Below are 56393 nucleotides of genomic sequence, written 5' to 3' on the forward strand. Positions count from 1 at the left end.
CGCCTACGCCTCCCGCGCCGACCTGGCCACCAAGGACCAGCAGATCGCCGTCGCCGAGAAGCTCCTGAAGATGCAGGGCCCCGGCGCCTGGGCCTGCGCCTCAGCCGGCGGCCTGACCGCCGGCGGCCCCGCCCCCGAGGTGGACCCCGACGGCAACCAGCCCCAGCCGCAGCAGAAGTCCGCACCGAAGAAGGCGGAGCCCAAGCAGGCCCAGCCCGAGCAGGCCGCCCCGAGCAAGCCCGCCCAGCCGCGGCAGCAGGCTCCCGAGACCGGCCACGGCAACTACACCGTCAAGCCGGGCGACACCCTCAGCGAGATCGCCGAGGCGCACGGCACCACCTGGCAGCGGATCTACGCGGACAACAAGTCCACCGTCGGCGACGACGCGGACCTGATCCTGCCGGGCCAGAAGCTCCAGGTCGGCTGAGACCGCCGAAGCTTCCCCAGACCGCCGTGGCCCGTGCCCCTTCCCCCGAGGGCGCGGGCCACGGCTCCCTCTCCTTACGGCCCGCCGGCTCAGCGGGCCGTCTGCCGTCGGGCACCGCGCGTCAGGAGATGCTCCGGGCCCGGCTGATGTTCTTCGCCAGCCCGGCTGCCGAGCGCAGCCCCGGCTCCTCCGCCAGCCGGTCCGCCTCCGAGCGCAGCTTCTCCAGGGACGGCGCTGCGGGCAGCGGCCCGGCCTCCGCGCCGGCCGGGCTCGGCTCGGGGCCGGGCGCGGTGGCGTCCCCTCCGGCACGCAGCGCCTCGGCGAAGTAGGCGGCGACCGCGGACAGCCGCAGATACGGCGAGACCTCGCCCTTCCACAGGTTCTCCCCCGCCAGTTCCGAGGCGGCGATCGTGTGTTCCTCCTCGTGCGGCTTCCGGCTGTCGGGGTCGAGCCAGCGCACCGTCGCGGTGGCCGCCCTTCCCTTCGCGCCGTCTTCGAGCCTGACCGCGTACAGCGCCGTGACCGTGTGCCCCGGGCCGACCTCTCCCCCGTCGACCGTGTCGTCGCGGAAGTCGTCGTCGGCCACCTTGCGGTTCTCGTAGCCGAGCAGCCGGAAGTCGGTCACCGCGTCCTGGTCGAAGACGACCTGGGCCTTGGCGTCACGGGCGCGCAGTTCGATGTTGCGGGGCAGTTGGTTGACGAAGACCTCGTGGGCCTCCGCACGGGTGGAGAGGTAGACGGTGCTGCCGTCGCCCTTGTTGGTGAGGCGCTCCATCAGCGCGTCGCCGTAGTTCCTGCCCACGCCGACGCCGAAGAGCGAGATGCCCTGCTCCTTCCGGTAGCGGGCGACCTGGTCGAGGATCCGGTCCGCGTCGGTCTCCCCCATGTTGGCGAGCGCGTCGGACATCAGCACGACCCGGTTGGTGGCCCCTGAGCGCCGGTGCTCGGCCGCCTGCCGGTAGCCCTCCTTCATCCCCGCGCCCAGATCGGTGCTGGACCGCGGCTCCAGCTCGTCGACGGCCGCCCGCAGCCGGTCGCGACCGCCGTCGTCCAGCCGGGTCATGGGCAGTACGGTCTCCGCCTTCCCGCTGAAGGTCACCAGCGAGACGGAGTCGCTCTCGCGCAGCCGGCCGGCTGCCGTCCGCAGTGCGTCCTTGACCAGGTCCAGCCGTCCGGGCCCGCGCATCGAGCCGGAGACGTCGAGGACGAAGGTGAGCGCGGCCGGGCGGCGCGGCGCGTCCGGGTCGCTCTTCCTGGTGGCCAGCCCGACCCGCATCAGCGACCAGTTGCCCGCACCGAGGCGGGCTCCGTCCGCCGAGACGGAGAACCCGTCGCCCTTCGGCCGCCGGTAGCCCTGCGGAAAGCTGTTGACGAACTCCTCGGTGCGCACCGTGCGCGGGGCCGGCCGGGCGCCGTCCCGGAGCATGCGCTGCGCGTAGCTGTAGGACGCCGTGTCGACGTCCAGCGCGAACGTCGAACGGAAGTCGGCCGGTTCCTCGGGCTTTCCGGAGGCGCCGTCCCGCGGCTGGGCGGCACCGCCCGCCGCGTAGCCGGGGGCACCCCGGCCGCCGCCCTTGTCGAGGTTCGTGGCCTTGGTGTCATGGATGTCCCCGGTGCATCCCGACAGCACTCCCACCGCCACCGCCATGGCGACCCCCGCGAGCCGTGCCCGTCTCATCGCGTCCCCCTCACACCGTCGCGTTCAGTTGCGTTCCTCCGGTGTGACGGGAGACGGCACCGCCGGGACTCGTGCGGAAGGTCGCGATTCGGTGACAACCCGGTCCCGGCCGACGGGAGTTCACCGGGGATATGCGCCCGGGGCCAGCTCCTCCAGCAGGGCCCGGGTCCGCGGGGGGAGGCCGCGCTCGGCGCCGTGCAACGCGGCGGCGCGCTCCGTGACCCGGCGCACGGCCTCGTCGAAGACGGCCTGCTCCGCCGTGTCGTGCGCGGACCGCAGCAGTGCGTCCCACAGCCGTTCGTCGGCCGAGGCGCTCCGCAGCGCCGCGTACACCGCGTCGACCGCGGCGCCCGGTTCGCCGGACCTGAGGTGCTCGGCGCAGAGCGCCAGCCCGACCTCGGCGACGAGCAGCGGGTGCTGGGCCTCGACCGCGTCGTGGGCGAGCCACCCGTACCGGCCCTGCGGCCGGTCGGCGAGCAGCGGTCCACGGGCGAGGCCCAGGGCTTCGGCGAGCTTCTGGCGGCGCACCTGCGCCGCCAGCCTGCTGCCGCGCTCACCGGTGCAGCCGTGGTGCAGGGTGCGCAGCACGTCCCAGTCGGAGACGACGGAGGGCCGCAGCGCGAGACGTCCGTCCTTGTCGGTGGAGAGCCGGGGTGTGCCGTCGGTCTCGATGCCCAGCCAGCCGCGCAGCCGTTCGACGAGTGCGTCCCGGACGTCGTCGGTGACGCCCTTGGGCCACAGCGCGGAGGCCAGCACCCGCGGGTGCACCCCGTCCCGGTTGAGCAGCAGCAGCGCCAGCGCCTCGTGCAGCAGCGCGCTGCGCGCCTCCTCGGGCGGTTCGATCCCGATGACGTCGTAGTCGCCCATGATCCGGGCGTAGACGGCCGGGCGGCCGCCCTCGCTCAGATCGACACGGAACCCGGGCCCCCGGCCGCCTTCGGACCGCTCCCCGTCGGCGTCGGCGAACAGCTCGACCACCGCGGCGCGCAGTTCCTCGGGCAGCAGCTGGGCCCGCACCTGGAGGCCCATCCGGGGCGCGGCGAGGGTGCCCTCCGCGTCGACCGTGAACTCCCACACCGCGCTGGGCAGCCGCCCGTCGGCCACCCCGACCACGAAACCGACGCGCGGGCCGCCGCGTTCGGTGGCGAGCGCCGCCAGGCGGTGCGCCTCCTCCTCGGTGGGCTCGGCGCCGACGAGCACCACCTGGGGTGCCGCCTGCGCGCCGGGGGCGGCGGGCGCCTCGGCCCGCGCGGCCTCCCGCTCGCGCAGCAGCGCCGCCACGTCGGGCAGGTGCCGCACCCGGTCGGGCGCCAGCGCGCGCAGCTCCTGGCCGAAGCCGACGAGAGTCAGTCCGGTCCCCTGCGACCAGCTTCCGGTGGCGAGTTCGGCGGCGACGGAGGCGAGGACGGCGGTGCGCCGCTCCTCCTCGCCCGCGACCGACACCAGGCCGGGCACCGATTCCAGGTTGAGCAGCAGCCGCGCCGCGCCGCGCAGACCGAGGCTGACCAGGGCCGGGTAGGGCGGCGGGCCGCTGGTGTCCACGTCGAAGCGGGTGTGCGAGCGCTGGATGGTCCAGAAGGTGGGGCTCTGGCCGAATCGCCAGGGGGCCGGCGGCTGTCCGGCCTCCTCGGCCAGTTGCAGATGCAGATCCTGGCCGGTCAGCCAGGCCGCGTAGACGACGGGCAGCGCCCGCCCCGCCTCGGCCAGGTCCTCGGCCAGCCCGCGCAGCGCCCGGTCCAGAAACCGGACGGCCCCGGGGTCCGCTCCGGCGAGGAGCGCGTCGCGGGCCAGCGCGGCCGGGTCGGAGGGCGGCACGAAGTCGTCGCCGGCCGCGCGCCGGGACCGGCCGGTGACCGCCTTCCACAGCGCGGTCCGCCGCCGGCGCCCCAGCGCCGCCAGCACGCCGGCCGCCAGCAGCGGCGCCCCCAGCAGGGCTTCGGGGAGCCCCACCGGGCCGAGCACGCCGTCGCCGTCGTCCGCGCCCGCCCCGTCCTGCGCCGGGCCCGACGAGTCGAGCCGGTTGCTCCGGTCGGCCTCCGGGATGCCGGCGTGGTCGAGGTCGGCGGCGGTGTCGTCCTCGGCGCGGTCCGCGGTGCCGGTACGGCCGTCCTCGCCCCGGCCGTCGTCCTGGGCACCGCCGCGGTCGCGGTCCGCCGCGTGCCGGTCGCCGCCCCCGCCGGGCGCGGAGTCGTGGGGGGTGCCGGGGTCGGTTCCGCCGGGCCGGATGTCGTCGGGCTGGGGGACGCCGGGACCCGGCAGGCCGTCGTCGTCCGCCGAGTCCCCGAGGTCGTCGGTGCGGGTCGGTTCCCGCTCGGCCGGGGTCTCGGGGACGGACTGCCCTTGGCGGTCGGGGCTGTGCGCGTCCGGCGGGACGTCCAGCCGCTCCTCGGTGTCCGGCCGGGCCCGGGTGTCGTCGTCGGCGTCGGCATCGCTGCCCTGGTCCGCGCCGGTACCGGTGCCGTCCGCTTCCCGGTCGGCCGGGGTCTGCCCGCCCGGGCCGCCGTCGTCGGGGACCTCCTGGTCCGGCTTGGTGGCCGCCGGGTCCTCGGGGACGCTCGGCTGCAGTTCGGGGTCGGAGTCGTCGTCCCCGGCGCCGTCGTCGGAGGAGTCCGGTACCGGGTCGGCGTCCCGGTCGGGCGTACTTTCGTCGGTTCTGTCCCCGCCCGGCGCGTCGCCGCCGGGCACGCCGCTGCCGGGGCCGTCGCCGCCGGGCTCGTCGGTGCCGGGCGTATCGCGGTCGGACCCGTCGGGCGCGGTGGGCTCGTCCTGCGCCGAGCGGTCCTCGTCCTGCTGCGGTGGCTGCTGCCGCCGGTCGCCGGAGCCGCCGCCCGCGTCGCGGCCCGAGCCGCTGTCCTGGTAGCGCTCGAACTGGGCACGCTCCCGCTGGCCCAGCCGCTGCGCGTCGTCCGGCATCTCGACCAGTTCGCCGCCGTGCGCGTCGGCAGGCATCTCCATGATCCAGCCGGGCCGGATGAGGCTCGCCTCGGAGAGCCGGGAACCATCGGGCTGCACCCGGTCCTTGTTGAGCCGGTAGATCTCCTTGTACCGCCGCCCGTCGTCCAGGTGCCGCTCGGCGATCTCCCACAGCGAGTCGTGGTGCCGGCCCACCGGAGGCTGGATGCGGTAGAACTTCGTCCGCTCCGCCCGGTCCGAGGCGTCGCCCGCCGACTGCCGCCCCGCGCCGTCGCCCTTCCCGCCGGCGGCGGCCGGCACCACCGTGTCGCCGCCGCTTCCGCCCATCACGTGCGCACCGCCGCCGCCCGGCAGCGCGTCGGCCCCTGCCGACTGCTGCTGCCCCGGCAGCAGTTGGGCACTGGCGACGGTCTGCGCGGGCTGGTGCGGCTGGACATGGTGGCCGAGCTGGGCCAGCCCGGGCGCGAAGCTCGCCGTGCTGGAGCCCAACAGCAGCACCGCGGTGACCAGTTGCCGGGCCAGCAGCTGGCTCGGACCCGCGCCCGGCACCCGGGCCGGCAGCCCCACCCCGGAGAGCGCGCCCTTCACCTCGACCAGCACACAGGCGGTGAACTGCGCCCAGGCCAGCCAGACCACGACCGTCAGCACGTCGATGAAGACCCCGGCGCTCACCTCGTCCCGCAGCATGTCCAGCGTCGGCATCCGGTGCGGCAGCGGCCAGCCGATGACGTACGCCAGCGCCGCCGGCACCCCGGCCACCAGCGCGGCCAGCGCGAGGAAAGCACCGCACGCCTTGAGTACGTCCCCGAACGTGCGGCGGGTGCGCACGGAGACAGGCGTGCGCGAGCGTGCACGGGACCTGGACCCGCCGGGGGCCGGTGCCGGTGTCGAACTGCGGCGCGCCATGTCGTGTGCTCCCAGTGTGAGAAGTGCGGACGTGGAGGAGGGGCGGTCGCACGGACCGGTCACCCGGTCACGGACTCCGCCGTCGCCGTGCCGTGGACGGTGAGGGGTGCGCTGTAGAACAGGCCGGTCAGGACGGGGCGGTAGGTGAGGCGGATGCGGACCCGGACCTGCTGGGCACTGGCGGAGACGCAGCCGGAGGCTGCCACGTCGGCCGCCGAGAGGCCGGAGCGGGTGGCGAACTCGTGGACCCGCGCCCCGCAGTTCTCGTAGTTGATGGGGGCGCTGTTGCCCTGGCTGGCGCGCAGCGCCTCCTCGTCGATGTCCTGCGCAGCGTAGCGGGCGGCCTGCTCGGCGATGTCGGCGGCACGCTCGCGCTGCGAGATGGACAGCCCGCCGTCCACCACGAACGCGGCCAGCGCCATGAACAGCAGCGCGAACATGATGACCGCCGCGGCCCCGGAGCCGCGGTCGTCGCAGACCGCCTCCCTGGCCCGCAGCCAGGACGCGGCCCGCTCGCGGACCGCCGCGCGCCGGCTCATCCCGTCCTCCGGTAGGGGTCGATCGGCGAACTGGACCGGCCCGAGATGTCCTTGGCGATGTCCAGCCCGAGCATGTCCAGACCGCGCACCCGGCAGCTCACCTCGACGGTGAACAGTCCGCCGGAGCGGTAGTCGCTGCCCGCGTCCCGTACGGTCACATCCCCCGCGCAGGTGCCCTTGAGGGTGGCGGTGGCGGCCTGCTGAGCGGCGGTCATCGCCGCGGCGTGGCTGCCGTGCTGGAGCGACCCGGCCCGGGCCGCGTCCCGGGCGGCGCCGTCGACCGCGCCCCGGCCGTCCACGAGCTGCCCGAAGGCGACCAGCACGAGGATGAACAGGATCATCACCGGGGCCAGGACGACGACCTCGATCGTCGAGAGCCCCGCGTCACCGCCGCACGTGCGACTCGTCCTGCGTCTCATCAGCCGCCCCCGTCCGGCACGAACCGCTCCATCGGGCCCTGGGAGATCGCGTACACGTCCATGTCCAGGCCGGGGAAGACGGAGGGCACCCGCGCCCGGATCTCCACCCCGACGGTGTTGTCCCGCGGGCCGAGCAGCTTCACATCGGGGTCGAGGATCAGCTCGGGGCCGAGCTGCTGAATATAGGAGCCGGAGGTCTCCCGCGCCTTGGCGCGCCAGCCGCCCGGATCGGCGTCGGCCTCCTGCCGGGCCTTGCGCGCTCCGGCCTGGGCCGCCGCCTGCGCCACGTGGTCCGCGAAGAAGTACAGCGCGAACTGCACCGTCGCGAAGATCAGGAAGAACAGCACCGGGGTCAGCAGCACGAACTCGATCGCGGTCATGCCGCTCTCGCCGCGCCGGGAGGCAGCCTCCCATCTGCGGCGTGCCCATCCGGCCGACCGTCGCTGAGCTCTCACCGATGCCGCTCCTACTTGCAGGTGCCGTCCTGGTCGGCGCCGTCGATGCAGTCCTTGACCTTGTTGGCGCCGTCGCTCAGCGCCATGTTGATGATGGCGGCGACCACGCCGACGATGGCCACCACCACCGCGGAGATGATCACCCACTCGACGGCGGACGCACCGCGGTCCAGCTCGCCGGAGCGCGCGCGCCGGACGCGGCCGCGCAGGAAGGTCACGAGGAAGTCGACAGCGGGGTGACTGATCGAGCGAAGCGGATTCGGCATCGTGCTCAGTCCTTTCTAGGTCTTCGGGGGAGGTTCGGGAGGCGTCAGATCTGGAAGACGCGCATCGCCGCTGGATAGATGAGGAAGACGAGGAAACCCGCGCAGAGCATCAACTGGGCCACGAGCATCGACTGGGACTTCTCACCCGCGCTGCCCTCGATCTCGGCGAGTTCGCGGTGCCGCATCGTCTCGGCCCGCGACGAGAGCGAGGCACGCACCTTGGCACCGTCGTCGGCGACCAGTGCCAAGGATGCCGACATGTCCTTGAGTTCGTCGACCCCCAGCCGGGCACCCAGGTCGCCGAGCGCCGCCCACTGGCTCTGTCCTGTGATCCGCGCGTCGGCCAGCGTGTCGCGGATGCGGCGCAGCGCCCAGCCGTCGCTGACCTCGCTGGCCGCCTTCAGCGCCTCGGGAAGTCCGCGTCCGCCGGCCAGGTTCATGGCCACCAGGTCGAGATAGGCGCCGACCACGCGGCGCAGGTCGCGCCGTTTGGCCGCGGCGTCCCGGCGCACTTCCAGGTCCGGCAGCATGAAGAACACCACCGCGCAGAGCAGCGCCAGCCACAGCGGGATCAGCGGGCTGCGGCCGAACCCGATCAGCCAGCCGATCGAGAACAGGAACGGCCCGAAGAACAGCCCCGCGGCGGCCAACAGCACCTTCGTCGCGAGGAACTTCTCCCAACTGCGCTCCAGCACCTCCAGGTCGGAGCGGAGGCTGCGCTGCTCCCAGCCCTGCCGCAGATACAGCTCGGCGACCCGGGCGCCGATCCGGGCGCGGAGGGCGGCGAACCGCCCGCTCTCCTCCGGGGCGCCCTGCGCACCCTGCTGGTGCGCGGCGGCGCGGGCGCGCAGCGCGTCGATCTCGGCGACGGAGGCGACGGTGCTCCGCTTGCCCGGGGCCAGGGCGCGGACGAGCAGGAACAGGCCCAGGCCGACCAGCGCGCCGGTGAGTGCGGTGAGGGTGAAGGGGGTCATCGGCGCGGCACCTCCGTTCCGGCGCCGGACACCGGCGCCTCGGCGCGCTCACCCGGGTGGCCCGTACCGGCTCCGGGTGCCTGCTGGTCGGCGCGGATCAGGAACCGCTCCGGGGTCTCGATCTGCGACAGCTTGCGCAGCCACCAGAAACCGCAGGCGAACATGGCGCACACGGCGGCCAGCACGAGCTGGCCCAGCGGACTGCCGTAGGGCTCGACGAAGTCCCGGTTGAAGACGGCGAGACCCAGCACGAAGGCCACGCTGACTCCGACGACGATCTGCACGCTGCGCCGGGTGGAGGCGCGCTGCGCCATCACCCGCTGCCGCATGTCGACCTCCTCGCGCGCCGACTTGGCCAGCGCACCCAGCACCTCGCGCAGGCCGGGGCCGCGCAGCCGGGAGTTGAGAATGAGTGCGGCGACGACGATGTCGGCCGACGGGTCGTCCAGCTCGTCCGCCAGGTTCTGCAGCGCGGCGGGCAGCGGGGTGCGGGCCCGCAGCCGGTCGATGAGCGCGTCCAGGTGCGGGCGGAGCGAGGGGGCGGCCGCGCGGGCCGAGGCGGGGATGGCCTGTTCGAGGCCGACGGCACCGGCGATGGTGTCGCGCAGCGACTCCGTCCACGCGGCCAGCGCCTCCACCCGCTTCATCGCGGCGCGCTCCTCGGCCGCGCCGCCGAACAGCCGGTCCCACAGGAAGACCAGCACCCCGGTGGCGATCGCGGCGACCGGCCAGCGGGTCAGCAGCAGCACCAGCACCGCGGCGCACACCGCGATCGACCCGCGCCGGCTCATGAACCGGGCCAGTTCGGCGGCGCGCCTGCCCGCGTCCCGCCGCTCGTCCGGCGCCTTGGCGGGCAGCCCGCGCAGCGCGACGATCAGCAGCGCGAGGCCGCCGCCGACGGCGACGCCGCAGACCAGCGCGTAGAGGGTGGACAGGGCGAAGATGCCGCCCGTACCGCCGCTCACAGGCACGGTCTCACCCCCAGTTTCCGGTCGGCTGGTATCCGTGTGCGGCCAGCTCCTGGGCGCAGGAGACCGGCGCGTGCGCCAGCAGCCGCCCGTCCGGGGCCTCGGCGAACACCTCGCTGGAGAGCACCCGGCCGTCCACGCCGTTGATCTCCCGGACGGAGGTGACCGAGCGGGACAGCCGCCCGCCGCTGGCGAAGGCGTTGCGTCGTTCGACGAAGACGACGAAGTTGATGGCCCCGGCGATCAGCATCTGGGTGGCCTCGATGGGCAGCCGCTCGGTGGCCTGGAGCGCGTAGGTGGAGATGCGGTTGAAGACCTCGCTGGAGCTGTTGGCGTGGATGGTGGACAGCGAGCCGTCGTTGCCCTGGGACATGGCGTTGAGCATGGTGACGATCTCGTCGCCGAGCACCTCGCCGACGATCACCCGGGAGGGGTTCATCCGCAGCGAGCGGCGGACCAGTTCGGCCATGCTGATGGTGCCCTGCCCCTCGGAGTTGGGCAGCCGCTCCTCGAACGCGACGACGTTCGGGTGCAGTTCGGGAAACTGGTCCAGGCCCAGCTCCAGCGCCCGCTCCACGGTGATCAGCCGCTCGGGCGGGGGGATCTCGTTGGCGAGGGCGCGCAGCAGGGTCGTCTTGCCCGCGTTGGTCGCTCCCGCGATCATGACGTTCTTGCGGGCCCGTACGGCCGCCGTCAGGAAGCTGCCCAGCTCGGGGGTGAGCGTTCCGTTGCCCACCAGGTCGGAGATGAAGACCTTGCCCATCCGGGCCCGCCGGATGGACAGCGCGGGCCGCCGGGTGACGTCCATGACGGCGGAGAGCCGGGAGCCGTCCGGCAGCCGCAGGTCCAGCTGCGGGTTGGCGGAGTCGAAGGGGCGGGAGGAGAGTCCGGAGTAGGCGCCGAGTATCTGGATCAGCTCGATCAGTTCCTCGTCCGACTCGGCGACCGGCTCGCCCCGCACCTCGCGGCCGTCGGCGTAGCCGACGAAGACCTGGTCGTAGCCGTTGACGTCGATGTTCTCGACCTCGGGGTCGTCGAGCAGCGGCTGGAGCCGCCCGACGCCGAACAGCGCGGCGTGCACCGCGGCCGCGTACGCCTCCTCGGACTGCGCGTCCAGCGGGGTGCGGCCGGAGGTGATCTCGGTGCGCGCGTGCTCCTCGAGGATCTGCGCGATCACCGCGCGCGCGAACTGCCGCTCGTCCTCGGCGGACATCGCCGCCACGCCGGACGCCTGGTCCATGCGGCGCTGTTCGGCGATGCGGTCTCCGGCCTCCTGCCGGAACCGCTTCACCAGTTGGTGGTCGACCATGCTCGCGCTCACGAGGCGGCTCCCTCATCCCGCGGGTCCCCGTTGCCGGGGGTGCCGGGCAGCGGAACCGGCGGTGTCGATTCGGGCGCTGTCGGCCTGCGCCGCCCCCGCAGGCCCTTGTGCGCCCGCGCGGAGGCCTCCTGCCCGGGGGCGCCCGGCGCCGGTGCGGCGGCCGGCCGCGCCGGGGGGGCCTGGACCGGCGGCAGCGCGCCCGGTGCCTGCGGGGGCGGGGGTGTCTGTGCTGCGGGTGCGGATGCCTGCGGGCCGGGCGCACCTTGGTCGGTGGGGGTCCACGGGCCGGGCGCGGGGTATCCGGGGGCTCCGGACGCCGGGGTGGGGCCGGGGCCCGCGCCGGGGTGGCCGGACGCGCCGGGGTGGCCGGGCCGGGGGTGCGGGGCCGGCCCGGAGTGCGGAGGGGCTCCACTGCCCGGGGCCGGGCCCGGGGGCTGCGGGCCGGGCCCGGGCGGAGTGAGGGACTGCTGCGGCGGCGCGGCCGACTCCCAGTTGGCGCCGTACTGCTGGTGCAGATCGGTGGCGATCTTGCGTACCGAACGCACGAGCAGTGAGCGTTCGACGCGGCCGCGGCGGCGGCCGGCCAACTGCTCGGCGCCCAGCGCGTCGTGGGCGAGGACGCCGACGACCCGGGCCCCGGCGCGGGAGGCGACCAGCATGTCGTTGACCTGTCCCGCGACCTTGCCGGCGCCCTGCGTACGGGCCACCAGCAGCACGCCGAGCAGTGGTTGGGCCAGCGGACCGGCGGCGTGCCCCGCGCCGTGCAGCCGTGCGGTGAGGGCCAGGGCACGGTCCCGCACCCGGGCGATCTGCTCCGGCTCGTCGCGTGCGACCAGCAGCACCAGCGCGGCGTGCGGCAGGAGCGCCACCGAGGCGGCCTCCGGACCGATGCGTCCGCAGTCGGCGATCACGTCGGCGGCCAGTTGCGGGTGCGGCGACTCGGCGAGGTGCGCGAAGGCGCGGCCCACGGTGTCCCACTGCCCGGCCAGCCCGGCGGACTGCTCGGCGCTGCCGAGCCCGACCAGCACCTCCAGGCCGCCGGAGAGCCGCTGGGTGTGGTCCCAGAGCTGTTCGGCGGCCAGCCCTCTGCGGGCGGTAGCGGCGAGCGACAGCAGTCCGGTGTTGGGGTCCAGCGGACGCCCGTCCGCTGCGGGACTGCGGTAGACGAGGTCACCGCCCGCGGTGTCCATCTCGGCCAGCAGCGCGCGGCGCGGCCACACCGCCGAGAGGGCGACGGCGGTCGTGGTGACCCCCGGTGCGCCTTTGTCGGCGGCGAGTGCGATCAGCGCCATTCCGGCTACGCCTTTCCTTGTGTCCGTGTGGTGTCGTCCGTCCCGTGGTGCCTGTCGTCGTGTCCTGCCGTAGCCGACGACGACACCGCGCGGCGGGACGGTTCCACGGGCGGGCCCGGCGTCCCGGCGGCGGGGAGTCCGCCACGCGGCCGCGGCGCGGTGGGTCCGCGCGCGGGTGCGTCTCAGCTTCCGCCGTCGGCGTCGAGGACGAGGGACACCTCGCCGTTGGACGCGGCCGCGGTCAGCTCGGCGGCGTCGCTCTTGTCCACGACCACGGAGACGGGCAGGTTGCCGCTGGAGGCGAAGGAGTCGCCGGAGCCGGACTTGATCGACTGGACCTTGGCGCCCTCGGCGATCGTCGCGTTGCCGGAGGAGTCGCGCCGCTGCCCGGATCCGTCCCCGGTGCCGCTGTCGGAGTCGTCGCTGCCGCCGGAGGACTCGCGGCCCACCCGGTAGGCGGAGACCGTGTCGCCCTCCTTCAGGCGCGGCGGGTACTGCCCGCTCTTGAGCGACAGCCCCACCACGGCCTTGCCGGCCTCCAGGCCCTTCTCCTTGGTGAGCATGCTGCCCACCAGCACGGTGCCGTCGACCAGGTCGGTGGTCGAGCGGTACTTCTTGAGCAGACCGCGCTGGTCCCAGCGCACGTATTTGATGTCGCTGTCCTCGGCGACCATCACCGGTTCGACGGCCGAGTCGGGGATCGTCTGGCCCTGCTGGACCCGTTTGGTCAGCACGACGGCCTCGACCCGGTCGCCGGCGCGCATCACCAGGACGGTGGCACCGAGGGCGCCGAGCAGGACGAGGAGGACGGCGAGCGCGGCGAGCGCCGGCTTGCGCTCGCGTGGCGGGGCGGGGAGCCGGTCACCGGCCGGTGGGGTGAGTGCCGCTCCGCGCCCGACTCCGGCGGAGCTCCGCTCCTGGGTCTTCACCTCACCACCCCCGTGTTCCGTTCTGTGTGCGTCTCACGTCGTTCCACGTCGAGAAACCTGCCCCCGCGCCGCCGTGCGCTATCCCAGAGCGGACATACCCCCGCGTACCGACACGCGGCCACGCCCTACAGATCCCGGGCACAGTATCAACACCCCCCGACCCCCTCAAGGCGGATCCGACCGCCGCCGCGGGGCGTGATGCGGGGCCCGGTGGGGCGGAATCCACGGGCCGGCAAGGCGGAATCCGGGCGTCCGGGAAAGCGGGGAACACCGGGCTCGGCAAGGCTACGGGCGGGCATCGGCCGGGCATCGGCCAGGAGACCGGAGGGTGCGGGTCCCAGGTGTTCGAGTACGGTGTCGGAGAGGCGTCAAGATCGCGCCAGGTTTGTCACAGGTGTGCCGGGAAGTCTGGTCGGCGGTACGGGGACCTTCCCCGTATCCCTGCACGCGCCGATCCAGGAGCCGCCCATGACACCGCCCACCGCAGACGAGAGCCGCGACCAGCAGAGCGGCAGCGGCGACACGTCGCTCTTCGCACGCCCCTCGGCCCGCGAGCGCAAGCTGCTGTCCGACGCGCTGCGCACGGAGACCGTCGGTGGGACGGTATTGCTGATCGCCGCCGTGGTGGCACTCGTCTGGGCGAACACCCCGCTCGCACATCTGTACGAAAGCGTGCGGGCCTTCCACTTCGGCATCCCCGCGCTGGGGCTGGATCTGTCCGTGGAGCACTGGGCCTCGGACGGCATCCTCACGATCTTCTTCTTCGTCGCGGGCATCGAGCTGAAACGCGAGCTGACCGTCGGCGAACTGCGCCGCCCCGCGGCGGCCGCACTGCCCGTGGTCGCGGCCGCCAGCGGCATGGTCGTGCCCGCCCTGTGCTACGTCGCGGTGAACCTGGCGGACGACGGAAACCTGAACGGCTGGGCCGTACCGATGGCCACCGACATCGCCTTCGCGCTCGGCGTCCTCGCGGTGATCGGCACCAACCTGCCCTCCGGCATCCGCGCCTTCCTGCTCACCCTCGCCATCGTCGACGACCTGGGCGCCATCCTCGTCATCGCCGTCTTCTACACCTCCACCCTCAACTGGGCGGCCTTCGCGGGCGCCGTCGCCGGACTGGTGCTCTTCCGCGTCCTCCACGTCAACCTGCGGGTGCGCGGCTGGTACATCTACGTACCACTGGGCGTGGTGATCTGGGCGCTGATGTACAACAGCGGCGTGCACGCCACCATCGCGGGCGTCGCGATGGGTCTGCTGCTCCGGGTCAAGCCCGACAACCCCGACGACCCCAACAGCGTCTCCCCCGCCGAGCGCATCGAGCACCTGGTCCGCCCGCTGTCGGCCGGCTTCGCCGTGCCCGTCTTCGCCCTCTTCGCGGCAGGCGTCAGCGTCTCGGGCTCGGCACTGAGCGAGACCTTCCGGCAACCGGAAGCGCTCGGTGTGATGCTCGGCCTGTTCGTCGGCAAGTTCCTCGGTGTCTTCGGCGGCACCTATCTGGCGGCCCGGTTCACCCGAGCGCGCCTCAGCTCCGATCTGGCCTGGGCGGACGTGGCCGGGGTCGCCATGCTCGCGGGGATCGGCTTCACGGTCTCGCTGCTGGTGTCCGAGCTGGCCTTCCAGGGCGCCGCCGTCACCGAGCACACCAAGGCCGCCGTCCTCCTCGGCTCGCTGCTCTCCGCGCTGGTGGCCTGCTTCCTGCTGAAACTGCGGGACGCGAAATACCGGACCCTGTGGGAGGCGGAGACCCGCGACGAGGACAGCGACTCCATCCCGGACATCGACCAGGAGCTGGACCCGGTCCGCCGCCCCGCCGAGGCCGCCCGCCGCGCCCGCGAGCAGGAGCGCCGGCAGGAGTGGGAGCAGGCCCGCAAACAGGAGCGCGGCGAGAAGTGACGCGCGGCCCGGCGCCGAGCGGTCGGCGCCGGGCGCAGCGTGCTGCTCCGCTCGCCCTGCGCGGTGCTAGTCGTCCCGCACGTCCCGCGTGCCCTCGAAGGAGTACTGCATCAGGACCGTGTCGACCCAGCGGCCGTGTTTGCGACCGACGGCCATGAGCCGTCCCGCCGGGGTGAAGCCGTGGCTGCGGTGCAGCGCCGTGGAGGCATCGCTGCCGGTATCGGCGATGACGGCCACCACCTGTTGGACGCCGGCCGGTCCGCATTCCCGGAGCAGCCCCGCCAGCAGAGCCGAGCCCAGCCCCCGGCCGGTGCGGTCCGGAGCGAGGTAGACGGAGTCCTCGACCGTGTACCGGTAGGCCGGTTTGGGGCGCCAGGGGCCCGCGTAGGCGTATCCGGCGATCTCGGTGCCGACCTCCGCCACCAGGAAGGGCAACCCCCGCCCGGACAGCTCCTCGAAGCGCCGCCGCCAGTCGTCGGCGGACGGCGGGGTCTGGTCGAAGGTGACGACGGTGTGGGTGACGTAGTGCGCGTAGACGTCCGCGACCGCCGCCAGATCGGTGAGGGCGGCCGGCCGGATGCGGGGTGCGGACGCCGGGGAAGCCGAGGTCTTGGAGGCAGGAGAGGAGGCAGAGGACGCAGAAGAAGACACAGCAGACTCTCTACTCCTCCGAGGCGGGTTTATCCACAGGGATTTTCCGCACCGGCCCCGACCCCCGACACTGTCGGTGGCGCCCCTAGAGTGCGGGGCGCGGGGCTCGGAGCCGACTGGCGGAGCCCGAGGCGAACGGGGGCAGCACAATGGCGAGGACGGGCCGGGACGGCCTGCGGACGGCGGACGGCAGCACGGCCACGGACGGGCTCCCGGATGCGCACGGGGAGGATGCCGCGGACGACGCCGCGTGGAGCGCGGCGCTGATCCGCGCCCAGCTCGCACCCGGCGAGCTGTGGGCACGCGCCGCACTCGTCGTGGCGCTCTGCGCGGGCAGCGGTCTGCTGGCCTCCGGCATCTACGACTACACGCACGTCGGCCGCCCCGAGGGCCTGGCCGCGAACCTGTCGCTGGGCACCGGCACGGTCCTCGTGCCCGGGGCGCTCGTGGTGCTGCTGCGGCTGCGCGGCCGCAGCCGCGACCGGCACCGGATGATCGAGCTGTACGGTGGCCCGGTCGGCGGCAAGGCCGGGCAGGGGCTGCGCGGGCGGCGGGCCGGATGGACGGCGCTGTCCGTGCTCGCGCTCTTTCTCGCCTTCGTCTTCCTCCTCTCGGGTCTGATGCAGGCGTTCTCCTCCGACCCGTACGAGGAACCCGACCCCACGGTCTACGGAGCGCTGCTGGCGTGGGCCGCGATCCTGACCGCCGCCGGCTGCGGGGGCACAGCCCGGGCCCGCCGGTACCGGCCGCGCGCCGACGGCCCCTCGGGTACGTCCGGCTCCGGCGGCAGCGCGCGGGACGCGCGGCTGGCACCCGGCGCCGGGCTCTACACCCGCCTCGGCGCCCGCCCGGCCGCCCCGCACCGGCTCAGCCCCCGGCTGGACGCCCGCATCCAGCAGCTCTCGCTCCCCGCCGCCACGGCCCTGGCGACGACCGTGACGCTGGTGGGATGCGCGCTGGCCGCGGCCGCCATGGTGCTGCCCACCTATGTCGGCGGTGAGCCGCTGTTCTGGACGCTGCTGCTGCTCACCGCGGTCTATCTGGTCCTGCTGCTGCTGGAGTTGACCTACTACGGGCCGCGACCCAGCTATCTGCTGCTCATCATCCTCGCGGGGCTGGCGCTGCTGGTCGTCGCCGGGAGCGGCAACACCGCCTCGGTCCTGGGGCAGCGCGGCGAGTGGATACGGGTGGAGCTGACGGAGGTGCACCACCACGCCAAGGGCGGCCCCACCTGCGACATGCGTCCACTCGCGGAGGACGGGATCCGCACCGACGGCCTGCGCCTCCCGTGCAGCGAGAGCGAGGTGGGCGAGACCCTGTCGGTCGTCGCCGACCCGCGGGGCGAGGTGCGGCCCAGCCGCTCGGAGCCGACACAGCTTGGGGCCTTCATCGTCGGCTGGGGCATCACCACCGGCGTCCTGGTGAGCTGCGCGATCGCTGCGGCGGTCTACGGCCACCGCCGCCGCGGCGAGTTGGGCCTGCACACGAGCGAACCGACCGGAGAGTCCTCCCGATGACGCACAGCCCTGGCGCCGCCGCACCGGACGGCAGTCCCACACCTTCCGCACCGGGCGGCGGCCCCGCGCCCTCCGGCCCGCTCGGCGGCCCCGTCCCCGCCCACCCCGTCTATCCGGACCTGGCGGGCAAGGTCGCGGTGGTCACCGGCGGTTCCCGGGGAATCGGCGCGGAGACCGGGCGGGCGCTGGCCGCCCAGGGCGTCGCCGTCTGCCTGGTGGGACGGGACCGCCCGGCCCTGTTCGAGGTCGTCGACGGCATCGGCAAGGAGGGCGGCACCGCGATAGGCGCCCTCGCCGACGTGACGGACACCGGCGCGCTGCACCGGGTGGCCGAGCGGGTGGCGGAGGAGCTGGGCCCGGTCGACATCCTCGCCGCTTTCGCGGGCGGCCGGGGCTCCCCCGTGCCCGCCCTGGAACTGACCGAGGAGCGCTGGCGGCAGGTCCTCGACACGGGACTGACCGCCACCTTCCTGACGATCCGCGCCTTCCTCCCGGCCATGGTCGAGCGCTTCAGCGGCAACGTCCTCACCATGACCGCTGCGTCCTCGGCGTCCTCCGGAGGCTCCCGCCCGGGCGCGCCCGACCTGGCGCACGGCGTCGCCAACGCGGGAGTGACCACGCTCACCCGGCAACTCGCCACCGAACTGGGCCCGCAGGGCATCCGCGTCAACTGCCTGGCCCCCTCGACGGTCCGCACGGAGAAGGTCGCCGCCACCATGTCCAAGGAGGCGCAGCACCGGACCGCACTGCGCCACCCGCTCCGCCGGATGGCCGAACCCGCGGACGTGGCCTCGGCGGCGCTCTTCCTCGCCTCCGACGCCGCGAGCTACCTCACGGGCATCACGCTCGATGTGGCGGGCGGCCGGATCACCGGCTGAGCCCCCGGCTGCCGGGTCACCGCGCGGCGGAGCAGGCTGTTACCGGATGCGGACAGAACTCCGTGAACAACTCCGGCCCGCGCGCCATCTCATGGGGTACAAGCTCACAGCCGATGCGGCCGCAGCCCACGCAGACGGGCGGCGACACCGCATCCTGACAGCCCCTGGGGGATTTCCACCATGACCGCTCGCCGCACCCGCCGTACTCTCCGCACCACCGGCCTGGTCGCCTTCGCCGCCGCCGCGGCGCTCTCGCTGACCGCCTGCCAGGGCAGCGACCAGGACGCCGCGGGCAGCTCGCAGAAGAAGGACTCCGCCTCCGCCTCGCGCTCCACCGGCGAGGACAAGGCCGCGTCCGGCGGCTCCTCGTCCGGGGGCTCCTCGTCCGCATCGGGGTCCGCATCGGGCAAGACCCCGAACGGCGAGCACAACGGCACACCCGTCGCCGACAGCACCGAGAGCAAGGCGGCCTCACCTGTGCGAACCCAGACCCTGGTGGACGGCAGCACCGCCGAGATCTACCGGAGCGGCGACCAGAACTACCGCGCCGAGATCGTCAACGGCGGTGAGCGGTACGGCACGCTGCGCACCCATGACGCGGACGACGGCGCCAACTTCAACGGCATGTATCTCGTGCTCACCATGGGCGGCAAGGTCCACTCCTGGACGGGCGGCGAGCAGCAGGGGCCGGGCACCTTCGACCTGGAGGGCGGCTGGAAGGCCGAGGTCACCAAGCTCGGCCAGAACCGGTACCGCGCGGAGATCCTGGGCGACGACGGTGCGGTCAACGGCACCCTCGAGGCGAACGAGAGCGCCACCGGGACCAGCGCCAACGGCGTCTACATCGTGCTCACCCCCGGCGGCGTCATCACCTCCCACTCCTGACCCGCATCACCCCCTGACCGCTGTGGCGGGGGAGCCGCCGGGGGGCGGCTCCCCCGCCACGGCCGTACAGGAGGCCGTCCTCTCGATGTCCTGGTCCCGGCTCCGACACCGAGGTTCGAGCGACGGCACAGCGGTCGGAACCCGGACGCGCACACCGCCCTCTGCTTCGCGGACATTTCGACTACAGGGCCGTGAACCGGTTCCGGGCGGCGTGACCCAGGAGTTGTCGTTGTATACGGATTCTGTATCGGCGCCGTCCCCGGTCGATGTCCGCGTGGCCGGGAATCGAGTGCAACCCGAGACAAAGTGGGCGCGCAGGAAGCGGTCGGGGTATCAGGGGCCTCCGATCAGCCAGGGCGGATGCGGAACGATGCGCTACGGTCCTCGTGGAAACACTCGCTTGTTCGAACAGAACAGGCCAACACACTATGACGGCGTTGCCTGACACCCCCGTCGAAACGGTTCGGGAGCAGGCGCGCAGAAAGGACATGAGATGCAGAGAAGCAGAACGGGCCGGCTGCGGCGCGTGCTCACCACTGTCGGGACGATGGCTGCGGCAGGTGCGCTCGTCGGCACCATGAGCACCGAGGCGTACGCCGCCAACCTTGAGGTGGGCACCGTAGGAACCAGCTCGTGGACGTCGGGCGCCGGTGTCGCCCGCTACCAGGAATACGGCGACTATCTGACCCTCTCCGATCGCGCCGCCGACGGCGCCAGCGTGTACGGCTTTTTGACCGACATGAACGACAAGACTCTCCGTGCGAAGACCTTCAGCGGAGGCGCCGGTAGTTCGAGGACTTGGAACTTCAACCTGCCGGAGGGCAAGCAGATTTTCCTCTACGTCTGCCTGAAGGACAACGGGGAAATCCAGGACACCACCTGCAAGTTCTACAGGGGTCGCGCCTGAGCACCCGGTCTGCGTAGGAGGAGGGACACACCGCCGGTGTCCCTCCGTCCGAGGCAGAATCAGAAGCACCATCGGGGCCGCCTTGACCCTCACGTTGCGTGAGGCTGAATGGTGGGGCCCATGAGCGACTACTACAACGCTTTCGAGATGAGCCCTGTCCCCCCGCCCGGCCCGGACGCGGTCCCGCCGGAGCCGTTCCACGGCATCTACGGCATGCCCGCCTTCGCGACGATCCCCACGGACGATCTGACCACCTCGGTGGACTTCTGGACACGCGGGCTCGGGTTCTTCGAACTGTTCAGCATCCCCGGCGCGGTGGTGCATCTGCGCCGCTGGGCCTTCCAGGACGTACTCCTCGTCCCGGCGACGAGCGTTCCGGAGCAGACACCGGCGATGAGCGTGAGTTTCGCCTGCGTGCTCAGCCAGCTCGACTCCCTCGTCGGGGCCTGCCGTGCGGTGCGCCCGGACTCCGTCGACGGCCCGCGAGACACCCCGTGGAACACCCGCGACGTGACGGTGACGACGCCGGAGAACGCCCGGATCGTCCTCACCGCGGCGAAGCCCTTCGACCCGGACAGTGAGGAGGCACGCAACCTGGCGGCCGTCGGGATCACCGCACCGGATGCCGGTCGCGGCGAGAATGGGGAGCATGCCTGAGGGAACCGACGCCGAGGGCCTGACCGTCGGGCAGGTCTCGGCCCGGCTGAAGGTGACGGTACGCGCGCTGCACCACTGGGACGAGATCGGCCTGGCCCGCCCGTCGCTGCGCACGGCCGCCGGATACCGGCTCTACACCGCGGCCGATCTGGAACGTCTGCACCGCGTCGTCGTCTACCGCGAGATCGGTCTCGGCCTGGACCGGATCCAGGCCGTCCTGGACGACTCGGCCGCGGACGTGCCCGGCGCGCTGCGCGCGCAGCGCGCCCAGGTGGCGGAACGCATCGCCCGCCTCCAGCGGCTGAGCGCCGGACTGGACCGGATGATCGACGCCCACGAGAACGGCCTGCTGCTGACCGCCGAGCAGCAGGCCACGCTCTTCGGCCCCGACTGGAATCCGGATTGGACCGCACAGGCCCGCAAGGAGTACGGAGACACGGCGCAGTGGCGGCAGTTCGCCGAGCGCTCGGCCTCGCGCCGCCCGGAGGAATGGCAGGCCGTCGCCGAAGCGGTCGCCGACCTCGACCGTGCCCTCGCCGAGGCGATGGACGCCGGCGTGGCCCCCGGCACCCCTGCGGCGAGCCGCCTCGTCGAGGGGCACCGCGAGGTCTTCGCCGCGTACTTCCCCCTCACCCGGCAGATGCAGGTCTGTCTCGCCCGCAGATACGAGGCCGATCCGGGGTTCGCCGCCCACTACGACGCCCTCCGCCCCGGCCTCGCCACCTGGTTCCGCGACCTGGTGGACACCGACGCCCGCGCCCACGGCATCGACCCCGACACGGCGAGCTGGGAGTGACCTCGATCTGGAACCCACTTCGCCTGCCACCCGGCCCCGACCGGCCCGCACCGGCGGGAGGTTGAGAGGATCCCGCGCATGGAGTTCGACGACACCGCCGCGATGCGCCGCCTCTGCGCCGAACGGCTCGGCGACGAGTCCGGGCGGCAGTTCACGGCCATGGCCCGCCGCGGCTTCCGGCTCGACCGTCCGACGGACGCGGCGCCTGCCACCGGACGCTGCCGGCTCGGCGGTCCGGCCCTGCTCGAACCGGACACCCCCTGGCCTGAGTACGGCGGCTTCCCGTTGTCCCTCCATGCCGTACTCGACACCGAAGCGCTCGCCCCCTGGCTCGGCGACGAACTGCCCACCCGTCCGGGCCTGCTCAACTTCTTCTGCTTCGATCCGGATGTGCCGTACGAGGAATACCGCCACCTGGAGCTGTTCGGCCCCGAGGCATGCCGGGTCCTGACCGCCGATCCGCTGCTCGCCGCCGAAGCGGCGGCACCCGAACCGGCCAACGCCTATCCGGACAGCCCCCTGCATGCCGCAGGGGTCACCATGCTCCCGGACTGCTGGGATCTCGCCGATGACGACATCGCCTACGACCCCGAGCAGCACTGGGGGCTCACCTCGCTCATCCTGACCGAGATGGCCGACCTCGACGGGAACACCGCCGGACGGCACCGTGCCTTCGGCTGGCCCGACACCTCGTACGCGTCAGACGTCACCGAACGCGACGCCGACGGCCCCGAGATCCACCTGCTTCAGCTCGCGGAGGACATGGATCTCGGCTGGGGCTGGGGCGACGCCGGAACCCTCTACTTCACGATCCCGGCCGGGGCCTTCGCGGCAGGCGACTTCCACCGGGCCGAGGCGAAGATCCGCTGCTGCTGAGGTCCATGACGAACGCCGCCCAGGTGTGCGCGGAGAACACCAGCGGCGCACGGTCGATGTCCTTGCTGTCACGCACCGGGACGATGCCGGGGAAGCCGTCTGCCACCTCCACGCAATCGCCGCCCTCCTTGTTGCTGTAGCTGCTTGCGCGCCAGCGCGCGCCGCTCAGATCGACCATGTCTGTAGCCTTCCGCTGCGTCAGCAATCATTCGTGCGGACATCGGCTCGGGCATCGAGTCCGCTCGCACTTGATCGTAGGCCCGAATGAACGACTCTACGTCGTCTGGATCTTCGAAGAGTTGCCCCTGATCCGATCCCTCGATGTAGGCCACCTCGGTACCGTCAGGCATGGTCAGCAGTGTCAGGGAACCGCCCAGCATGGGGTGTGCGCCAGACTCGAACGGGAGTACCTGTAGGGCGTACCGGTCGCAGGTACGGTGCAGCCCTTCCAATTGCTCACGCATCGTCCTGTCACCGCCGACCGGACGCGCGAGAACTGCCTCATCCACCACCACGCGCAGGGTGGGAGCATCGGGCTGCCGGAGGCGTCCCTGACGTGCCATCCGCAGTTCGACGCGTTCTTCGAGCATTCGCAGGCTTGTCAGCGTCCGTCCGACGCTGAGCACCGCCCGAGCGTAGGACTCTGTCTGAAGGAGTCCCGGGACAGCTTGCGCCGCGTACGTACGAATGGCGACTGCCCGAGCGGACAGCTCCATAAAGCGCCGGGACCAGTCCGGCAAGCTCTCCCGGTACACGTGCGGCCACAGGTCGACGAGCAGGCCGCCCGCGTCGAGGGCATCGTCGAGGGCGCGGGTCAGCTCCGCGGTGGGGCGGGCTCCGGAGGCGCATTCCAGTTGGGCGACCCGGCCGGGGCTGACGAACACGCGGGCGGCGAGGTCCCGCTGGGTCCAGCCGCGCTGTTCTCTGAGCCGTTTGAGGTGGACACCGTAGAGGGCCGCCATGCTGGACGACGGGTCGAGTGGAGTTTTGGCCATGGGCTCACCCCGGCTGGCTATTACGGAACGAGTAAAGCTGTCAGTGCTGTTGAGACTACGTCGCGTGACGCACTCTTGTTGCCGTGAGCCGGAAATTCCAGCGCGAGGACGATCCATGAACGACGGGCCGCAGGTGCCTGACTGCCAGGACTGCCAGGACTGCCAGGACTGTGCATGGTTCCGCACGATGATCAGGCGGGCGGTGTGGGACCCGCAGCCGCGTGCCGATCTGGAGGCGCTGTTCGCAGCGCATCTGCGCCGCAAACACGGCAGCGGCGACGGCGGCAGCGGGGGCGAGATGGGCGACGGGCCCGGACTGCGGAGCGTGTGACCGTGTGGTCCGAGGGCGACAGGGCGCGGGACGCGAAGACGGGCAAGCCGGGGACGGTGGTGCAGGTGACCGGCCCGGCACCGTTCATCTACCGGGTGCTGGTGGAGGAGGACGACACCGGCGGGCCGCCCATCATGATCTACCGTTACGGCGACCAGCTGCGCCGGGCCCGCGTCCGCACAGGGTCCACGTGACGGCACGCCGGGTCCACGTGACGACACGGCGCGACAAGCCCGCCCTGGTCCCGGTACGGCAGGGTCACTTCTTGTTCTTGCAGGAGACGCTCAGTGCGATGGCCATGACGATGCCGATGGAGATGACCGCGATGACGAGCGTGGGAGTGGACATAGGGACTCCTGGGAGATCGTTTGCATTCCGGGAATTCTCCCGTTCGTGTGATCCGGGGAGAACCGGTCGGCCGTGGCGGACCTCCGAAGTCACCATTCCGCCACATCGACCACGCGAGCAACGCGAGCCCCTTACGCCCTCCCCGTTCTGGGGCGCCCTCCCGGCCACTGCGGAGTGTTACTTTTTCACTCCCGCGAGTTGCCCCGCTGCGGCTGCGCAGCCTCGCGAGGGAACTCCGTGAGCCCACGACCGGTCGGCTCCAGGACAGTCTCCTGGCGCGCGGCCGGTGACCGCAGGTTGCAGGATGGATGTGAGACACAGTGACACCGCCTCGTGGGCCTGAGGAGGGCGATGTGGCGATGCCCGCCGACACCGCGGGTGACTGGGGCTTCTGCCTCCCGAGCCTGGCCTCTGCCGTACTGGACGAGGCCGGGAGAGTGGTGCACTGGTCGAGCGCGGCGGCGGCTCTCCTGGCGCTCGATGCGGATGAGGTCCTCGGCCGTCCGGCCACCGAGTTGCTCGCTCCGGGTGAGCACCCGGAGTGCACGCCCGACGGTCTGGCCCGCAGCGGAGAGGTGCGAGCCCGCCTGCGGCACGGCGGCGGGGGCGCGGTGGAGGTGTTCCTGCACGCGACCGAGGCGGCGGGTGAGGCCGGCGGGCTCGTCCTGCTGGGAGCGCCCGCGGAGTCCGCCACCGAGTGCGGGCAGGGAGTGGCGCTGCTGCGTGCTCTGCTGGCGCAGGACCACTTGGGGGTGGCGGTCCACGACGCCGCTCTGCGGGTACTCAGCGTCAACGAACCGGTCGGCGACATTCCGATGCCGAAGGTCTCCGTCGCCGGGCCCGCAGGGCCGGAGGAGTCCGGTGCGGAACCGTTCGAGGATCTGCTGCGCCAGGTGCTGGAGACCGGACGGCCGGTGATCGACGAGGAGCAGCACCTGTACGTGCACGGGGTGCGGCGCACGGTGGCCCACTCGGTGTTCCCGCTGGAGCACGCGCGGGGCCACCGCAGCGGTGTGCTGAGCATCTGGCGGGACACCACTGAGGAGGAGCGGGCACGTCGTCATCTGCATCTGCTGCACGAGTCCGCCATCCGGATCAGCGCGACACTCGACATCTCACAGGCCGCTCGCGATCTCGCGGACGTGCTGGTGCCGGGGCTGGGAGATTTCGCAGCGGTGGAGCTGGCCGAGGCCGTGCTGGTCGGGGACGAGCCGCCCAAGCTGCTCGGCGGCGGCTCCCAGCATCTCGTACGCGCCGCGGGGGCGACCGCCGACGGAGGCTGGCCCGAGGGCATGCTCCCGCCAGGAGCGGCGCTTCCGCCGCTCCGCGACGATGTCAATCTGCGCATGGTGCAGCGCGGCGAAGCCACCGTCACCGACTTGCGGGGCGCGATCGAGGCGGTCGGGGAGCAGCAGGCCGGGATGTTCATTCCGGACGGGGGCCACTCCCTCGCGGTGGTGCCGTTGTGGGCGCGCGGGCTGCTCCTGGGCCATGCGGCCGTGTGGCGCATCGACAACCCCGAACCCTTCTCCGAAGAGGAGCGGACCCTGTTGACGGCGATCTGCTCCCGGGCCGCTCTCACCCTGGACAATGCGCGCCGCTTCCAGCATGAGCACAGGGCGGCCGTCACGCTGCAACAGCGGCTTCTCCCCCAGGGGTCGACCGACTCCGTGGCGGTGGAGACCACCGGGAGCTACCGTCCCGCCCGGTCGGGCGGCGGCATCAGCGGCGACTGGTTCGACGTGATCCCGCTGCCGGGACTGCGGGTGGCGCTGGTGGTGGGCGATGTCATCGGGCACGGGCTGGCCGCGACCGCCGCGATGGGGCGGCTGCGGGCTGCCGTCCAGACCCTCGCCGCGATGGAACTGGATCCGGACGATCTCCTCCACCGGGTGGACGACCTGGTCGAGCAGCTCGCGGCCGAAGCCCGCCCCGAGCAGCAGGACACGGTCGGCGCAACTTGCCTCGTGGCCGTCTACGATCCGGTCCAGCGACGGTGCACCATGGCCAGCGCCGGACATCCCCCTCCCCTGCTGATCGCACCGGACGGCAGTGCACGGCTCGTCGAGGTCCCGCCCGGCCCGCCCCTGGGCGTGGGCGGCATGCCCTTCGAGACACGGTCGGTCGACGTGGAACCCGGCAGCATCCTCGCTCTCTACACCGACGGACTGCTCAAGCAGTACCACGGTGACGACCTGGACGCGGGTATGCGGCGGCTTGCGGACGCCTCCGGGGCTCTCCCGCCCTCCCAGCCGCTGGAGGAGATCAGTGCCAACCTGCTGGGGCACCAGGAGGATGACCATGCCGATGACATCGCCCTCCTGGTCGCCCGCACTCGCGCCGTCCCCAGGCGGGACACCGTCCTGTGGGAGTACCCGGCCGAGGCCGCCGCGGTGGGCGAGGCCCGCTCCGACGTCCTCGGCCAACTGGCCTCGTGGGGCCTGGACGAGACGGCGTTCACCACGGAACTGATCGTCAGCGAACTGGTCACCAACGCGGTGCGGTACGGCGGTGGGCCGGTTTCGGTGCGCCTGATCCGCGCGCCGCATGCGCTGATCTGTGAGGTCTCCGATGCGAGCAACACGCAGCCGCGGTTGCGCAGAGCGGAGGAGACCGACGAAGGCGGCCGTGGTCTCTGGCTCGTGGCCCAGATGGCCACCCGCTGGGGCAGCCGCTACCGGGCGAAGGGCAAGACCATCTGGACGGAACAGGCCTACGAGGGCCTGCCCTTCATGGGGTGAGCGCGTCCGCGGACGAGAGCTGGTCCCGTCAGGATTTCTTCGGGGCTGTCGCCTGGGTGAGGTCGTCCAGGGCGTCGGTGAGGAGTTCGGCCGTGCGCAGGGCCACCGGCGGCGGGTGGTCGGCCTCCTCCCACCAGCGGGCCAGGGCCCCGTGGACGGTCGTCCACTCCAGAGGTTCGCTCTCCCGGACGGCGGTGACGGCGGCGGACATGTCGGTGGCCACCGCCGCGGAGAAGTCGGCAGCCGTGCTGTCGGGGCGGGCGTCCGGGCCGGGGAGGTGGGCCTCCAGCAGCATGCAGGCGCGGCCCATGGTGACCAGTGCGGACTGGGCGTCGCCGGCGGAGCGGCGGGAGAGGCGGCCGCGGTGGCGGACGGGTTCGGCCTCGGCGCGGCTGAGGGTCTGCTCCCAGTTCTGCCGGGCCGCCCGGGTGTCCAGCAGCGCTTCGCGCACCTGGCGGGGTGCGCGTGCGGCGGGCTGCGCGAAGGCGTCGAGCACGGCGATGGCGTACCGGCCGGTGGCGGCCAGCCAGTCGGCGAGGCGGTCGCGCAGCAGCGGGGTGTGCCAGGCGGGGAAGAGCGCGTAGCTGAGCATGGCGAGCAGCCCTCCGAGCGCGGTGAGTCCGGCGCGTTCGTAGGCGGTCTGGTACCAGTCGGTGCCCAGGATGCCGAGCAGGAAGATCACATAGGCGCCGGTGCAGACGGAGGCGATGACGTATCCGGTGCTCAGCAGCAGGTAGAGGAAGCCGACGCTGAGCACGGCGAGCCCGGCGCTGAGGTAGGGGCCGGGTCCGGCCAGTGCCATCACGGTGCCCGCGATGGCGACGCCGACGAAGGTGCCCACGGCGCGGCCGATGCCGCGTTCGTAGGTGCGGGAGAAGTCCGGCCGCAGCACCATGACGGCGGTCAGCGGCACCCAGTAGCCGTGTGCGGGCGGCAGGGCTCTGCCGATCAGGAAGCCGACCGAGACGACGGCGCTGACGCGCAGCGCGTGCCGCAGGATCAGCGACTTCCAGTGGAGTTCGCGGCGCAGGGCGCGCAGGGCGACCGGCACCAGCCCGGCGAGGGTGGGCATGTACAGGTGGCGGTGGCGGGCGAGCGCGTGCCCGGCGGCGGGGGTGTGCTTGCCGCCGGCGGCCTTGCGGCGGGTGCTCTCGGCGTCCCGGGCCTCGGCCTCCTCGGCGGCCACCTCGTCCGGGTCGGGGCCGTAGGGGCCGTCCAGGCTGGCGTCCGCTTCGGGGTGCTGGTCGGGGAAGCCGCGGCGGCGGCCCTCGCGGTCGGCCACGTGCCAGGTGACGCGGGCCAGCACCCCGCCGCGGGTGACCTCCACGGGCTCCTGCGCCGCTTCCACCGCGTCGTCCGTGAGGGCGATGAGGCGCAGGGCAGCGCGCCGTGCGGGGCCGCTGAGGACGGGGCCGCTCTTGGGCACCTGGAGGACGTCCAGGGCCTGGTCGGGCAGCCGGACGCGTTGGCCGCGCCGGATGGCGCGCGCTGAGGCGTCCAGCACGGTCGCGGCGGCGGCCAGCAGTTCGCGTACCCGGTCCCGTTCGGGCCCCACCATCGGGGCGCCGCCGACCACCGGGTCGGCGAGGGAGGCCAGCACGGGGCGGAAGCGCTCGGCCATGGCCCGGTAGCCGTGCAACTGGCGCGGCCTGCGGCGGGCCTGACGCGGGGTGACGGCGGCGGCGCTGCGGGCCTGGATGAGCGGTTCGGGGTCGAAGGGCGCCATCGGGTCGTGCCGGAGCCGCCGCGCGTAGTCGGCGACGGCGGCCAGCGCGTCGGCGAGGGTGTCGCGGTGTGCGCCCCAGGGCCGTACGGGGAACAGCACGATCAGTCCGGCCTGCACCACGCCGCCCATGGCGATGAGCGCGGCGTGGTTGAGCGCGCCCAGGGTGCTGGTGGGCAGGTGGACGGTGATCAGCATCACGGAGATGTTGAAGGCGGCCACCACGCCGGAGGTGGGGCCGATGCCCCAGGCCATCCCGGCCAGGAAGGCCCACAGGGCCAGCAGCAGCACGAACGCCCAGGGCATGCCGATCAGCAGGTAGCCGAGGAAGGTGGAGACGGCCAGGCCGGTCGAGGCCGCCAGCGCCAGTACGGGCCGGGGCCGCCAGCTCCGCTGGAAGGTGGCGATACCGGAGGCGAAGGCGCCGAAGGCGCTGGAGACGGCCAGTTGCGGGGTGCCGATCAGCAGCGCCAGTCCGACGACCAGTCCGACACCGCACGCGCCGCGTACCGCGGTCAGCGGTGTCAGCGAGGCGCGCTCCACGCTGAGTCCGGAGCGCGCGGTGTCCTTCAGCGCCCGGAGCCAGGGCAGTGGTGCGGCCTTCAAGTACCCGAGCATGCGATCGACCCTACCGAAGGCGAACGTGCTGGTGACGCAGCCGGACGGGGCAGGGCGCCGCGCCGCACGGTGCCGGGTCCGGCCGCCGGGCGGCGGCCGGACCGGTTCCGCGAACTCCCGTCGGTACGGCGGGAGGTGGCCTCCGGGGCCGCAGGGGATACCGGGGAGGCGTCAGTGGTTGCTGGGGAAGCCGAGGTTGATGCCACCGCTGTCGGCGGGGTCGGGCCAGCGGGTGGTGACGACCTTGCCGCGGGTGTAGAACTGCACGCCGTCGTTGCCGTAGATGTGCAGGTCGCCGAAGAGGCTCTGCTTCCAGCCGCCGAAGGAGTGGTAGCCGACCGGGACCGGGATGGGCACGTTGACGCCCACCATTCCGGCCTCCACCTCCAGTTGGAAGCGGCGGGCCGCGCCGCCGTCCCGGGTGAAGACGGCGGCGCCGTTGCCCCACTTGCTGGCGTTGATCAGCGCGATGCCCTCGTCGTAGGTCTCGGCGCGCACCACGCACAGCACCGGGCCGAAGATCTCGTCGTCGTAGGCGGCCATGCCGGGCCGGACGTCGTCCAGCAGCGAGACGCCGAGGAAGAAACCCTCCGGGTGGTCCTCGACCCGGAAGCCGGTGCCGTCCACGACGACCTTCGCGCCCTGGTCGGCGGCGCCGGCCACGTAGGAGGCGACCTTGTCGCGGTGCTCGCGGGTGATGAGCGGGCCCATCTCGCTGGCCGGGTCGTCGCCGGGGCCGATGCGCAGCGCCGCGGCCCGCTCGGCGATCTTGGCGACCAGTTCGTCGCCGGTGCCTCCGACGGCGACGACGACGGAGACGGCCATGCACCGCTCGCCGGCCGAGCCGTAGGCGGCGTTGATGGCGTTGTCCGCCGCGTGGTCGAGGTCGGCGTCGGGCAGCACCATCATGTGGTTCTTGGCGCCGCCGAGGGCCTGCACCCGCTTGCCGTGGGCGGTGGCCTCGGCCTGGATGTGCCGGGCGATGGGGGTGGAGCCGACGAAGGAGACGGCGGCCACGTCCGGGTGGGACAGCAGCCGGTCGACGGCCGTCCTGTCGCCGTTGACGACGTTGAGCACGCCGGCGGGCAGCCCGGCCTCGGCGGCGAGTTCGGCGAGCCGGTAGCCGGCCGAGGGGTCCTTCTCGCTGGGCTTGAGGACGAAGGTGTTCCCGCAGGCGACGGCCAGCGGGAACATCCACATCGGCACCATCGCGGGGAAGTTGAACGGGGTGATGCCCGCCACCACGCCGACCGGCTGCCGGATGGAGGAGACGTCCACCCGGGTGGAGACCTGGGTGGACAGCTCGCCCTTGAGCTTCTCGGGGATGCCGCAGGCCAGCTCCAGGATCTCCATGCCGCGGGCGACCTCGCCCAGCGCGTCGGAGTGCACCTTGCCGTGCTCGGCCGTGATCAGCGCGGCGATCTCGTCGCGCCGCGCGTCCAGCAGCTCGCGGTACTTGAACAGGAAGGCGGTGCGCCGGGCCAGCGAGGACTGCGACCACTCGGGGTAGGCCGCGGCCGCGGCGGCGACCGCCGCGTCCACCTCCTGGACGGAGGCGAGCGCGACCTGGGTGGGCTGCGCGCCCGTGGCGGGGTTGTAGACGGGGCCGACGTTGCCGGAGGCGGACTCCACCGACTCGTTGCCGATCCAGTGGCCGAGGGTCTTCATGGGGACGGGACCTTTCGTGGTGCGGATGAGGGAGCAGGGGCGCGGGTGCCGCGGCGCGGGCACCGGCGCCGAGGCACGGTCACAGATACCGCCTCCGGTCGGCGCGTTGCCGTTCGTACTCCGTGCGGGCCCGGCGCGCGGCCGGACGCTGCGAGGTCTCGGCGACGGCGACGTCCCACCACGCCTGCGGCCCGGGGGCGGGGACCGCCGGGTCCGGGTCGGTCTCGACGTAGACGCAGGTGGGCCGCTCGGACGCGCGCGCCGCGGCCAGCGCCTCGCGGAGCTCGTCGCAGGTGGCGGCCCGGTGCACCACCATGCCGAGCGAGGCGGCGTTGGCGGCCAGGTCGACGGGGAGCGGCGCGCCGGTGTAGCCGCCGTCCGCGTCCCGGAACCGGTAGGCGGTGCCGAAGCGTTCGCCGCCGGCCTGCTCGGACAGGCCGCCGATGGAGGCGTAGCCGTGGTTCTGCACCAGGACGACGTTGATGTTGATGCCCTCCTGGACCGCGGTGACGAGCTCGGTGGGCAGCATCAGATACGTGCCGTCGCCCACCAGCGCCCACACCGGGCACTCCGGTGCCGCCAGCCGGACGCCGAGCGCCGCGGGGATCTCGTAGCCCATGCAGGAGAAGCCGTACTCGACGTGGTACTGGCGCGGGGAGCGGGCCCGCCACAGCTTGTGCAGGTCCCCGGGCATCGACCCGGCGGCGTTGATGACGACGTCCTCGTCCCCGACGACGGAGTCCAGGGCACCGAGCACCTGGGTCTGGGAGGGCCGCGCCGGCGCGTCGGACGGGTGCGGTGCGAACGCCTCCGCGACGGTGCGCTCCCAAGCCTGCCTGCCGCGCCCGTACTCGGCCTCGTAGTCGGGCGAGACCCGGTGCCCGCGCAGCGCGCCGGTCAGCGCCTCCAGCGCGGCGCGCGCGTCGGCGACGACGGCGGTCGCACCGAGCTTGTGCCCGTCGAAAGCCGTGATGTTGAGGTTGAGGAAGCGCGCGGTGGACGGGAAGAGGGTGTGGGAGGCGGTGGTGAAGTCGGTGTACCGGGTGCCGACCCCGATCACCAGGTCGGCGGTGCGGGCCAACTCGTCGGCGACGGCGGTGCCGGTGTGGCCGACGCCGCCCACCTCGCAGGGGTGGTCGTGCCGCAGTGAGCCCTTGCCCGCCTGGGTGGCGGCCACCGGGATGCCGGTCACATCGGCGAAGGCCCGCAGCGCGTCCTCGGCCTCGCTGTGGTGGACGCCGCCGCCCGCGATCAGCAGCGGCCGCCGGGCGCCGCGGACGGCCTCGGCCGCCGCGGCGAGCGCCTCGGGTTCGGGGACCGGGCGCGGCACCCGCCAGACGCGCTCGGCGAAGAACTCCTCGGGCCAGTCGTACGCCTCGGTCTGCACGTCCTGCGGCAGCGCGAGGGTGACGGCGCCGGTCTCGGCGGGGTCGGCGAGCACCCGCACGGCCTGGAGCGCGGCCGGGATCAGCGCCTCGGGCCGCAGCACCCGGTCGAAGTAGCGGGAGACGGGGCGCAGCACGTCGTTGACCGAGACGTCGCCCGCGTAGGGCACCTCCAGCTGCTGGAGGACCGGGTCGGGGGCGCGGCCGGCGAAGACGTCGCCGGGCAGCAGCAGGACGGGCAGCCGGTTGACGGTGGCCAGCGCGGCGCCGGTGGTCAGGTTGGTGGCCCCGGGGCCGATGGAGGTGGTGACGGCCTGCGCCGAGAGGCGGTTGCGCTGGCGGGCGAAGCCGACGGCGGCGTGCACCATCGCCTGTTCGTTGCGGCCCTGGTGGAAGGGGAGCGGCGCTTCTTTCGCGGACCAGCCCTGTCCGCTCTCCACGAGCGCCTGGCCGAGCCCGGCGACGTTGCCGTGTCCGAAGATGCCCCAGCAGGCGTCGATCAGCCGGTGCCGCTGCCCGTCGCGTTCGGTGTGCTGTGCGGCGAGGAAGCGCACGAGGGCCTGTGCGACGGTCAGCCTGACGGTCGTCATCGCTCGCCCTCCTCGTTCTGCGTACCACCGCGCGATTCTGCGGAATCCTTCGCTTCATACAGGGGAAGCCTTGGATCCATAGGCGATTCGCTCCAGGCGCCACGAATCCACGCGTGATCTGGATGGTCGCAGATATGCCACGCGCGATCCACCCCCGGGCCCGCCATCACGTTCAGGTAGTACATGTCGTGACCCGGCGCCGCCATGGAGGGCCCGTGCCAGCCGTCCGGGATGAGCACCGCGTCCCCGCCGCGCACCTCGGCCAGCACGTCGGTGCCCCGGCCGCGGCCGCTGGGGGACACCCGCTGGTAGCCCAGACCCTCGGTGGAGCCGTGCGGGGCGATCTCGTAGTAGTAGATCTCCTCCAGCGCGCTCTCCGCTCCGGCCCGCTCCTCGTCGTGCTTGTGCGGCGGGTAGGAGGACCAGTTCCCGCCCGGGGTGAGGACTTCGACGGCGATGAGCCGGTCGGCCTCGAACACGTCCGCTGCAGCGAAGTTGTTCACCTGCCGCGAGCAGGTGCCGCTGCCGCGCAGTTCCACGGGCACGTCCCCGGCGGCGCCGTAGCGCACCGGCAGCCGCCGCTCGCAGCGCGCCCCGGTGAGCGCGAATCGGCCGCCCGCCGCGCTGCTGATCTCCACCTCGGTGTCGCGCGGGACATAGGCGAAGTCGCTGACGGCGGCGAAGACGCTCTCCCGTCCGCGCAGTTCCAGGGTGTGCCCGTCGGCCCGCACGGTGCAGCCGCCGCTGAGCGGCAGCACGATCCACTCGCTCGGCCCGGTCGCGAACGTGTGCCCGGCGCCGGGGGCCAGTTCCAGCACCCGCAGCGACGAGTAGCCCCACTCCGCGCTCTCCGGGCTGACGGCGAGCGTGTACGGGCCCGAGGCGGCGCTGCCCGCCCGCAGATGGAAACCCGAGCTGGTGTCTGTCATCTCCTTGCAGCCCCTTTCAGAGCAGTCCGACGGCGGTGTCCACGGCCGAGCCGACGTCGCCGCCGGCCGGATAGAGCAGGGAGCGCCCGACGACCAGTCCGCGCACGGTCGGCAGGCTGAGGGCCTTGCGCCACTTCTCGTAGGCGCCCTCCTGGTCGCCGTGCACCTCTCCGCCGAGCAGCACGACGGGCAGCGTGGAGGCCCCGCACACCCACGCCATGTCCTCCGGGTCGTCGGTGACCGGCAGTTTGAGCCAGGTGTAGGCGGAGGTGCCGCCCAGTCCGGAGGCGATGGCGACCGAGCGGGCGACGGCGGGGCCGCCGAGGTCGTTGACCACCCTGCCGCCGCTGCGGGTGCTCAGGAACGGCTCCACGAAGACCGGCAGCCGATGCGCCGCCATGTCGTCGACGGCACGGGCCGCGGAGTGCAGCGTGCGCAGCGAGCCGGGGTCCTGGAGGTCGATCCGCAACAGCAGCTTGCCGCCGTCGAAGCGGGCCCGTGCCAGGTCCTCGGCGCGGTGCCCGGTGAAGCGGTCGTCCAGCTCGAAGGAGGCGCCCGCCAGTCCGCCGCGGTTCATCGAGCCGAGCACCACCTTGTCCTCCAGGGCGCCCAGCAGCAGCAGGTCCTCCAGGATGTCCGCGGAGGCCAGCACCCCGTCGACTCCGGGCCGGGAGAGCGCCAGGACGAGGCGCTCCAGCAGGTCGGCACGGTCGGCCATGGCCAGCTCGTCGCCGCCGACGCCCAGCGCGCCGCGGGCGGGGTGGTCAGCGGCGACGATCATCAGCCGGGAACCGTCCCGCACCAGCGGCCGGCGCCTGCGGCGCGCCGCCGCCTCGGCGATGGCCTCCGGATGCCGGGTCCGCAGGGCCGCCAGCTCGGAGATGCTGACACTGCTGGGGGTCAAGGGTGACTCTCTTTCGGGCGTCGGGGTGCGGGACGGGCGCGGGGCAACTCGCCGTCGTGCCGCCGGGGGACGCGCGGGGACGGCGGCCCGGTGGCCGTCAGGCGCGCAGCAACTCCTCGACCTCGGCTGCGGCGGGCATGGCGGAGGAACAGGCCAGTCGGGAGGCGACGAGGGCGCCGGCGGCGTTGGCGTACCGCATCGTGTACTGCGGCTCCCAGCCGGAGAGCAGCCCGTGGCAGAGGGCGCCCCCGAACGCGTCGCCCGCACCGAGGCCGTTGACGACCTCCACCGGGTGCGGGGGCACCTCGACGGCGGTGCCGTCCGCGTGCACGGCCAGCACCCCCTTCGGACCCTGCTTGACGACGGCCAATTCGACGCCCGCCGCGAGCAGCGCTTCGGCGCAGGCGTGCGGCTCGCGGACGCCGGTGGCGACCTCGCACTCGGCGAGGTTGCCGACGGCGACGGTGGCGTGCGCGAGGGCCTGCCGGTAGTGGGGCCGCGCCTGTTCGGCCGCCTCCTCCCCGGTGAGCGGGCCGGCCGCGCCCGCGCCCCAGAACATCGGCCGCCAGTCCAGGTCGAGGACGGTGGCGACCGTGTCGTCGCGGCCGGGCGCCCGGGCGGCGAGCGCGGCGAGAGTGGCGGCCCGGCTGGGCTCCGCGCACAGCCCGGTGCCGGTCGCCCAGAAGACGGCGGCGCCGGTGACACCCGCCAGGTCGAGCTCCCCGGTGCGGATCTCCAGGTCGGGCGCCTTGGGTTGGCGGTAGAAGTAGAGCGGGAAGTCGTCCGGCGGGAAGATCTCGCAGAACGTCACCGGGGTGGGGTACTGGGCCACGGGCGTCACCCATCGGTCGTCCACGCCGAAGCCGCGCAGCGCCTCGTGGCAGTAGACGCCGAACGGGTCGTCGCCGGTGCGGGTGATGACCGCGGCGGAGCGGCCCAGCCGCGCCGCGGCGACGGCCACGTTGGTGGCCGAGCCGCCGAGGAACTTGCCGAAGCTCTCCACGTGCTGGAGCGGGACGCCGGTCTGGAGGGGGTAGAGGTCCACCCCGATGCGGCCCATGGTCAGCACGTCGTGCGGCATGTCCGGATCGTGCGGCGCGCGCGGCTGCGGCTCGGTCATCTCTCCGGTGCCTCTCTTCCCTCGCCGGTCGGCTGGTGGCCCGCGGTGTGCGCAGGTGCCCGGCTCATCGTCCGTCGCGGTGCCGACCAGTGTCAATAATTTGTCCTTACATATTGACGTCGAGGCGAACGGAAGGGTTGCGCACCGAAGCCCGGCGCGACGGCCGGTCAGCTTCGGCAGGATGAAGCGTTGTCCTGACAAACTCTTGACCTGACTCCTGCGGACCGGATTGGCTCTGTGCCATGACTGGCACTTCCGCCCCCTCCCCCTCCCTCGACCGCATCCGGGTCGGCTCGGCACCCGACTCCTGGGGCGTGTGGTTTCCCGACGACCCTCAGCAGGTGCCCTGGCAGCGCTTCCTGGACGAGGTGGCGCAGGCGGGCTACCACTGGATCGAACTCGGCCCCTACGGCTACCTGCCGACCGATCCGGCCCGGCTGGCCGACGAGGTCACCGCCCGCAACCTGAGAGTCTCCGCGGGCACGGTCTTCACCTCCCTGCACCGGGGACCCGACGTCTGGGACGAGACCTGGGCCCACGTCTCCCAGGTCGCCGAACTCACCCGCGCCATGGGAGCCGGCCACCTCGTCGTGATCCCGTCCTTCTGGCGCGACGACCGGACGGCCGAACTGATCGAACCCGCCGAGCTGACCGCCGGGCAGTGGCGCCACCTCGCCGAGGGCACCGAACGGCTGGCGCGGGAGGTCGGCGAGAAGTACGGGCTGCGCATCGCCGTGCATCCGCACGCCGACACCCACATCGACACCGAGGAGCATGTCGTCCGCTTCCTCGACGCCACCGACTCCGGACTGGTCAACCTCTGCCTGGACACCGGGCACTACGCCTACTGCGGCGGCGACAGCGTCGAGCTGATCGAGCGCTACGGTGAGCGGATCGACTACCTGCACCTCAAGCAGGTGGACCCGGAGATCCTCGCCGACGTCGTCCGCGAGGAGACCCCCTTCGGACCCGCGGTGCGCCGCGGGGTGATGTGTGAACCCCCCGGGGGTGTGCCGGAGCTGGAGCCTGTCCTGACCGCGGCCCAGAACCTGGGCGTGGACCTGTTCGCCATCGTCGAGCAGGACATGTACCCGTGCCCGCCGGACCAGCCCTTCCCCATCGCCGAACGCACCCGCCGATTCCTCCGCAGCTGCGGGGCATAGCACCGGACGACAGCCGCGTCACCAATGTCACCGTTTCACGGGTTCGGTGTCACAGCGCCGCACAGCGCCCGGCCCAGGGTCACTCTCCGTCGTTCACCAGGCACAGGCTGAGTGATCACCAGTCACCCTGGGAGGTGCGAGAGATGGCCGACCGAACCCTCTGGTCGTACAAGGAGATCGCCGCGCACATCAGCGTGCGACCGGACACCGTGCGCTCCTACCGGAAACACGGCCTGCTACCGCAACCCGACCTCGTGGAAGGAGGCAGGCCGTACTGGTACGCGGACACCATCCGCGACTGGGTGACCCGGAGGCCGGGGCACCGCGGCGGCCACTGACGCGGCCCCGGCCGCCACTTCGGGCGCGCCGCCCGGAGCACCATCACCCCGGGGCGGCACCACAGGTGCCGCCCCGGCCGACGTCCGGGGCCCCGCCAGGGGAGCAGGACGGGACGGCGGCGGACCCGGCGGGAGCTCGGGCCGGTGCGGCCCCGGCCGGGCGGGGGCCCGACGCCGCAGCAGCCGCTGCACCACCCCGGCGGCTCCGGCCAGCACCGCCGAGGCGCCGATTCCGACGAGCGCACCGGACAGCGTCCCGGCGAGCGCCCGTCCGCCCCAGTAGCCGACTCCGACCGAGTAGACCGCCCAGAGCAGTTCCGCCAGGCCGGAGCCGAGCAGGAAGCGGCGTACCGGATAGCCGACCGCTCCGGTGGCCAGCCCGCCGATGACCCGTCCGCTGGGCAGGAAGCGGACGGCGATCACGAACGGCACCCCGTACCGGCCGACGCGCTGCTGCGTCCACTCCAGCGCGGCCCGGCGGCGGCCACGGGAGAGTCGACGGCGGAGCCGCGCCCCGGTGCGCCGCCCGAGCCCGTACATCAGCGCGTCCCCGGCCAGGGCGCTGCCCGCCACGGTCAGCAGCAGCAGCGGCAGCGGGATCCGGCCCGCCGCCGCCAGCGCCCCGGCCGCCGCGATCAGCGCGGAGTTGGGCACCAGCGGCGGCAGGGTCGTCAGACCCACCACGGCGAGCGTCATCAGCAGCGCGCCCTCCACGCCGACCACCTGCCTTCCGCCGAGCACCCACGGCGGGCGTGCCCCTGCCGGACGCGGCTCCCGGCGGCTCCGACCGCCGGGAGCCCGAGCGGCTCCGGGAGCACGCTTTGGTGGATACCCTGCGGGGGTATATCGTCTGTTCCGCGGACACCGCCGGGAGGGCCGACCCTCCGACGCTGCCCGTGCGGGAGCCCGCGCCGGGTTCCCGAGGAGACATGCGTACCGAGAGTTGAGGAGCGGGTCATGAGCAGCGTCACGACCACCTACAAGGTTTCCGGAATGACCTGCGGCCACTGCGAGGGAGCGGTCTCCGAGGAGATCTCCCGGATCGAGGGCGTCTCGGCAGTGCGGGCCGTGGCCGCCTCCGGCGAGGTCGCCGTCACCTCCTCCGGCGAACTGGACGACACCGCCGTGCGCGACGCCGTCGACGAGGCCGGGTACGAGCTGGTGGGCCGGGCCTGACAACGGCCGGGCACCGGCTCGCGGGCATCGGCCTGTCTCCAGTATCGACCCGCAGCGCGCCCGGCGCAGTACGGCCGTCAGACAGCTCCGCACCGTCGGACAGCCCGGCACTCCGAACGGCAGAAAGCGCCCCGCCGACCAGGTCCCCCCACGGGCCCGTCGACGGGGCGCTTCCGATTCCCGGTCATGGATTCCCCCCACGGGATCCTGGCCGGGCGCCTCTGGGTGCCCGTGCTGCGGGAGGGCCGCTCAAGCTCCCCGCGCACGTTCACCGTTTCTTCACTCCCCATCGGTCCCCCAAGACAGATGTGAAGCAGCGGCGAAGGCTCCGCCGGGAGGCCGACGCCACCCGGTTAGACCTACGAGCCCCGCTTATGGTTACCCCCTAATTTCTGTGACCTACGTCTCTTCGTCAATCCGCACAAACGGAAGGCCCCAATCCGTTCGGACTGGGGCCTTCCGTTTGTGCCGGGGGCGGGAGCTGGATGTGTACGCCTCCGCGGCTCAGCGCGCCTCGACCGGAACGTAGTCGCGCTCGACGATGCCGGTGTAGATCTGCCGCGGGCGGCCGATCCGCGAATTCGGCTCCTTGATCATCTCGTGCCACTGGGCGATCCAGCCCGGCAGCCGGCCGAGCGCGAACAGCACCGTGAACATGCTGGTCGGGAAGCCCATGGCGCGGTAGATCAGGCCGGTGTAGAAGTCCACATTCGGGTAGAGCTTGCGCTCGACGAAGTAGTCGTCGGAGAGGGCGTGCTCCTCCAGGCGGAGCGCGATGTCCAGCAGCTCGTCGCTCTTGCCCAGCGCGGAGAGCACATCGTGGGCGGCCGACTTGATGATCTTCGCCCGGGGGTCGAAGTTCTTGTAGACGCGGTGGCCGAAGCCCATGAGCTTGACGCCGTCTTCCTTGTTCTTCACCTTGCGGATGAAGGTGTCGACGTCGCCGCCCGAGGCCTGGATGCCCTGGAGCATCTCCAGCACGCTCTGGTTGGCGCCGCCGTGCAGCGGACCCCAGAGGGCGTTGATACCGGCCGAGATCGAGGCGAACATGTTCGCCTGCGAGGAGCCGACCAGGCGCACCGTGGAGGTCGAGCAGTTCTGCTCGTGGTCCGCGTGCAGGATCAGCAGCTTGTCCAGGGCGTTGACCACGACCGGGTCCAGCGCGTACTCCTGCGCCGGGACCGAGAAGGTCATCCGCAGGAAGTTCTCCACGTAGCCGAGATCGTTGCTCGGATACACGACCGGATGGCCGATCGCCTTCTTGTACGCGTAGGCGGCGATCGTGGGCAGCTTGGCCAGCAGCCTTATGGTCGAGAGGTGCCGCTGCTCCTCGTCGAAGGGGTTGTGGCTGTCCTGGTAGAACGTCGACAGCGCGCTGACCACCGAGGAGAGCATCGCCATCGGGTGCGCGTCGCGCGGGAAGCCGTCGTAGAACCGCTTGACGTCCTCGTGCAGCAGGGTGTGCTGGGTGATCTCGTTCTTGAACCCGCTCAGCTCGTCGACGGTGGGCAGCTCGCCGTTGATGAGCAGGTACGCCGTCTCCAGGAAGGTGCCGCGCTCGGCGAGCTGCTCGATCGGATAGCCGCGGTAGCGCAGGATGCCCTGCTCACCGTCGAGGAAGGTGATGCCGGATTTGTAGGCGGCGGTGTTGCCGTATCCCGAGTCCAGGGTCACCAGACCGGTCTGGGCGCGCAGCTTGCCGATGTCGAAGCCACGGTCGCCCACCGTGCTGTCGACGATCGGGTAGCTGTACTCGCCGTCCCCGTAGCGGAGTACTACGGAGTTCTCGCTGTCGCGGTGTTCGCTCACGTCATCCCTCACCGACGTAGTGCCTCTTCTTCGAGGTGCCCTGACTCTTTCCACTCTCCCTTATCCAGCGCTGTGCGGTGCACTGGGGGTCAGCCAGAGGGCTCCATGGTGGCACGCAGTGCCGTCCATCTGAACATCCTGCACCCTCTTGGCCGTCATGGTCACCCCCCGGCACCCATCCCGCCTCCCGGAACCGGCGCGGAGGCGCGCAGCCGGTGGTCGAGCGCCGTGCACCGGCGCCCCGCCGAGGCGGTGCGGACCGCCTGTCCGAGGGCTCTGCGGGACCCCACCAGCACCACCAGCCGCTTGGCTCTCGTCACGGCCGTGTAGAGCAGATTCCGCTGGAGCATCATCCAGGCACCCGTGGTGACCGGGATCACTACTGCCGGGTACTCGCTGCCCTGCGAGCGGTGGATGGTCATCGCGTAGGCGTGGGACAGCTCGTCCAGCTCGTCGAAGTCGTACCCGACCTCCTCGTCCTCGTCCGTCAGCACGGTGAGCCGGTGGTCGTCCGGGTGCAGCGCGGTGACCACCCCGACGGTGCCGTTGAAGACGCCGTTCGCCCCCTTCTCGTAGTTGTTGCGGATCTGGGTGACCTTGTCGCCCACCCGGAAGACCCGGCCGCCGAACCGCTTCTCCGGCAGGTCGGGCCGAGCCGGGGTGACGGCCTGCTGGAGCAGACCGTTCAGCGCCCCGGCGCCGGCCGGGCCGCGGTGCATGGGCGCGAGCACCTGCACATCGCGGCGCGGATCCAGCCCGAACTTCGCCGGGACGCGCCGGGCCGCCACGTCCACCGTCAGCAGCCCGGCGGCCTCGGTGTCCTCCTCCACGAAGAGGAAGAAGTCCGACAGGCCCCGGGTGAGCGGAGGGGTGCCGGAGTTGATGCGGTGCGCGTTGGTCACCACACCGGACTGCTGGGCCTGGCGGAAGATCCGGCGCAGCCGCACCGCCGGGACCGGTCCGCCCTCGGCCAGCAGGTCGCGCAGCACCTCACCGGCGCCCACCGAGGGGAGCTGATCCACATCCCCGACGAGCAGCAGATGCGCGCCGGGCGGGACTGCCTTGACCAGTTTGTTGGCGAGCAGCAGATCGAGCATGGACGCCTCGTCGACCACCACGAGGTCGGCCTCCAGCGGGCGGTCCCGGTCGTAGGCCGCGTCCCCGCCGGGCTTCAACTCCAGCAGCCGGTGGACCGTGGACGCCTCGGCCCCGGTCAGCTCCGCCAGCCGCTTGGCGGCCCGGCCGGTGGGCGCGGCGAGCACCACCCGGGCCCCCTTGGCCCGGGCCAGCTCGACGACCGAACGCACGGTGAAGGACTTGCCGCACCCCGGCCCCCCGGTCAGCACCGCGACCCGGCTGGTGAGCGCGAGCCGCACCGCCTCCTCCTGCTCGGGCGCCAGCCGGGCGCCCGTGCGCCGGGCCAGCCAGCCGAGCGCCGCCTCCCAGTCGACGTCCTGGAACCACGGCAGCCGGTCCTCGGGGGTGCGCGCCAACCGCTTGAGCTGCGCTGCCAGGGCGACCTCGGCGCGCTGGAAGGGAACGAGGTAGACGGCGGTCAGGCTGTGCTCCGGCTGCTCCGGGTCGGGCACCGGTTCGCGGACGACCCCGCCCTCCTCGTCCGCCGCGAGCTCGCCGAGGCAGTCGATGACCAGCCCCGTGTCCACCTGGAGGAGCTTGATTGCCTCGGTGATGAGCCGCTCCTCGGGCAGATAGCAGTGGCCCTGGTCGGAGGATTGCGAAAGGGTGTGCCGCAGGCCCGCCTTGACCCGTTCCGGACTGTCGTGCGGGATGCCGACCGCCTGCGCGATGCGGTCGGCGGTCAGGAAGCCGATGCCCCACACGTCGGCCGCCAGCCGGTAGGGGTTGCCGCGGACCACGGAGATGGACGCGTCGCCGTACTGCTTGTAGATGCGCACCGCGATGGAGGTGGAGACGCCCACGCCCTGGAGGAAAACCATCACTTCCTTGATCGCCTTCTGCTCCTCCCAGGCCGCGGCGATCAGTCCGGTGCGCTTGGGGCCGAGGCCGGGCACCTCGATGAGCCTGCCCGCGTCGGCCTCGATGACCTCCAGCGTGTCGACGCCGAAGTGGCTGACGATCCGGTCCGCGATGCGCGGCCCGACGCCCTTGACCAGGCCGGAGCCCAGATAGCGCCGGATGCCCTGGACGGTGGCCGGTAGCACCGTGACGTAGTTGTCCACATGGAATTGACGTCCGTACTGCGGGTGGGAGCCCCAGCGGCCCTCCATGCGCAGCGACTCGCCCGCCTGGGCGCCGAGCAACGCACCCACGACGGTGAGCAGTTCGCCACCGCCGCGGCCGGCGTCGACCCGGGCCACGGTGTACCCGTTGTCCTCATTGGCGTAGGTGATGCGCTCTAGTACCCCTTCGAGCACCGCAGGCTGGAACGTCATGTCACCGACGGTAGCCTTGCGGACCGACACCGGGGCAGCCCTGTGGACAACTCCGCGCCCCCTCCCCGCCCCTCCCGGAACTGTCCGCACGGCCACCGCAGTTACGTCTGCACGCGCATCATCACGATCGTGCATCGTCGATGTCCTCAGCTTGCATCACCATGCGCACATCACTTTCCATTACCGATGTAATCGTTTCCATGCGCGGTGCGGCGCCTCCTGGTACGCCCGTGCGCACCGGGAGCACTTCGCACCGTTCCGGACCGGGCCAGCACGGCCCCCCGCTCCCGGAACCCCGACCGCTCTTCCCCTCCCCCGCCTGATGCCGCGCCGACGCGGCGTCCCTCACCTCTGGAACACGGCACGGCAATGGCAGGCATCAAGGACGTCGCAGCCCGCGCGGGCGTCTCCGTGGCCACGGTCTCGCGCGTCCTCAACGACCACAGCGGGGTCCGCGAGGAGACCCGCGCCCGGGTGCTGTCCGCCGTCTCGGAGCTGAGCTACCGGCCCAACACGCTGGCCAGGTCGCTGCGTACCGACCAGACCCGCACCCTGGGGCTGGTCATCAGCGACGTGCTGAATCCTTTCTTCACGGAGCTGGCCCGCGCGGTCGAGGACGCGGCCCGCAACCGGGGCTACAGCGTGATCATCGGCAACGCCGACGAACAGCTCACGCTCCAGGACCACCACGTGCGCACCCTGCTGGACCGCCGGATCGACGGACTGCTCGTCTCCCCCGCCGACGGCGACTCCCTCGCACTGCGCGAGGCCGCACTGCTCGGCATCCCCATGGTCTTCGTCGACCGCTGGATCGAGGGACTCGACGTACCCCTGGTACGCGCCGACGGGCGGCCCGCGGTTCACGATCTCGTCGCCCATCTGTACGCGCTCGGACACCGGCGGCTGGCTATCATCACCGGGCCCGTGGCCAGCACCACCAGCAACGAGAGGGTGGACGCCTTCCGTTCGGCGCTGCACGCGCACGGCCTTCCGTTGCCCGAGAGTCTCATCGGACAGGGCGACTTCCAGACCGCGAGCGGGCGGCGGGCGACGGACGCGTTCTTCGCCCTCCCGGAGCCACCGGACGCGATCTTCGCGACCGACAACCTGATGGCGCTCGGCGTCATGGAGCAGCTCCGCACCCTCGGGATGCGGGTCCCGCACGACGTGTCGCTCGCCGCCTTCGACGACATCCCGTGGTTCCTGCACACCGACCCCCCGATCACCGCCATCGCCCAACCCACCCAGGAACTGGGCCACCGCGCGGTCGCCGCACTGACCGACCTGGTGGAGGGCCGGAGCGCCGGTTCCGTCACGCTCTCCGCCCACCTCACAGCGCGCCGCTCCTGCGGCGAAGACGAAAGGACGCGTCGTTGACCACCCCAGACCCGCCCCCGGCACGGGAACTGCTGCGCACGGAAGGCATCCGCAAGACCTTCCCCGGCGTGGTCGCGCTCGACGGTGTCGACTTCGACCTGCGCGCCGGTGAAGTGCACGTCCTGCTGGGCGAGAACGGCGCCGGCAAGAGCACGCTGATCAAGGTGCTCTCCGGTACCTACCGCCCGGACGAGGGGCGGGTGCTCTGCGACGGCCGAACCGTACGGATCGCCGACGCCGAGGCCGCCGAGAAGCTCGGCATCGCCACCATCCACCAGGAGTTCAACCTGGTGCCGCACCTGTCCGTCGCGGAGAACATCTTCCTGGGGCGGCAGCCGCGCCGCCTGGGCCTCGTGGACCGCAGGAAGATGGAGGCGGACGCGAAGGTGCTGCTGGACCGGGTCGGGATCACCGCCTCGCCGCGCACCCCGGTGGGCAGGCTCGGCATCGCCGGCCGGCAGATGGTCGAGATCGCCAAGGCGCTCAGCCTGCGCACCCGCATCCTGATCATGGACGAGCCGACCGCAGTGCTCACCGCCGAAGAGGTCAACCGCCTGTTCACCATCGTCCGCAAGCTGCGGGCCGAGGGCGTGGGCGTCGTCTTCATCACCCACCACCTGGAGGAGATCCCCGCCATCGGCGACCGGGTCACGGTGCTGCGGGACGGCCGCAGCGTCGGCCAGGTCCCGGCCGGCACCGGGCAGGAGGAGCTGGTGCGGCTGATGGTGGGCCGCAGCATCGAGCAGCAGTACCCGCGCCAGGCCGCACCGGCCCAGGGCGCCGGCGCCGGGTCCGCCGCCCCGCTGCTGCGGGTGACCGGGCTGCGCAGGCAGGGCGCGTTCGACAACGTCTCCTTCGAGGTGCGCGCCGGCGAGGTCGTCGGCATCGCCGGGCTGGTCGGCGCGGGCCGCACCGAGGTGGCGCGGGCCGTCTTCGGCGCCGACCGCTACGACGCCGGCCGCGTCGAGGTCGCCGGCAAGCGGCTGCCCGGCGGCGACGTGTGGGCCTCGCACGCGGCCGGGCTGGGGCTGGTCCCCGAGGACCGCAAGGGGCAGGGCCTGCTGCCGGACGCCTCGGTCTCGGAGAACCTCGGCCTGGTCACCCTCCGCGAGGCGAGCAAGGGCGGCCTGGTGGACCGGGCGGGGCAGCGCAGGGCGGCGTCCCGGATCGCCGAGCGGCTCGGGGTGCGGATGGCCGGCCTGGACCAGCACGTGCGCACGCTCTCCGGCGGCAACCAGCAGAAAGTCGTGATCGGCAAGTGGCTGCTCGCCAACAGCCGCGTGCTGATCCTCGACGAACCGACCCGCGGCATCGACGTGGGCGCGAAGGTCGAGATCTACCAGCTCGTCAACGAGCTGACGGCCTCCGGCCACGCGGTGCTGATGATTTCCAGCGACCTCCCCGAGGTGCTGGGCATGAGCGATCGGGTCCTGGTGATGTCCCAGGGCCGGATCGCCGGTGAACTGACCGCGCGGGAAGCGACCCAGGACGCCGTCATGGCCCTGGCCGTCGGCACCTCCGCGCCAGGAACGAGCGAGATGGAGGACTCTCCCCGTGGCCATTGACACGCAGCCGGGTCACCGCCTGGACAAGCGCCCCGGCGGCAAGCGAGGGCCGAACCCGGCCCGTCGCGTCGTGGAGGACACAGGGCGCGTACTGCAGGACAACGGCGCGCTGGTCGCGCTGCTCGTCCTGGTGCTGGTGCTGTCGTTCTGGACCAGCAACTTCTTCACCGCGACGAACCTGCTCAATGTCGGCGTCCAGGCGGCCGTGACCGCGATCCTGGCCTTCGGCGTCACGTTCGCCATCGTCTCCGGGGGCATCGACCTGTCGGTCGGCTCGGTGGCCGCCTTCTCCGGGGTGATGCTGGGCTGGTTCACCACCACCCAGGGCATGCCGGTCTTCCTCGGCGTGCTGCTGGCGATCCTCTCGGGCACCGCCTGCGGACTGCTGAACGGCATCCTGATCTCCTACGGCAAGCTGCCCCCGTTCATCGCGACCCTGGCGATGCTCTCGGCGGCGCGCGGCCTGGCGCAGGTCGTCTCCGAGGGCAGCCCCGTCGTGCTGCCCGACTCCCTCTCCTGGATCGGCAAGACGATCGGTGAGTGGCTCCCGGTGCCGGTCATCGTGATGATCGTGATGGGGCTGCTGGCGGCGCTGGTGCTCAACCGCACCTACAGCGGCCGGTCGATGTACGCGATCGGCGGCAACGAGGAGGCCGCGCACCTGTCCGGTATCCGGGTCCGCCGCCAGAAGCTGGTGATCTACACCCTGGTGGGCGCCTTCGCCGCCGTCGCCGGGATCGTCCTGGCCTCGCGGCTCGCCTCGGCCCAGCCGACGGCTGCCGAAGGTTACGAACTGGACGCGATTGCCGCCGTCGTCATTGGTGGCGCCAGTCTGGCCGGAGGCGTGGGCAAGGCTTCCGGAACGCTGATCGGGGCCCTTATCCTCGCTGTTCTGCGCAATGGACTCAACCTGCTCGATGTTTCCGCTTTCTGGCAGCAGGTCGTCATTGGGGTAGTTATTGCGCTCGCCGTGCTCCTCGATACACTGCGTCGCCGCGCATGATCTTTATGCGACGGGGGAGCTCGCGTAGTTCATCCATCTGCCGACTGCAAGGAATGCAGCAATGAGCAAGAGAACGAACACGTCTGTCGTCGTCATGGCCACGGCAGTCGCGCTGACCGCAACGGCCTGTGGCTCGGGCGGCGGCTCGAGCGACGGCAAGGAGAAGCCCAAGATCGGCTTCGCCATATCCGCGCTCAACCAGCCCTTCATGGTCCAGATGAAGAAGGGCGCCGAGGAGGAGGCCAAGGCCCAGGGCGCCGAACTAAGCGTCCAGAACGCCTCGGACGACGCCTCCCAGCAGGCCAACCAGATCCAGAACTTCACCTCCCAGCAGGTGAAGTCGATCATCATCAACCCGGTCGACTCGGATGCCGCGGCCCCCTCGGTCAAGGCCGCCAACAACGCCAAGATCCCGGTCATCGCCGCCGACCGCAGCGTCAACAAGGCCGACATCAAGACGACCGTCGCCTCCGACAACGTGGCGGGCGGTGAGAAGGCCGCCAAGGAGATCGCCGAGCAGCTCGACGGCAAGGGCCAGGTCCTGTGGCTCCAGGGCCAGACCGGCACCTCCGCGTCGCGGGAGCGCGGCAAGGGCTTCAAGCAGGGCCTGAAGGAGTTCCCGGGCATCAAGGTCGTCACCAAGCAGCCCGCGGACTTCCAGCGCACCAAGGGCCTGGACGTGACCACCAACGCCATGCAGTCGCACCCGGAGATCGACGCGGTCTTCGCGGAGAACGACGAGATGGCGCTCGGCGCGGTCAAGGCGCTCGGCTCCAAGGCGGGCAAGTCCGTCAAGATCGTCGGCTTCGACGGCACCGGTGACGCGATGAAGGCCATCAAGAAGGGCACCATCAACGCGACCGTTGCCCAGCAGCCGGCCGAACTCGGCAAGATGGCGGTCCGCAACGCCATGCGCGTCATCGACGGCTCCAGCGTCGACAAGCAGATCAAGGTCCCGGTGAAGGTCGTCACCAAGAAGAACGTCGACCGGTACTCCTGACCGGAAGCCGGACGGACGACAGGCTGAACGGCCCGCAGCGGACACCCGTACCCGCGCGGGACGAGAAGGAGCACCCCGGATGCACGGATACGACCTGCTGGTCGTAGGTTCCGCCAACGCCGACCTGGTCATCGGCCTCGAACGCCGACCGGGCCCCGGCGAGACGGTGCTCGGGTCGGACATGGTGATCCACCCGGGCGGCAAGGGCGCGAACCAGGCGGCGGCAGCCGCCCGACTCGGCGCCCGCACCACCCTGCTCGCACGCGTCGGTGCCGACGCGTACGGCCGCATGCTGGCCGACGCACAGCGGGCGGCGGGTGCCGACCCGGCGGGGCTCCTGACCGGAGCAGGCGCGCCCGGCACGGTGGACGACGGCGGCACCGGCGGTGCCGCCGAGGGCGAGGACGCTCCGACCGGCGTCGCCCTCATCACCGTGGACGCGGCCGGCGACAACAGCATCGTCGTCTCCCCCGGTGCCAACGCCCGCCTCACGCCCGACGACGTGGCAGCGGCGCGCGACCTCTTCGAGGCCGCCGCCGTCGTCTCCCTCCAACTGGAGATCCCCCTGGAGACGGTCGCCGCAGCGGCGCGAGCCGCCGCCGAGCACGGGGCGCGGGTGGTGCTCAACCCCTCCCCGCCCGCCCGGCTGCCCTCGGACGTGCTGGCCCTGTGCGATCCGCTGGTGCTCAACGAGCACGAGGCGCGGCTGCTGCTGGCCGGCGGGCAGCCGGACTCGGACCCCGGGCGATCCCCGGGCTCGGATCCGGAGGAGTGGGCGAACGCGCTCCTCGCACTGGGCCCCCGCAGTGTCGTGGTCACCCTGGGCGCCGAAGGCGCGCTGGTGGCCGGTCCCGGAGTGGGCTCCGCACCGGGCTCCGAGGGGGCGGACGGCACCGGCACGGTGCGGGTGCCCAGTCCACGGGTGCGGGCCGTGGACACCACCGGTGCGGGCGACGCCTTCACCGGCGCGCTCGGCTGGCGACTGGGCCGCGGCGACGGGCTGGTGGACGCCGTGCGCTACGCAGTACGCGTCGGTGCCCTCGCGGTGACCCGCCCGGGTGCCCAGGAGTCCTACCCGAGCGCGGCGGACGTCGAGGCCGCCGACCAGGAGAGCGCGGCATGAAGAAGTCCGGAATCCTCAACCGCCACCTCAGCGGCGCCCTGGCCCGGCTCGGGCACACCGACCTGGTCGTGGTCTGCGACGTCGGCCTCCCCGTCCCGGAGGGCCCCGACGTGGTGGACCTGGCCTTCCGCGCCGGGGTGCCCGGCTTCGCCGAGGTACTCGCCGGCCTCCTGGAGGAACTGGAGGTGGAGGGTGCCCGTGCCGCCGCGGAGGTACGACAGGCCAACCCCGAGTGCGGCGCCCTGCTGGAGGGGCACTTCCCGGAGCTGGAACTGGTGCCGCACGAGGAGCTGAAGGCGCTGACCCGGCAGGCCCGGCTGGTGGTGCGCACCGGCGAGGCCAAGCCCTACGCGAACGTGGTGCTGCGCTGCGGCGTGCCGTTCTGACACGGCAGGTGGAGGTCTCGAGGGGCCCGGTCCACGGACCGGGCCCCTCGCATCCCCTCGGCCTCCCACTGCTGCCCCCGGGGAGAGCCGACACCGGTGTCGACCCGCGACTGTCCGACAGGGGTGCACCGCGCGCGGGTGACAGCTGAGCCCGGGCCCGGCGCCCGGTCGCGGTCCGCGCCGCGCTACAGGACGTGCCGGAGATACCGCGCCGCGGTCTCCCGCAGCACCTGGGCGCCATCCCGCTCCCACAGCGCCGGGTTGAAGATCTCCACCTCCACCGGCCCCCGGTAGCCCGCGGCGTCCGCCCATCCGCGGAAGGCCCGCAGATCGACCGCGCCGTCTCCCAACTGGCCGCGCCCCAGCAGCACCCCGGCGGGCAGCGGGGTGACCCAGTCCGCGAGCTGGAGGAGCGCGATCCGGTGCTGCGCACCGGCCTGTGCGAGCTGCCGCGGCACCCGCTCGTCCCACCACAGATGGTAGGCGTCGGCCACGATCCCGACCTCCTCGGCGGGGAACCGCCCGGCGAGGTCGAGAGCCTGACCGAGAGTGGAGACCACGCACCGGTCAGCGGCGTACATCGGGTGCAGCGGTTCGAGTGCCAGCCGCACACCGCGCTCCCGGGCGGCGGGGACGAGTTCGGCGAGCGCTTCGGCGGCCCGCTCGCGCGCCGCCGCGAGATCCCGCTCCCCCTCCGGCAGCCCGCCGGAGACCAGCACCAGGACGCCGGTGCCCAGTTCGGCCGCCTCGTCGAGCGCCGCGCGGTTGTCGTCCAACGCGGCGCGCCGCGCCGCGGGCTCCCGCGCGGTGAAGAATCCGCCCCGGCACAGCGAGGTGACGGCCAGCCCGTGCCGGCGCATGAGACGGGCCGCGGCAGCCGGACCGTGGGCCCGCACCGGCTCACGCCACAGTCCGACGCCGCCGATGCCCAGCTCGGCAGCGCCGCGGGCCAGTTCGGGCAGCGAGAGCTGGCGCACGGTCTCCTGGTTCACCGAGAGCCGCGCCAGGCCCTCCCTGGTGGTGTGCGTCCGGCTCACTGGACCACTCCCCCCACCGCGAGCAGCTGCTTCATCCGGTGCTCGGCGCGCTCGGGGTCGGGGAAGAGGCCGAGTTCGTCCGCGAGTTCCCAGGCCCGCGCCAGATGCGGCAGCGAGCGGGCCGACTGGAGCCCGCCGACCATGGTGAAGTGCTCCTGGTGCCCGCAGAGCCAGGCGAGCAGCACCACACCGGTCTTGTAGTACCGGGTCGGCTCCTGGAAGAGGTGCCGGGCCAGGGCGACCGTCGGGTCGAGCACCGTCCGGAATCCCGCCGCGTCGCCCGCGTCCAGCAGTGCCGCGGCGTGCGCGGCGAACGGCGCCAGCGGATCGAAGACCCCCAGCAGCGCGTCGCTGTGGCCCGCCCGGTCGCCTTCGATCAGCTGCGGGTAGTGGAGGTCGTCCCCGGTGTAGCAGCGCACCCCGGCCGGCAGCCGCCGCCGCAGTGCCACTTCACGGTCCGCGTCCAGCAGCGAGACCTTCACCCCGTCCACCTTCCCGGGGTGCGCCGCGACGATGCGCAGCAGGGTATCGGCGGCCACGTCCGGGTCACGGCTGCCCCAGTAGCCCTCCAGCGCGGGGTCGAACGCGGGCCCCAGCCAGTGCAGCACGACCGGGCTGCTCGCCTGGCGCAGCAGAGTGCCGTAGACGTGCTCGTAGTCCTCCGGACCGCGCGCGACGGCCGCCAGTCCGCGGGAGGCCAGCAGGACGGCCTGCGCGCCCGCCTCCTCGGTCAGCGCCAACTGTTCCTCGTAGGCGGCGACGACCGCGGACGTCGCCGCCGGCGCAGCCGCCCGGCCCCGGCCCGGTACCCGGGGGTCCAGCAGGTCGGTTCCCACACCGCAGACCAACTGCCCGCCGACCGCCTTCGCCTCGGCGGCCGTACGCCGGATCAGCTCACCGGCACCCGCCCGGTCCAGGCCCGCACCACGCTGTGCCGTGTCCATGGCCTCGGCGACCCCCAGCCCGTGGCTCCACAGGTGGTGCCGGAAGGCGAGGGTGGCGTCCCAGTCGAGCGCGGCGGGGCCGTCGGGCGGCACGTCGGCCAACGGGTCGGCCACCACATGGGCGGCGGCCAGGAGCCTGCGACTCGCGGGCTGCGGCCCGGCCCCGGCGCCCTCCCGGTGGGGTCCGCGTACGGCCGGGGCGGGGCGGCGGCGGGATGCGCGGGTGCGGAGGCCCCCGGTGGCGGGGTCGGGCAGCCGGATCACAGCACCAGCTCCGGTACCTCGACGCGGCGGCCCTCCGCCGAGGAGATATGGGCCAGTTCGGCGAGCTGCACGCCGCGGGCGCCCGCGAGCAGGTCCCAGGGGCACGGCCCGGCGGCCTCCCCCCGGGCGCCGTCGCCGGCGTCGCCCTCGTCGCCGCCGACCGGGGCGGTGCCGTCCCGGTCGGCGACGCGGCGCAGGAAGAGCTCCCACTGGGCCTTGAAGCCGTTGGTCTCCTCGTCCCCGTCGTTGTCGGGCACCTCCTGCCACTGGTCGCGGAAGCGCTCGGCAGCGGGCAGGTCCGGGTTCCACACCGGCCTGGGGGTGCCGGCCCGGTGCTGGTAGCGGCAGCCGCGCAGACCGGCGACGGCGGAGCCCTCGGTGCCGTCCACCTGGAACTCGACCAGTTCGTCGCGGTGCACCCGTACCGCCCAGGAGGAGTTGATCTGAGCGACGACGCCGCCCTCCAGGGTGAAGATGCCGTACGCGGCGTCGTCCGCCGTGGCCAGGTAGGGCTCGCCCCGCTCGTCCCAGCGGTGCGGCAGGTGGGTGGCCAGGTGGGCCTGGACGGAGGTGACCCGGCCGAAGAGGTTGTGCAGCACGTACTCCCAGTGCGGGAACATGTCACCGGCGATGCCGCCGCCGTCCTCGGCCCGGTAGTTCCACGAGGGCCGCTGGGCGCTCTGCCAGTCGCCCTCGAAGACCCAGTAGCCGAACTCGCCCCGCACCGAGAGCACCCGGCCGAAGAAGCCGCTCCCGACCAGCCGGGCGAGTTTGCGCAGTCCGGGCAGGAAGAGCTTGTCCTGGACGACGCCGTGCTCGACTCCGGCCCGGGCTGCCGCCCTGGCCAGTTCCAGGGCGCCGTCGAGCGAGGTGGCGGTGGGCTTCTCCGCGTAGACGTGCTTTCCGGCCGCGACGGCTTTGCGCAGTGCGGCGAGGCGCGCGGAGGTGATCTGTGCGTCGAAGTAGACCTCGATGCTGTCGTCCGCCAGCACCGCGTCCAGGTCGGTGGAGACGGCCCGCGGGTCCAGCCCGTGCTGCTGCGCGAGGGAGCGCAACGCGTCCTCTCTGCGGCCCACCAGGACCGGTTCGGGCCACAGCGTCCGGCCGCCGCCCAGGTCGAGTCCGCCCTCCTCGCGCAGCGCGAGCAGGGAGCGCACGAGGTGCTGACGGTGGCCCATCCGGCCGGTGACGCCGTTCATGGCGATGCGGAGCGTCCTGCGTGACACGTGTGCTCGTCTCCCTGCTGTCGCGGCGCCCGGTTCGGCGAGCGCGTCCGCGCGGTGGCATCGACACGTAGTAAGCGCTTTCTAGCGGCCAACGGACCACGTTAGCTCCAGCAGCACTGCTCTGCAAGGGAGTTGGCGAACCGCGCGGTGGCCGGCGGAGCGCATGGGAACATGTCGTCGACCCGGGGCGAGGCGAGGAACGAGGGGCGGACGGATGGCAGTGACCCTGGCGGACGTCGCCGCACGCGCCGGTGTCTCCTCCGCGACCGTCTCGCGCGTGCTGAGCGGCGACTACCCCGTCGCGGGCGGCACCCGGAGCCGCGTGCTGCGCGCCGTGGCCGAGCTGGAGTACGTGGTGGACGGCCCCGCCAGCGCGCTCGCCGCCGCCAGTTCCGACCTGCTGGGCATCCTCGTCAACGACATCGCCGACCCGTTCTTCGGCATCATCGCCGGAGCCGTGCAGGGCGAACTGGACAGCGGTGAGGACGCCCCGGTGCCGCGCAGACTCGCGGTGGTCTGCAACACCGGCGGGTCACCCGAACGGGAGCTGACCTACCTCACCCTGCTGCAGCGACAGCGGGCGGCGGCGATCGTGCTGACCGGCGGAGCGCTCGAGGATCCGGCACACCGCGCCTCCCTGGCCGCACGCCTGAGGCGGCTGGCCGCGGACGGCACCCGGATCGTGCTGTGCGGCAGACCGCCGCTGGACCCCCCGGAGCCGGGCGCGGAAGCTGCTGCGCCTCCGGGGCCGGACGCGCGGCCGGTCGCACGGGCGGACGCGCGGCGGGTCGCGGCGACACGGGGCAGGAGCGCCCGGCGCGCGGCGCGCGGTGCCCTCCTGACCGTGGCCTTCGACAACCGCGGCGGCGCACACGCACTGACCGGGCATCTGCTGGCGCTGGGCCACCGGCACATCGGCTATGTCGCCGGGCCTTCGGAGCGGACCACCACCCGGCACCGGCTGGCGGGCCATGTGGCGGCACTGGCCGCGTACGGGGCCGCCGGTCCGGACGAGGCGGAGCGGCTGACCGTGCACGCGGGCGGCTACGACCGGTCCTGCGGCTACCGGGGCGCGGTCGAGCTGCTGTGCAGGGCGCCGGAGACGACCGCTGTGCTGGCCGCCAACGACACCGTCGCACTCGGCGTCTGCTCCGCCCTGCGCGACGCCGGGCTGCGCGTCCCGCAGGACGTGTCGGTGGCCGGATTCGACGACCTGCCCTTCAGCGCCGACGCCGCGCCGGGGCTGACCACCGTGCGGCTGCCGCTGCGCGAGGCCGGTGCCCGCGCCGGACAGCTCGCCCTGGGTACCCGGCCGCCCCCGCCGGGCGGGACGACGACCATGCCGCACGCGCTGGTGGTCCGCGCTTCCACCGCGCCGCCCCGCGCCGGAGCGTGAGCCCCTCGCGGGCGCGGCCGGACACAGCCGCCGCGCCCGTACCGGCCCGCGCGCCGACACGAGCTCCCGAAGCCTTGCCGCGAGGGAAGGCATCTGGTCGGGTGAGCGCATGCGACTCGCGTTCTCCACGCTCGGCGTGCCCGGCATGCCCGTCGACGAAGTGCTGCGGCTGGCCGCCGACTCGGGCTTCCACGGCGTCGAACTGCGCGCCCACCCGGAGGAGCCCGTGCACCCCGGCCTCGACCGCACCGCGCGGCAACGGGTGGCGGCGCAGTTCGCGGAGGCCGGTCTCGCGCCGCTGAGCGTCGCCGGATACCCGCGGATGGCCGAGAGCGGCGAGGACGCGCCGGTGCTGGAGGAGGTGCGCGCCCTGCTGGAGCTGGCCCACGACGTGGGCGCGCCGTACGCCCGGGTCTTCCCCGGCGGTGGCCCGGACGTCGCGGAAGGCGACACGAACGCCGTACGGCGGCTGCGGCAGGCCGCCGTCATCGCCGCCGATCTGGGGGTGCGGGTGCTGCTGGAGACGCACGACTCGCACGCCACCGGCGCGGACGCGGCGCGGATCCTGAGCGCGGTCGACCACCCGGGCGCCGGAGCCCTGTGGGATGTCATGCACACCTGGCGAGGCTGCGAGGACCCGGAGGAGACCTACCGGCTGCTCGCCCCGTACCTCGGCTATGTGCAGGTGAAGGACATCGCCTCCCGGGAGGACCCCGCGCCGCTGGCGCCCGGCGAGGGCGTGCTGCCGCTCACCGAGGTCGCGGACGTGCTGACCCGGGCGACGGACGCACAGGCGGGCGCGGGCACCGAGTGGCTGTGCTGGGAGTACGAGAAGCGCTGGTTCCCACAGGCCCGTGAGCTGCCCGTGCTGCTGCCCGGGGTCCGCGACCATCTGCTGGGCCTGCTGGCCGAAGCGGCCTGAACCGCCCGGCCCGGGCGGCCCGGACGGGGGCGGTCCGGTCCGGAACGCGAAGGCGGCGCCCCGCCGCGAGAGGGAGGGCGCCGCCGGCAGCCGCGTCAGGGACGCCGGCTCCCCGTCAGGGACGCAGTTCCAGCGTCTGCTTCCGGGGCTTGTCCAGCTTCCTGTCGTACTTCGTCAGACGTTCGGGCTTCTTCTTGTCCGCGTCGTGGTCCAGTCCGGCGAACTCCAGCACCATCTTGGTGGCGGCGGCCCGGTCGTCGTCCTCGAGGGTGGCGATCCGCGCGCCGTGGTCCTGTCCGGGCGCCCAGAAGACGGCCGTGTCCTCGGTGTGCCGGCCGGGACGGAACGGCTCGGCGCCCCACGGGTCGTTCTCACCGTAGATGTAGAGCATCTGCGAGGAGCGGTGGCGCACCCAGCGGTCGATGTCGCGCATCGCCCTGTCGTGCTTGTTGAACTCCACCGGGATGCTGCGCGGCACGTAGGTGCTCGGCACGTTCAGGCCCGGGTACTTGCGCACGTCGTCGAGGAGCGGCTCCTCGTAGTCGGGCGACCCCATCTGGGTGCCCGCCTGGTAGTAGTACGGCACGTAGGGGGTGATGCCCTGGTCGGTGCCGGCCGACCAGCCGCCGATCTCGTCGGCCCACTTGTAGAGCGTGTCCGTGGAGGCGTCGGTGGCGGGCACCTGGTCGCACTCGCTCTCCAGGTGGTACTGCCAGAAGCCCCAGACGAGGTCCTGCGCGACCAGTTCGAACGCCCGGTCTGCGCTGCCTGCCAGCTTGAAGGTGTAGTCGTTCTCCTTGGCCCACGCCTTGATCCGCGAGACCATCGCGCCGCGCCGCTCGAAGATCTCGTGCTGCGCGCCGTTGAGCCGGTCCCGGCACTCCTTGGAGCCGACGTTGCGGAAGAACCGGTAGTACGCCGAGTCCTCGTCGTTGCGGACGTCGTTGGGCGCCACGTAGGGGACTGTCCCGTCCATGTCACGCGGATAGAAGCGGCGGTAGTACGTCGCGGTCATGCCGCCCTTGCTGCCGCCGGTCGCGATCCAGTTCTTGCGGTAGATCTTCTTGAGCGCCTGGTGGATGCGGTGCTGATCGCTGGCCGCCTGCCAGATGGTCAGCTTCGACCAGTCCGCGGGCTCGGGCCTGGAGGGCGTGAAGAACCGGTACTCCATGGAGACCTGGTTGCCGTCCGTCAGCTGCGTCGGCTCACTGCGGCTCGGGTTGGTGTTGAGGTTGTAGCCGCTGGTGAAGAAGACCGTGGGCCGGTTCGTGTCCTTGTGCAGGATGGAGATGCGCTGTTTGAACGTGCCCTTCCAAGGACGCCGGTGGTCCACCGGCTGTTCATAGTTGAGCAGGAAGAAGCGGTAACCGTCGACGGGCTTCTCCTCGATGAGGCTCATCCCGGGCACCGCGAGGATGCGGTCCTTGATGTCCTTGCCCGCCGCGGGATCGGCCGCGGTGGCAGCCCCCGCCGAGGCGCTGCCGACACTGAAGGTGCCTATCAGCACCACCAGAGACAGCAGCCATCTGAGCGTTTTACGCATTCACCCTCCCCTTACTACGTCAAAAGTCGTCGTGAACCTATCGGCGTCCGACCGGCTTTGCCAGACCCCGACACCGACCCGCTGTACGCATACGGGTGAACGAGCACCGCTCAGCGGTGCGAACCGGCCTGTCGGCGGTCGCCGTTACGCTGCCGCCCATGGACGACTCCGCGCTTCCCACCCCGCCCGCACCGCTGGCCACCGGCCC

At 72.7% G+C, this 56393-nt stretch carries 48 protein-coding genes and 2 pseudogenes (2 of these 50 cut by a window edge); 23 read left to right on the forward strand and 27 right to left on the reverse strand.

The window, feature by feature from the left end; translation table 11 throughout:
* Nucleotides 1-427 carry the 3' portion of a transglycosylase family protein gene (locus tag P2424_RS10290; RefSeq protein ID WP_276475463.1) on the forward strand. The gene continues 251 nt to the left of window position 1, outside the view, so the window shows 427 of its 678 coding nt (coding positions 252-678); the start codon falls outside the window, past its left edge; it ends in the stop codon at nucleotides 425-427.
* A gap of 121 nt (nucleotides 428-548) precedes the next feature.
* Here the strand turns inward: P2424_RS10290 and P2424_RS10295 are convergent, their stop codons facing one another.
* From P2424_RS10295 to P2424_RS10345, 11 genes are all read right to left on the reverse strand, one after another.
* On the reverse strand, nucleotides 549-2105 hold the full coding sequence (locus P2424_RS10295) for a von Willebrand factor type A domain-containing protein (protein ID WP_276475464.1): 1557 nt from the start codon (nucleotides 2103-2105) through the stop codon (nucleotides 549-551).
* Nucleotides 2106-2225: 120 nt separating this feature from the next.
* Nucleotides 2226-5846, reverse strand: coding sequence for a hypothetical protein (locus tag P2424_RS10300; RefSeq protein ID WP_276475465.1), 3621 nt, complete (start codon nucleotides 5844-5846; stop codon nucleotides 2226-2228).
* Between the two features lie 137 nt (nucleotides 5847-5983).
* Nucleotides 5984-6463: a pilus assembly protein TadG-related protein gene (locus tag P2424_RS10305; RefSeq protein ID WP_276475466.1), complete on the reverse strand. Its 480-nt coding sequence runs from the start codon at nucleotides 6461-6463 to the stop codon at nucleotides 5984-5986.
* Nucleotides 6460-6882, reverse strand: coding sequence for a TadE/TadG family type IV pilus assembly protein (locus P2424_RS10310; RefSeq protein WP_276475467.1), 423 nt, complete (start codon nucleotides 6880-6882; stop codon nucleotides 6460-6462). Before P2424_RS10310 ends, P2424_RS10305 begins: the two co-directional genes overlap by 4 nt.
* On the reverse strand, nucleotides 6882-7262 hold the full coding sequence (locus P2424_RS10315) for a TadE family protein (RefSeq protein WP_239501826.1): 381 nt from the start codon (nucleotides 7260-7262) through the stop codon (nucleotides 6882-6884). Before P2424_RS10315 ends, P2424_RS10310 begins: the two co-directional genes overlap by 1 nt.
* 86 nt (nucleotides 7263-7348) lie before the next feature.
* Nucleotides 7349-7603, reverse strand: coding sequence for a hypothetical protein (locus P2424_RS10320; RefSeq protein WP_276475468.1), 255 nt, complete (start codon nucleotides 7601-7603; stop codon nucleotides 7349-7351).
* 44 nt (nucleotides 7604-7647) lie between these two features.
* Entirely contained in the window at nucleotides 7648-8577 is a 930-nt protein-coding gene (locus P2424_RS10325) for a type II secretion system F family protein (protein WP_276475469.1), read from the reverse strand.
* Nucleotides 8574-9542, reverse strand: a complete 969-nt coding sequence (locus P2424_RS10330; RefSeq protein WP_276475470.1) for a type II secretion system F family protein — start codon at nucleotides 9540-9542, stop codon at nucleotides 8574-8576. The genes P2424_RS10325 and P2424_RS10330 overlap by 4 nt, the downstream gene beginning before the upstream one ends.
* A 10-nt stretch (nucleotides 9543-9552) precedes the next feature.
* Nucleotides 9553-10854, reverse strand: a complete 1302-nt coding sequence (locus P2424_RS10335; RefSeq protein ID WP_276478911.1) for an ATPase, T2SS/T4P/T4SS family — start codon at nucleotides 10852-10854, stop codon at nucleotides 9553-9555.
* Between the two features lie 8 nt (nucleotides 10855-10862).
* On the reverse strand, nucleotides 10863-12158 hold the full coding sequence (locus P2424_RS10340) for a hypothetical protein (RefSeq protein ID WP_276475471.1): 1296 nt from the start codon (nucleotides 12156-12158) through the stop codon (nucleotides 10863-10865).
* A gap of 182 nt (nucleotides 12159-12340) precedes the next feature.
* Nucleotides 12341-13087 carry a hypothetical protein gene (locus P2424_RS10345; RefSeq protein ID WP_276475472.1) on the reverse strand — a complete coding sequence of 249 codons (747 nt, stop codon included), beginning with the start codon at nucleotides 13085-13087 and terminating at the stop codon, nucleotides 12341-12343.
* A gap of 468 nt (nucleotides 13088-13555) precedes the next feature.
* On the opposite strand from P2424_RS10345, the gene nhaA reads away from it, so the two are divergent.
* A complete protein-coding gene (nhaA, locus tag P2424_RS10350) occupies nucleotides 13556-14980 on the forward strand; it encodes a Na+/H+ antiporter NhaA (protein WP_276475473.1) in 1425 nt (474 codons plus the stop codon).
* A 66-nt stretch (nucleotides 14981-15046) separates the two neighbouring features.
* Here nhaA and P2424_RS10355 read toward each other — a convergent pair whose 3' ends face one another.
* Nucleotides 15047-15559 carry a GNAT family N-acetyltransferase gene (locus tag P2424_RS10355; RefSeq protein WP_276478912.1) on the reverse strand — a complete coding sequence of 171 codons (513 nt, stop codon included), beginning with the start codon at nucleotides 15557-15559 and terminating at the stop codon, nucleotides 15047-15049.
* A gap of 221 nt (nucleotides 15560-15780) precedes the next feature.
* Here P2424_RS10355 and P2424_RS10360 point away from each other — a divergent pair, with 221 nt between their 5' ends.
* The 7 genes from P2424_RS10360 (at nucleotide 15781) to P2424_RS10390 (ending at nucleotide 22147) form a co-directional block, all read left to right on the forward strand.
* Entirely contained in the window at nucleotides 15781-17148 is a 1368-nt protein-coding gene (locus tag P2424_RS10360; protein ID WP_276475474.1) for a hypothetical protein, read from the forward strand.
* Nucleotides 17145-18026: an SDR family NAD(P)-dependent oxidoreductase gene (locus tag P2424_RS10365; protein WP_276475475.1), complete on the forward strand. Its 882-nt coding sequence runs from the start codon at nucleotides 17145-17147 to the stop codon at nucleotides 18024-18026. The genes P2424_RS10360 and P2424_RS10365 overlap by 4 nt, the downstream gene beginning before the upstream one ends.
* A gap of 180 nt (nucleotides 18027-18206) precedes the next feature.
* Nucleotides 18207-18911 (forward strand): hypothetical protein, encoded by a 705-nt coding sequence (locus P2424_RS10370; RefSeq protein ID WP_276475476.1) that lies wholly within the window; start codon nucleotides 18207-18209, stop codon nucleotides 18909-18911.
* 493 nt (nucleotides 18912-19404) lie between these two features.
* Nucleotides 19405-19818, forward strand: a complete 414-nt coding sequence (locus P2424_RS10375; RefSeq protein ID WP_276475477.1) for a hypothetical protein — start codon at nucleotides 19405-19407, stop codon at nucleotides 19816-19818.
* A 120-nt stretch (nucleotides 19819-19938) separates the two neighbouring features.
* Nucleotides 19939-20475 carry a VOC family protein gene (locus tag P2424_RS10380; protein WP_276475478.1) on the forward strand — a complete coding sequence of 179 codons (537 nt, stop codon included), beginning with the start codon at nucleotides 19939-19941 and terminating at the stop codon, nucleotides 20473-20475.
* Entirely contained in the window at nucleotides 20468-21271 is an 804-nt protein-coding gene (locus P2424_RS10385; RefSeq protein WP_276475479.1) for a MerR family transcriptional regulator, read from the forward strand. The genes P2424_RS10380 and P2424_RS10385 overlap by 8 nt, the downstream gene beginning before the upstream one ends.
* 78 nt (nucleotides 21272-21349) lie before the next feature.
* The gene (locus P2424_RS10390) at nucleotides 21350-22147 is read left to right on the forward strand and encodes a DUF1963 domain-containing protein (protein ID WP_276475480.1); all 798 of its coding nucleotides are present in this window, start codon (nucleotides 21350-21352) and stop codon (nucleotides 22145-22147) included.
* Here the strand turns inward: P2424_RS10390 and P2424_RS10395 are convergent.
* The gene (locus P2424_RS10395) at nucleotides 22077-22325 is read right to left on the reverse strand and encodes a DUF397 domain-containing protein (protein WP_276475481.1); all 249 of its coding nucleotides are present in this window, start codon (nucleotides 22323-22325) and stop codon (nucleotides 22077-22079) included. The genes P2424_RS10390 and P2424_RS10395 overlap by 71 nt on opposite strands.
* Nucleotides 22216-23109 carry a helix-turn-helix transcriptional regulator gene (locus P2424_RS10400; RefSeq protein WP_276478913.1) on the reverse strand — a complete coding sequence of 298 codons (894 nt, stop codon included), beginning with the start codon at nucleotides 23107-23109 and terminating at the stop codon, nucleotides 22216-22218. Before P2424_RS10400 ends, P2424_RS10395 begins: the two co-directional genes overlap by 110 nt.
* Before the next feature lie 148 nt (nucleotides 23110-23257).
* On the opposite strand from P2424_RS10400, the gene P2424_RS10405 reads away from it, so the two are divergent.
* The 3 genes from P2424_RS10405 to P2424_RS10415 all read left to right on the forward strand — a co-directional run bounded on the left by P2424_RS10405 (nucleotide 23258) and on the right by P2424_RS10415 (nucleotide 26562).
* Nucleotides 23258-23473: a hypothetical protein gene (locus P2424_RS10405; RefSeq protein WP_276475482.1), complete on the forward strand. Its 216-nt coding sequence runs from the start codon at nucleotides 23258-23260 to the stop codon at nucleotides 23471-23473.
* Nucleotides 23470-23667: a hypothetical protein gene (locus P2424_RS10410; RefSeq protein WP_276475483.1), complete on the forward strand. Its 198-nt coding sequence runs from the start codon at nucleotides 23470-23472 to the stop codon at nucleotides 23665-23667. Before P2424_RS10405 ends, P2424_RS10410 begins: the two co-directional genes overlap by 4 nt.
* A gap of 513 nt (nucleotides 23668-24180) precedes the next feature.
* Nucleotides 24181-26562: a SpoIIE family protein phosphatase gene (locus tag P2424_RS10415; protein ID WP_276478914.1), complete on the forward strand. Its 2382-nt coding sequence runs from the start codon at nucleotides 24181-24183 to the stop codon at nucleotides 26560-26562.
* 28 nt (nucleotides 26563-26590) lie between these two features.
* Here P2424_RS10415 and P2424_RS10420 read toward each other — a convergent pair whose 3' ends face one another.
* From P2424_RS10420 to iolC, 6 genes are all read right to left on the reverse strand, one after another.
* Nucleotides 26591-28903 (reverse strand): FUSC family protein, encoded by a 2313-nt coding sequence (locus tag P2424_RS10420; protein ID WP_276475484.1) that lies wholly within the window; start codon nucleotides 28901-28903, stop codon nucleotides 26591-26593.
* 171 nt (nucleotides 28904-29074) lie between these two features.
* Nucleotides 29075-30571, reverse strand: a complete 1497-nt coding sequence (locus P2424_RS10425; protein ID WP_276475485.1) for a CoA-acylating methylmalonate-semialdehyde dehydrogenase — start codon at nucleotides 30569-30571, stop codon at nucleotides 29075-29077.
* Nucleotides 30572-30650: 79 nt separating this feature from the next.
* Entirely contained in the window at nucleotides 30651-32546 is a 1896-nt protein-coding gene (gene iolD, locus P2424_RS10430; RefSeq protein WP_276475486.1) for a 3D-(3,5/4)-trihydroxycyclohexane-1,2-dione acylhydrolase (decyclizing), read from the reverse strand.
* The gene (iolB, locus tag P2424_RS10435) at nucleotides 32543-33475 is read right to left on the reverse strand and encodes a 5-deoxy-glucuronate isomerase (RefSeq protein ID WP_276475487.1); all 933 of its coding nucleotides are present in this window, start codon (nucleotides 33473-33475) and stop codon (nucleotides 32543-32545) included. Before iolB ends, iolD begins: the two co-directional genes overlap by 4 nt.
* Nucleotides 33476-33491: 16 nt before the next feature.
* Complete coding sequence (locus P2424_RS10440) at nucleotides 33492-34379, reverse strand: deoxyribose-phosphate aldolase (protein ID WP_276475488.1); 888 nt, start codon at nucleotides 34377-34379, stop codon at nucleotides 33492-33494.
* Between the two features lie 97 nt (nucleotides 34380-34476).
* Nucleotides 34477-35499 (reverse strand): 5-dehydro-2-deoxygluconokinase, encoded by a 1023-nt coding sequence (gene iolC, locus P2424_RS10445; RefSeq protein WP_276475489.1) that lies wholly within the window; start codon nucleotides 35497-35499, stop codon nucleotides 34477-34479.
* A 242-nt stretch (nucleotides 35500-35741) separates the two neighbouring features.
* Here iolC and P2424_RS10450 point away from each other — a divergent pair, with 242 nt between their 5' ends.
* Together P2424_RS10450 and P2424_RS30970 are read left to right on the forward strand one after the other, a co-directional pair.
* A complete protein-coding gene (locus tag P2424_RS10450; protein WP_276475490.1) occupies nucleotides 35742-36662 on the forward strand; it encodes a sugar phosphate isomerase/epimerase in 921 nt (306 codons plus the stop codon).
* Between the two features lie 143 nt (nucleotides 36663-36805).
* Nucleotides 36806-37000, forward strand: a complete 195-nt coding sequence (locus tag P2424_RS30970; protein ID WP_346660075.1) for a MerR family transcriptional regulator — start codon at nucleotides 36806-36808, stop codon at nucleotides 36998-37000.
* A 291-nt stretch (nucleotides 37001-37291) separates the two neighbouring features.
* Here P2424_RS30970 and P2424_RS30975 read toward each other — a convergent pair.
* A pseudogene (locus P2424_RS30975) lies at nucleotides 37292-37696 on the reverse strand (VTT domain-containing protein); the annotation flags it as partial.
* Between the two features lie 261 nt (nucleotides 37697-37957).
* Between P2424_RS30975 and P2424_RS10460 the strand changes: the two are divergent.
* Nucleotides 37958-38176 (forward strand): heavy-metal-associated domain-containing protein, encoded by a 219-nt coding sequence (locus tag P2424_RS10460; protein ID WP_276475492.1) that lies wholly within the window; start codon nucleotides 37958-37960, stop codon nucleotides 38174-38176.
* 504 nt (nucleotides 38177-38680) lie between these two features.
* Here P2424_RS10460 and P2424_RS10465 read toward each other — a convergent pair.
* Together P2424_RS10465 and P2424_RS10470 are read right to left on the reverse strand one after the other, a co-directional pair.
* Entirely contained in the window at nucleotides 38681-39997 is a 1317-nt protein-coding gene (locus P2424_RS10465) for a citrate synthase (protein ID WP_276475493.1), read from the reverse strand.
* Between the two features lie 149 nt (nucleotides 39998-40146).
* Nucleotides 40147-42399: an ATP-dependent RecD-like DNA helicase gene (locus tag P2424_RS10470; protein WP_276475494.1), complete on the reverse strand. Its 2253-nt coding sequence runs from the start codon at nucleotides 42397-42399 to the stop codon at nucleotides 40147-40149.
* A gap of 369 nt (nucleotides 42400-42768) precedes the next feature.
* On the opposite strand from P2424_RS10470, the gene P2424_RS10475 reads away from it, so the two are divergent.
* From P2424_RS10475 to rbsD, 5 genes and pseudogenes are all read left to right on the forward strand, one after another.
* Complete coding sequence (locus P2424_RS10475) at nucleotides 42769-43776, forward strand: LacI family DNA-binding transcriptional regulator (RefSeq protein WP_276475495.1); 1008 nt, start codon at nucleotides 42769-42771, stop codon at nucleotides 43774-43776.
* Nucleotides 43773-45341, forward strand: a complete 1569-nt coding sequence (locus P2424_RS10480) for a sugar ABC transporter ATP-binding protein (RefSeq protein WP_276475496.1) — start codon at nucleotides 43773-43775, stop codon at nucleotides 45339-45341. The genes P2424_RS10475 and P2424_RS10480 overlap by 4 nt, the downstream gene beginning before the upstream one ends.
* Nucleotides 45342-45411: 70 nt before the next feature.
* A pseudogene (locus P2424_RS10485) lies at nucleotides 45412-47344 on the forward strand (substrate-binding domain-containing protein).
* 79 nt (nucleotides 47345-47423) lie between these two features.
* Nucleotides 47424-48467, forward strand: coding sequence for a ribokinase (locus tag P2424_RS10490; protein WP_276475497.1), 1044 nt, complete (start codon nucleotides 47424-47426; stop codon nucleotides 48465-48467).
* Nucleotides 48464-48853, forward strand: a complete 390-nt coding sequence (gene rbsD, locus P2424_RS10495) for a D-ribose pyranase (RefSeq protein WP_276475498.1) — start codon at nucleotides 48464-48466, stop codon at nucleotides 48851-48853. The genes P2424_RS10490 and rbsD overlap by 4 nt, the downstream gene beginning before the upstream one ends.
* Nucleotides 48854-49038: 185 nt before the next feature.
* Here the strand turns inward: rbsD and P2424_RS10500 are convergent, their stop codons facing one another.
* The 3 genes from P2424_RS10500 to P2424_RS10510 are packed head-to-tail and all read right to left on the reverse strand — an operon-like array spanning nucleotide 49039 to nucleotide 52324.
* Nucleotides 49039-49890: a sugar phosphate isomerase/epimerase family protein gene (locus P2424_RS10500; RefSeq protein WP_276475499.1), complete on the reverse strand. Its 852-nt coding sequence runs from the start codon at nucleotides 49888-49890 to the stop codon at nucleotides 49039-49041.
* A complete protein-coding gene (locus P2424_RS10505; protein ID WP_276475500.1) occupies nucleotides 49887-51098 on the reverse strand; it encodes a dihydrodipicolinate synthase family protein in 1212 nt (403 codons plus the stop codon). The genes P2424_RS10500 and P2424_RS10505 overlap by 4 nt, the downstream gene beginning before the upstream one ends.
* Nucleotides 51095-52324: a Gfo/Idh/MocA family oxidoreductase gene (locus P2424_RS10510; protein ID WP_276475501.1), complete on the reverse strand. Its 1230-nt coding sequence runs from the start codon at nucleotides 52322-52324 to the stop codon at nucleotides 51095-51097. Before P2424_RS10510 ends, P2424_RS10505 begins: the two co-directional genes overlap by 4 nt.
* Before the next feature lie 214 nt (nucleotides 52325-52538).
* Between P2424_RS10510 and P2424_RS10515 the strand changes: the two genes are divergently transcribed.
* Both P2424_RS10515 and P2424_RS10520 read left to right on the forward strand, forming a co-directional pair.
* Nucleotides 52539-53720, forward strand: a complete 1182-nt coding sequence (locus tag P2424_RS10515; RefSeq protein WP_276475502.1) for a LacI family DNA-binding transcriptional regulator — start codon at nucleotides 52539-52541, stop codon at nucleotides 53718-53720.
* A 109-nt stretch (nucleotides 53721-53829) separates the two neighbouring features.
* Nucleotides 53830-54642 (forward strand): sugar phosphate isomerase/epimerase family protein, encoded by an 813-nt coding sequence (locus P2424_RS10520; protein ID WP_276475503.1) that lies wholly within the window; start codon nucleotides 53830-53832, stop codon nucleotides 54640-54642.
* Nucleotides 54643-54757: 115 nt separating this feature from the next.
* On the opposite strand, the gene P2424_RS10525 is transcribed toward P2424_RS10520, so the two are convergent.
* Nucleotides 54758-56185, reverse strand: coding sequence for a S28 family serine protease (locus P2424_RS10525; protein WP_276475504.1), 1428 nt, complete (start codon nucleotides 56183-56185; stop codon nucleotides 54758-54760).
* Nucleotides 56186-56343: 158 nt separating this feature from the next.
* Between P2424_RS10525 and P2424_RS10530 the strand changes: the two genes are divergently transcribed.
* Nucleotides 56344-56393: the start of an NUDIX domain-containing protein gene (locus P2424_RS10530; RefSeq protein WP_276475505.1), read on the forward strand. 448 nt of this gene lie beyond the right edge of the window; the window shows 50 of its 498 coding nt (coding positions 1-50); it begins with the start codon at nucleotides 56344-56346; the stop codon falls past the right edge of the window.

This window comes from Streptomyces sp. WMMB303 (assembly GCF_029351045.1).
Lineage (GTDB): Bacteria > Actinomycetota > Actinomycetes > Streptomycetales > Streptomycetaceae > Streptomyces.

Excerpts from the sequence above, each read along its gene's own strand:
- P2424_RS10340 (WP_276475471.1), bottom strand. The coding sequence starts at position 12,158 with ATGGCGCTGATCGCACTCGCCGCCGACAAAGGCGCACCGGGGGTCACC.
- P2424_RS10520 (WP_276475503.1), top strand. The coding sequence starts at position 53,830 with ATGCGACTCGCGTTCTCCACGCTCGGCGTGCCCGGCATGCCCGTCGAC.
- P2424_RS10460 (WP_276475492.1), top strand. The coding sequence starts at position 37,958 with ATGAGCAGCGTCACGACCACCTACAAGGTTTCCGGAATGACCTGCGGC.
- P2424_RS10390 (WP_276475480.1), top strand. The coding sequence starts at position 21,350 with ATGGAGTTCGACGACACCGCCGCGATGCGCCGCCTCTGCGCCGAACGG.
- P2424_RS10305 (WP_276475466.1), bottom strand. The coding sequence starts at position 6,463 with ATGAGCCGGCGCGCGGCGGTCCGCGAGCGGGCCGCGTCCTGGCTGCGG.
- P2424_RS10375 (WP_276475477.1), top strand. The coding sequence starts at position 19,405 with ATGCAGAGAAGCAGAACGGGCCGGCTGCGGCGCGTGCTCACCACTGTC.
- P2424_RS10475 (WP_276475495.1), top strand. The coding sequence starts at position 42,769 with ATGGCAGGCATCAAGGACGTCGCAGCCCGCGCGGGCGTCTCCGTGGCC.
- P2424_RS10360 (WP_276475474.1), top strand. The coding sequence starts at position 15,781 with ATGGCGAGGACGGGCCGGGACGGCCTGCGGACGGCGGACGGCAGCACG.
- P2424_RS10380 (WP_276475478.1), top strand. The coding sequence starts at position 19,939 with ATGAGCGACTACTACAACGCTTTCGAGATGAGCCCTGTCCCCCCGCCC.
- iolC (WP_276475489.1), bottom strand. The coding sequence starts at position 35,499 with ATGACCGAGCCGCAGCCGCGCGCGCCGCACGATCCGGACATGCCGCAC.
- P2424_RS10470 (WP_276475494.1), bottom strand. The coding sequence starts at position 42,399 with ATGACGTTCCAGCCTGCGGTGCTCGAAGGGGTACTAGAGCGCATCACC.
- P2424_RS10335 (WP_276478911.1), bottom strand. The coding sequence starts at position 10,854 with ATGGTCGACCACCAACTGGTGAAGCGGTTCCGGCAGGAGGCCGGAGAC.
- iolD (WP_276475486.1), bottom strand. The coding sequence starts at position 32,546 with ATGACGACCGTCAGGCTGACCGTCGCACAGGCCCTCGTGCGCTTCCTC.
- P2424_RS10415 (WP_276478914.1), top strand. The coding sequence starts at position 24,181 with ATGCCCGCCGACACCGCGGGTGACTGGGGCTTCTGCCTCCCGAGCCTG.
- P2424_RS10515 (WP_276475502.1), top strand. The coding sequence starts at position 52,539 with ATGGCAGTGACCCTGGCGGACGTCGCCGCACGCGCCGGTGTCTCCTCC.
- P2424_RS10490 (WP_276475497.1), top strand. The coding sequence starts at position 47,424 with ATGCACGGATACGACCTGCTGGTCGTAGGTTCCGCCAACGCCGACCTG.
- P2424_RS10370 (WP_276475476.1), top strand. The coding sequence starts at position 18,207 with ATGACCGCTCGCCGCACCCGCCGTACTCTCCGCACCACCGGCCTGGTC.
- P2424_RS10395 (WP_276475481.1), bottom strand. The coding sequence starts at position 22,325 with ATGGTCGATCTGAGCGGCGCGCGCTGGCGCGCAAGCAGCTACAGCAAC.
- P2424_RS10400 (WP_276478913.1), bottom strand. The coding sequence starts at position 23,109 with ATGGCGGCCCTCTACGGTGTCCACCTCAAACGGCTCAGAGAACAGCGC.
- P2424_RS10325 (WP_276475469.1), bottom strand. The coding sequence starts at position 8,577 with ATGACCCCCTTCACCCTCACCGCACTCACCGGCGCGCTGGTCGGCCTG.
- P2424_RS10315 (WP_239501826.1), bottom strand. The coding sequence starts at position 7,262 with ATGACCGCGATCGAGTTCGTGCTGCTGACCCCGGTGCTGTTCTTCCTG.
- rbsD (WP_276475498.1), top strand. The coding sequence starts at position 48,464 with ATGAAGAAGTCCGGAATCCTCAACCGCCACCTCAGCGGCGCCCTGGCC.
- P2424_RS10295 (WP_276475464.1), bottom strand. The coding sequence starts at position 2,105 with ATGAGACGGGCACGGCTCGCGGGGGTCGCCATGGCGGTGGCGGTGGGA.
- P2424_RS10310 (WP_276475467.1), bottom strand. The coding sequence starts at position 6,882 with ATGAGACGCAGGACGAGTCGCACGTGCGGCGGTGACGCGGGGCTCTCG.
- P2424_RS10365 (WP_276475475.1), top strand. The coding sequence starts at position 17,145 with ATGACGCACAGCCCTGGCGCCGCCGCACCGGACGGCAGTCCCACACCT.
- P2424_RS10450 (WP_276475490.1), top strand. The coding sequence starts at position 35,742 with ATGACTGGCACTTCCGCCCCCTCCCCCTCCCTCGACCGCATCCGGGTC.
- P2424_RS10320 (WP_276475468.1), bottom strand. The coding sequence starts at position 7,603 with ATGCCGAATCCGCTTCGCTCGATCAGTCACCCCGCTGTCGACTTCCTC.
- P2424_RS10425 (WP_276475485.1), bottom strand. The coding sequence starts at position 30,571 with ATGAAGACCCTCGGCCACTGGATCGGCAACGAGTCGGTGGAGTCCGCC.
- P2424_RS10385 (WP_276475479.1), top strand. The coding sequence starts at position 20,468 with ATGCCTGAGGGAACCGACGCCGAGGGCCTGACCGTCGGGCAGGTCTCG.
- P2424_RS10405 (WP_276475482.1), top strand. The coding sequence starts at position 23,258 with ATGAACGACGGGCCGCAGGTGCCTGACTGCCAGGACTGCCAGGACTGC.
- nhaA (WP_276475473.1), top strand. The coding sequence starts at position 13,556 with ATGACACCGCCCACCGCAGACGAGAGCCGCGACCAGCAGAGCGGCAGC.
- P2424_RS10420 (WP_276475484.1), bottom strand. The coding sequence starts at position 28,903 with ATGCTCGGGTACTTGAAGGCCGCACCACTGCCCTGGCTCCGGGCGCTG.
- P2424_RS10525 (WP_276475504.1), bottom strand. The coding sequence starts at position 56,185 with ATGCGTAAAACGCTCAGATGGCTGCTGTCTCTGGTGGTGCTGATAGGC.
- iolB (WP_276475487.1), bottom strand. The coding sequence starts at position 33,475 with ATGACAGACACCAGCTCGGGTTTCCATCTGCGGGCGGGCAGCGCCGCC.
- P2424_RS30970 (WP_346660075.1), top strand. The coding sequence starts at position 36,806 with ATGGCCGACCGAACCCTCTGGTCGTACAAGGAGATCGCCGCGCACATC.